This is a genomic window from Blastococcus sp. SYSU DS0753 (assembly GCF_054051175.1).
The window spans coordinates 1-57671 of sequence record NZ_JBJHAT010000008.1 but is presented as its reverse complement, the minus strand read 5'-3'; the positions used below and the strand labels follow the sequence as shown (position 1 = coordinate 57671).

55 protein-coding genes and 2 tRNA genes (1 of these 57 running past the window's edge) are annotated in these 57671 nt (G+C 75.0%); 22 read left to right on the top strand and 35 right to left on the bottom strand.

Annotated features, from left to right (window positions below; all coding sequences use genetic code 11):
- From ACI799_RS09115 to ACI799_RS09060, 12 genes are all read right to left on the bottom strand, one after another.
- Positions 1-1382: the beginning of a PKD domain-containing protein gene (locus tag ACI799_RS09115; protein WP_456612924.1), read on the bottom strand. 3004 nt of this gene lie to the left of the window's left edge; the window shows 1382 of its 4386 coding nt (coding positions 1-1382); it begins with the start codon at positions 1380-1382; the stop codon falls past the left edge of the window.
- Between the two features lie 230 nt (positions 1383-1612).
- Positions 1613-6373: a PKD domain-containing protein gene (locus tag ACI799_RS09110; protein WP_456612923.1), complete on the bottom strand. Its 4761-nt coding sequence runs from the start codon at positions 6371-6373 to the stop codon at positions 1613-1615.
- Between the two features lie 297 nt (positions 6374-6670).
- Positions 6671-7321, bottom strand: a complete 651-nt coding sequence (locus ACI799_RS09105; RefSeq protein WP_456612922.1) for a hypothetical protein — start codon at positions 7319-7321, stop codon at positions 6671-6673.
- A complete protein-coding gene (locus tag ACI799_RS09100; protein WP_456612921.1) occupies positions 7318-8082 on the bottom strand; it encodes a CDP-alcohol phosphatidyltransferase family protein in 765 nt (254 codons plus the stop codon). The genes ACI799_RS09105 and ACI799_RS09100 overlap by 4 nt, the downstream gene beginning before the upstream one ends.
- Complete coding sequence (locus ACI799_RS09095) at positions 8079-9329, bottom strand: DUF1972 domain-containing protein (RefSeq protein ID WP_456612920.1); 1251 nt, start codon at positions 9327-9329, stop codon at positions 8079-8081. The genes ACI799_RS09100 and ACI799_RS09095 overlap by 4 nt, the downstream gene beginning before the upstream one ends.
- A gap of 149 nt (positions 9330-9478) precedes the next feature.
- Positions 9479-10981 carry a sugar transferase gene (locus tag ACI799_RS09090; RefSeq protein ID WP_456612919.1) on the bottom strand — a complete coding sequence of 501 codons (1503 nt, stop codon included), beginning with the start codon at positions 10979-10981 and terminating at the stop codon, positions 9479-9481.
- 190 nt (positions 10982-11171) lie between these two features.
- Positions 11172-11729 carry an aminoacyl-tRNA hydrolase gene (gene pth, locus ACI799_RS09085; RefSeq protein WP_456595955.1) on the bottom strand — a complete coding sequence of 186 codons (558 nt, stop codon included), beginning with the start codon at positions 11727-11729 and terminating at the stop codon, positions 11172-11174.
- A 98-nt stretch (positions 11730-11827) separates the two neighbouring features.
- Positions 11828-12541 (bottom strand): 50S ribosomal protein L25/general stress protein Ctc, encoded by a 714-nt coding sequence (locus ACI799_RS09080; protein ID WP_456590854.1) that lies wholly within the window; start codon positions 12539-12541, stop codon positions 11828-11830.
- Positions 12542-12687: 146 nt separating this feature from the next.
- A complete protein-coding gene (gene cysC / locus ACI799_RS09075) occupies positions 12688-13725 on the bottom strand; it encodes an adenylyl-sulfate kinase (RefSeq protein WP_456612918.1) in 1038 nt (345 codons plus the stop codon).
- A gap of 37 nt (positions 13726-13762) precedes the next feature.
- On the bottom strand, positions 13763-14743 hold the full coding sequence (locus tag ACI799_RS09070) for a ribose-phosphate diphosphokinase (RefSeq protein WP_456590856.1): 981 nt from the start codon (positions 14741-14743) through the stop codon (positions 13763-13765).
- Positions 14744-14756: 13 nt separating this feature from the next.
- Positions 14757-16265 (bottom strand): bifunctional UDP-N-acetylglucosamine diphosphorylase/glucosamine-1-phosphate N-acetyltransferase GlmU, encoded by a 1509-nt coding sequence (glmU, locus tag ACI799_RS09065; protein WP_456590857.1) that lies wholly within the window; start codon positions 16263-16265, stop codon positions 14757-14759.
- Between the two features lie 31 nt (positions 16266-16296).
- A tRNA-Gln gene (locus tag ACI799_RS09060) sits at positions 16297-16369 on the bottom strand.
- A 204-nt stretch (positions 16370-16573) separates the two neighbouring features.
- On the opposite strand from ACI799_RS09060, the gene ACI799_RS09055 reads away from it, so the two are divergent.
- The gene (locus tag ACI799_RS09055) at positions 16574-17566 is read left to right on the top strand and encodes an acyl-CoA desaturase (RefSeq protein WP_456600574.1); all 993 of its coding nucleotides are present in this window, start codon (positions 16574-16576) and stop codon (positions 17564-17566) included.
- A 36-nt stretch (positions 17567-17602) separates the two neighbouring features.
- Here the strand turns inward: ACI799_RS09055 and ACI799_RS09050 are convergent, their stop codons facing one another.
- The 7 genes from ACI799_RS09050 to ACI799_RS09020 all read right to left on the bottom strand — a co-directional run bounded on the left by ACI799_RS09050 (position 17603) and on the right by ACI799_RS09020 (position 25274).
- A complete protein-coding gene (locus ACI799_RS09050; protein ID WP_456590859.1) occupies positions 17603-18538 on the bottom strand; it encodes a 4-(cytidine 5'-diphospho)-2-C-methyl-D-erythritol kinase in 936 nt (311 codons plus the stop codon).
- A complete protein-coding gene (rsmA, locus tag ACI799_RS09045; protein ID WP_456590860.1) occupies positions 18535-19371 on the bottom strand; it encodes a 16S rRNA (adenine(1518)-N(6)/adenine(1519)-N(6))-dimethyltransferase RsmA in 837 nt (278 codons plus the stop codon). Before rsmA ends, ACI799_RS09050 begins: the two co-directional genes overlap by 4 nt.
- Positions 19372-19405: 34 nt before the next feature.
- Positions 19406-20497: a ubiquitin-like domain-containing protein gene (locus tag ACI799_RS09040; RefSeq protein WP_456612917.1), complete on the bottom strand. Its 1092-nt coding sequence runs from the start codon at positions 20495-20497 to the stop codon at positions 19406-19408.
- A gap of 345 nt (positions 20498-20842) precedes the next feature.
- Positions 20843-21682 (bottom strand): hypothetical protein, encoded by an 840-nt coding sequence (locus ACI799_RS09035; RefSeq protein WP_456612916.1) that lies wholly within the window; start codon positions 21680-21682, stop codon positions 20843-20845.
- 194 nt (positions 21683-21876) lie between these two features.
- The gene (locus tag ACI799_RS09030; protein WP_456612915.1) at positions 21877-22761 is read right to left on the bottom strand and encodes a TatD family hydrolase; all 885 of its coding nucleotides are present in this window, start codon (positions 22759-22761) and stop codon (positions 21877-21879) included.
- Positions 22758-24557, bottom strand: a complete 1800-nt coding sequence (metG, locus tag ACI799_RS09025) for a methionine--tRNA ligase (RefSeq protein ID WP_456612914.1) — start codon at positions 24555-24557, stop codon at positions 22758-22760. The genes ACI799_RS09030 and metG overlap by 4 nt, the downstream gene beginning before the upstream one ends.
- A 60-nt stretch (positions 24558-24617) precedes the next feature.
- Positions 24618-25274, bottom strand: a complete 657-nt coding sequence (locus tag ACI799_RS09020; RefSeq protein WP_456600570.1) for a hypothetical protein — start codon at positions 25272-25274, stop codon at positions 24618-24620.
- 209 nt (positions 25275-25483) lie between these two features.
- Between ACI799_RS09020 and corA the strand changes: the two genes are divergently transcribed.
- Entirely contained in the window at positions 25484-26605 is a 1122-nt protein-coding gene (corA, locus tag ACI799_RS09015) for a magnesium/cobalt transporter CorA (protein ID WP_456590866.1), read from the top strand.
- Positions 26606-26642: 37 nt separating this feature from the next.
- On the opposite strand, the gene ACI799_RS09010 is transcribed toward corA, so the two are convergent.
- Entirely contained in the window at positions 26643-27476 is an 834-nt protein-coding gene (locus ACI799_RS09010) for an endonuclease domain-containing protein (protein ID WP_456612913.1), read from the bottom strand.
- 182 nt (positions 27477-27658) lie between these two features.
- A complete protein-coding gene (gene rsmI / locus ACI799_RS09005; protein WP_456590868.1) occupies positions 27659-28498 on the bottom strand; it encodes a 16S rRNA (cytidine(1402)-2'-O)-methyltransferase in 840 nt (279 codons plus the stop codon).
- A 52-nt stretch (positions 28499-28550) separates the two neighbouring features.
- Between rsmI and ACI799_RS09000 the strand changes: the two genes are divergently transcribed.
- Together ACI799_RS09000 and ACI799_RS08995 are read left to right on the top strand one after the other, a co-directional pair.
- Entirely contained in the window at positions 28551-30086 is a 1536-nt protein-coding gene (locus tag ACI799_RS09000) for a dolichyl-phosphate-mannose--protein mannosyltransferase (protein WP_456595936.1), read from the top strand.
- Positions 30087-30261: 175 nt separating this feature from the next.
- Positions 30262-31134 (top strand): AfsA-related hotdog domain-containing protein, encoded by an 873-nt coding sequence (locus tag ACI799_RS08995; RefSeq protein ID WP_456612912.1) that lies wholly within the window; start codon positions 30262-30264, stop codon positions 31132-31134.
- A gap of 1 nt (position 31135) precedes the next feature.
- Here ACI799_RS08995 and ACI799_RS08990 read toward each other — a convergent pair whose 3' ends face one another.
- From ACI799_RS08990 to galU, 6 genes are all read right to left on the bottom strand, one after another.
- Positions 31136-31780 carry a ScbR family autoregulator-binding transcription factor gene (locus tag ACI799_RS08990; protein ID WP_456590871.1) on the bottom strand — a complete coding sequence of 215 codons (645 nt, stop codon included), beginning with the start codon at positions 31778-31780 and terminating at the stop codon, positions 31136-31138.
- Between the two features lie 139 nt (positions 31781-31919).
- Positions 31920-31993, bottom strand: a tRNA-Ala gene (locus ACI799_RS08985).
- 111 nt (positions 31994-32104) lie between these two features.
- Positions 32105-32818, bottom strand: a complete 714-nt coding sequence (locus ACI799_RS08980; RefSeq protein ID WP_456590872.1) for a hypothetical protein — start codon at positions 32816-32818, stop codon at positions 32105-32107.
- A gap of 189 nt (positions 32819-33007) precedes the next feature.
- Positions 33008-33640, bottom strand: a complete 633-nt coding sequence (locus ACI799_RS08975) for a GNAT family N-acetyltransferase (protein ID WP_456590873.1) — start codon at positions 33638-33640, stop codon at positions 33008-33010.
- A 12-nt stretch (positions 33641-33652) separates the two neighbouring features.
- A complete protein-coding gene (gene glp / locus ACI799_RS08970) occupies positions 33653-35077 on the bottom strand; it encodes a molybdotransferase-like divisome protein Glp (RefSeq protein WP_456590874.1) in 1425 nt (474 codons plus the stop codon).
- 115 nt (positions 35078-35192) lie between these two features.
- Positions 35193-36113, bottom strand: coding sequence for a UTP--glucose-1-phosphate uridylyltransferase GalU (galU, locus tag ACI799_RS08965; protein ID WP_456590875.1), 921 nt, complete (start codon positions 36111-36113; stop codon positions 35193-35195).
- A gap of 27 nt (positions 36114-36140) precedes the next feature.
- Here galU and ACI799_RS08960 point away from each other — a divergent pair, with 27 nt between their 5' ends.
- The 12 genes from ACI799_RS08960 to ACI799_RS08905 all read left to right on the top strand — a co-directional run bounded on the left by ACI799_RS08960 (position 36141) and on the right by ACI799_RS08905 (position 48238).
- Positions 36141-36731 (top strand): 5-formyltetrahydrofolate cyclo-ligase, encoded by a 591-nt coding sequence (locus tag ACI799_RS08960; RefSeq protein WP_456590876.1) that lies wholly within the window; start codon positions 36141-36143, stop codon positions 36729-36731.
- Between the two features lie 42 nt (positions 36732-36773).
- A complete protein-coding gene (locus tag ACI799_RS08955; RefSeq protein WP_456590877.1) occupies positions 36774-38111 on the top strand; it encodes an SLC13 family permease in 1338 nt (445 codons plus the stop codon).
- Between the two features lie 95 nt (positions 38112-38206).
- Positions 38207-39394, top strand: coding sequence for a CaiB/BaiF CoA transferase family protein (locus tag ACI799_RS08950; protein ID WP_456595932.1), 1188 nt, complete (start codon positions 38207-38209; stop codon positions 39392-39394).
- A complete protein-coding gene (locus ACI799_RS08945; RefSeq protein ID WP_456600634.1) occupies positions 39391-40920 on the top strand; it encodes a carboxyl transferase domain-containing protein in 1530 nt (509 codons plus the stop codon). The genes ACI799_RS08950 and ACI799_RS08945 overlap by 4 nt, the downstream gene beginning before the upstream one ends.
- A gap of 128 nt (positions 40921-41048) precedes the next feature.
- Positions 41049-41528, top strand: a complete 480-nt coding sequence (locus ACI799_RS08940) for a DUF5313 family protein (protein ID WP_456590880.1) — start codon at positions 41049-41051, stop codon at positions 41526-41528.
- 32 nt (positions 41529-41560) lie between these two features.
- Positions 41561-42010, top strand: a complete 450-nt coding sequence (locus tag ACI799_RS08935; protein WP_456590881.1) for a helix-turn-helix transcriptional regulator — start codon at positions 41561-41563, stop codon at positions 42008-42010.
- Positions 42011-42015: 5 nt separating this feature from the next.
- Positions 42016-42426 (top strand): VOC family protein, encoded by a 411-nt coding sequence (locus ACI799_RS08930; RefSeq protein ID WP_456590882.1) that lies wholly within the window; start codon positions 42016-42018, stop codon positions 42424-42426.
- 94 nt (positions 42427-42520) lie between these two features.
- Positions 42521-44896, top strand: a complete 2376-nt coding sequence (locus ACI799_RS08925; protein WP_456590883.1) for an ATP-binding cassette domain-containing protein — start codon at positions 42521-42523, stop codon at positions 44894-44896.
- Positions 44897-44932: 36 nt separating this feature from the next.
- Positions 44933-45322 (top strand): ArsR/SmtB family transcription factor, encoded by a 390-nt coding sequence (locus ACI799_RS08920; protein WP_456612911.1) that lies wholly within the window; start codon positions 44933-44935, stop codon positions 45320-45322.
- Complete coding sequence (locus ACI799_RS08915; protein ID WP_456612910.1) at positions 45319-46011, top strand: cation diffusion facilitator family transporter; 693 nt, start codon at positions 45319-45321, stop codon at positions 46009-46011. Before ACI799_RS08920 ends, ACI799_RS08915 begins: the two co-directional genes overlap by 4 nt.
- A complete protein-coding gene (locus ACI799_RS08910; RefSeq protein WP_456612909.1) occupies positions 46008-46937 on the top strand; it encodes a cation diffusion facilitator family transporter in 930 nt (309 codons plus the stop codon). Before ACI799_RS08915 ends, ACI799_RS08910 begins: the two co-directional genes overlap by 4 nt.
- 44 nt (positions 46938-46981) lie before the next feature.
- Positions 46982-48238: an APC family permease gene (locus ACI799_RS08905; protein WP_456612908.1), complete on the top strand. Its 1257-nt coding sequence runs from the start codon at positions 46982-46984 to the stop codon at positions 48236-48238.
- 9 nt (positions 48239-48247) lie between these two features.
- On the opposite strand, the gene ACI799_RS08900 is transcribed toward ACI799_RS08905, so the two are convergent.
- Positions 48248-48844: a hypothetical protein gene (locus ACI799_RS08900; RefSeq protein WP_456612907.1), complete on the bottom strand. Its 597-nt coding sequence runs from the start codon at positions 48842-48844 to the stop codon at positions 48248-48250.
- A gap of 198 nt (positions 48845-49042) precedes the next feature.
- Between ACI799_RS08900 and ACI799_RS08895 the strand changes: the two genes are divergently transcribed.
- From ACI799_RS08895 to mscL, 3 genes are all read left to right on the top strand, one after another.
- Positions 49043-49378 carry an FmdB family zinc ribbon protein gene (locus ACI799_RS08895; protein WP_456590888.1) on the top strand — a complete coding sequence of 112 codons (336 nt, stop codon included), beginning with the start codon at positions 49043-49045 and terminating at the stop codon, positions 49376-49378.
- A 95-nt stretch (positions 49379-49473) separates the two neighbouring features.
- Positions 49474-50100, top strand: coding sequence for a Flp pilus assembly protein CpaB (gene cpaB, locus ACI799_RS08890; RefSeq protein WP_456590889.1), 627 nt, complete (start codon positions 49474-49476; stop codon positions 50098-50100).
- Between the two features lie 13 nt (positions 50101-50113).
- Positions 50114-50584 carry a large conductance mechanosensitive channel protein MscL gene (gene mscL, locus ACI799_RS08885; RefSeq protein WP_456612906.1) on the top strand — a complete coding sequence of 157 codons (471 nt, stop codon included), beginning with the start codon at positions 50114-50116 and terminating at the stop codon, positions 50582-50584.
- Here mscL and ACI799_RS08880 read toward each other — a convergent pair whose 3' ends face one another.
- Positions 50585-51289: a YbaK/EbsC family protein gene (locus ACI799_RS08880; protein ID WP_456612905.1), complete on the bottom strand. Its 705-nt coding sequence runs from the start codon at positions 51287-51289 to the stop codon at positions 50585-50587. It lies immediately after the preceding gene.
- Between the two features lie 118 nt (positions 51290-51407).
- Here ACI799_RS08880 and ACI799_RS08875 point away from each other — a divergent pair, with 118 nt between their 5' ends.
- Positions 51408-51767: a VOC family protein gene (locus tag ACI799_RS08875; RefSeq protein ID WP_456600628.1), complete on the top strand. Its 360-nt coding sequence runs from the start codon at positions 51408-51410 to the stop codon at positions 51765-51767.
- Positions 51764-52174, top strand: coding sequence for a PaaI family thioesterase (locus ACI799_RS08870; protein ID WP_456600627.1), 411 nt, complete (start codon positions 51764-51766; stop codon positions 52172-52174). Before ACI799_RS08875 ends, ACI799_RS08870 begins: the two co-directional genes overlap by 4 nt.
- Here ACI799_RS08870 and ACI799_RS08865 read toward each other — a convergent pair.
- Positions 52171-53085: an MSMEG_6728 family protein gene (locus tag ACI799_RS08865; protein ID WP_456590894.1), complete on the bottom strand. Its 915-nt coding sequence runs from the start codon at positions 53083-53085 to the stop codon at positions 52171-52173. The genes ACI799_RS08870 and ACI799_RS08865 overlap by 4 nt on opposite strands.
- A 143-nt stretch (positions 53086-53228) precedes the next feature.
- Entirely contained in the window at positions 53229-54074 is an 846-nt protein-coding gene (locus ACI799_RS08860; protein WP_456612904.1) for an NAD-dependent protein deacetylase, read from the bottom strand.
- A 124-nt stretch (positions 54075-54198) separates the two neighbouring features.
- Between ACI799_RS08860 and ACI799_RS08855 the strand changes: the two genes are divergently transcribed.
- Positions 54199-55212, top strand: a complete 1014-nt coding sequence (locus ACI799_RS08855) for an ion channel (RefSeq protein WP_456612903.1) — start codon at positions 54199-54201, stop codon at positions 55210-55212.
- An 18-nt stretch (positions 55213-55230) separates the two neighbouring features.
- Here ACI799_RS08855 and ACI799_RS08850 read toward each other — a convergent pair whose 3' ends face one another.
- From ACI799_RS08850 to ACI799_RS08835, 4 genes are all read right to left on the bottom strand, one after another.
- The gene (locus tag ACI799_RS08850; RefSeq protein WP_456590897.1) at positions 55231-55677 is read right to left on the bottom strand and encodes an SRPBCC family protein; all 447 of its coding nucleotides are present in this window, start codon (positions 55675-55677) and stop codon (positions 55231-55233) included.
- A gap of 28 nt (positions 55678-55705) precedes the next feature.
- Positions 55706-56071 (bottom strand): hypothetical protein, encoded by a 366-nt coding sequence (locus tag ACI799_RS08845; protein ID WP_456590898.1) that lies wholly within the window; start codon positions 56069-56071, stop codon positions 55706-55708.
- Between the two features lie 181 nt (positions 56072-56252).
- Positions 56253-56951 (bottom strand): LuxR C-terminal-related transcriptional regulator, encoded by a 699-nt coding sequence (locus ACI799_RS08840; protein ID WP_456590899.1) that lies wholly within the window; start codon positions 56949-56951, stop codon positions 56253-56255.
- Between the two features lie 295 nt (positions 56952-57246).
- Positions 57247-57671 (bottom strand): LGFP repeat-containing protein (locus ACI799_RS08835; protein ID WP_456590900.1); only part of this gene is annotated, 425 nt, incomplete at its 5' end.

Genomic DNA, 57671 nt, shown 5'->3' with positions numbered 1-57671 from the left:
GCCGAGCCGGGGAGCGCGTAGCGCACCAGGCCCTGCTGGTCGACGCCGTTGACCCGCGGGAACTCCCCGCCGTAGACGACGTACTGACCGTTGCCGGCCACGCTCCAGCCGGCCTGGTACTGGCCGGTGTACGTGCCCGGGGTCATCGTCGGGAACCACGGGAGCAGCGAGCCCGCGGGCTGGTTGCGGAGGTTGCTGTTCGCGAGGGTGTGCGAGCCGGTCACCCCGGTCGGCGCGAGGGAGAACGCGACGCCGAACCGGTGCACGCGCGGGTCCTGCTCCGGGAAGCCGCCGATGTTCTGGCAGTCGTGCGCGTGGCTGGCGACGTAGAGCGCGCCGTTCATCGGGTAGCTGGAGTAGCTGTCACCCCGGCAGTCGTTGATGGTGATGATCGCCCCGCCGTCGGCGGTGGCGGCGAACGAGCCCTCGAGGTTGCCCGGCCCGTGGTAGTCGTAGGCGGTGCCGTACACCGTGGTGCCGTCGGTGGACAGGCTGTAGACGGCGGAGTTGATGCCCTGGTTGGTCAGCTTCTGGTTGATCGCGAACGGCCGGGTCTCGCCCGTCACCGGGTCGAGCGCGGTCACGCCGGTCGCCTTGACGCCGTTCATCGAGTCGAACCGGCCGCCCGCCACGACCTGGGTGCCGTTGCCGGTGATCACCAGCGCCATGACCTGGTCGCTGGTGGAGCGGTTGCCGTTGCGGTTGCCCGCCGTCGACCCCACGCCGGGGAGGGGCGCCCACGGGAGGAGCGCGCCGTCGGCAGCGGTGACCGCGGCCAGCCGCGACCGGCTCACGCCACCCACGGCGGTGATGCTGCCCCCGAGGTAGACGGTGTCGTTCGTGGCGGCGATGGCCCGTACCTGGCTGTTGATGCTCGGCCGCCAGGTCGGGACCAGCTCGCCCGACCGGGTGTCGAAGGCGGCCACCCGTCGGCGGACCTGGCCGTCGACCTCGGTGAAGTCACCGCCGACGTAGAGGCGGCTGCCGTCCGGGGAGGCGGCCACGGCGAGGACCTGGCCGTTGAGGGTGTGCGCGAACGAGGCGATCAGCTCGCCGGTGCGGATGTCGTACGCGAGCAGGTTGTCCCGCGTGACCTCCTGCGTCCCCTCCGGCGCGCCGGCGGGCCGGGCGGTCGTGAAGGAGCCACCGACGTAGACGGTGTCGCCCACGACTGCCTGTGCCCAGGCGACCCCGTTGATCTGCACGGTCGGCAGCGCATCGGCGCTGACCGTGGTCGGGGTCGCCGGGTTCGCCGGCCCGAGCGGCGCCGAGTCGGCGGTCGCCGTGGCGACCGGCAGCAGGGCGAACACCCCTGCGGTCAGCGCGAGGCTGACCAGGCCGGCCAGGATCCGCTTCGGCGCAGCCGCCGACGATGCACGCATGTCTTGTCCCCCAGTGTTCGGATCCCACCGCAGCGCGCAGTGGTCCATACCGAGAGTCACGATGGCACGCCGCGACATGGGGGTCGATCACACGAACCGGTGACGCAGGGTGCCGCTCACCCCGGCGAGGGAACCCGCTGTGACCGTTCGTATGCGTCCGACTGCGCTGAGCGAGTAGTGACCCGGGAACGGTCGGCCGGGACCGCCACCAGGCGGTCCCGACCGACGTCTCAGGGCGCGACGACCGTTCCGAACGCCGTGATCCGCACGGCGGTCGCGGCGGTCGTGCTGCCCGGCCGGTGCGCGGTCAGCCCGACCGAACCCGGCGCCTGCAGCGCCTCGGTGGAGTCGGTGCGCACCAGCTGCGGCTGCTCCGGCTCCGGCGCCCCCTCGGCCCACACGCTCGCGGTGATCTCGGTCGTCCCCGTCCCCGTCGTCCGCACCCGCACGGTCAGCGGCACCCCCGCCTGCCAGGTGAGGCCGGGCACGACCACCTCGCCGCCGGGGAAGGACTCCCCACCCGAGAGCCGGGACAGCGCCAGCGCGACCCGACCGTCGGCCATCACCCGCACCCGGACCCGGTACTCCTGACCGGCGCCGACCCGGCGGCCGCTCACGTACAGGTAGGTGCCCGCGCCCGTCGGGGTCGAGGACAGGGTGAACGACGCCGTCACGTCGGTGGCCGACGACGACACCCCCGCCAGGTAGGCACCGGTGTTGTTGCCCGCGCCGGGCAGGGCCAGCTCACCGGCGCCGCCCGCGACCGACAGCCGGGCACCGCCCACCGACGGGGTCCACTCGCCGCCCACCTCGGCGGCTCCCCAGCCACCCGACACGATGCGCTCGAAGTCGTCGCGGGCGATCGCCGAGGGCTCGTCCGGGGCGCTGACCGTCACCGTCGCCTCGTGGGTGGCGGTCGCGCCATCGTCGTCGGTGACGGTGAGCGCGACGCGGTAGGTGCCGGCGGCGGTGTAGGTGTGCGACGTCGTCGCCCCCGTCCCGGTCGCACCGTCGCCGAACGTCCAGGACCAGCTCCGCACGGTGCCGTCGGGATCGGTCGATCCCCGTCCGTCCAGCGAGAGCACCAGGCCGTCGGCGGAGGAGGTGAAGGCCGCGGTCGGCGCCCCGTTCGACTGCGGCGCGGTCACGGTGACCGACCGCTCGGCGACCGCGGTCGCACCGTCGTCGTCGGTGACCGTCAGGCGCACCAGGTACGTGCCGGCGGCGGCGTAGGTGTGCGACACCGCCGGTCCCGACGCCTCCTCCCCGTCACCGAACGACCACGCGTGCGCGCGGATCGTGCCGTCGGGGTCCGTCGACGTCGAGCCGTCCACCGAGAGCACCAGCCCGTCGGCCGACGAGGTGAACGCGGCCGTCGGGACGTCGTTGGCGGAGGGCTCGGTAGGGCCGGTCGCGACGGTGGCCGCCGCGAAAGCGGTGACCCGGACCGCGGTCGGGGTCGCGTTGCTCGACGGCCGGTGCACCGTCAGCCCGACGCTGCCGGGGGCCTGCAGCTCCGCGGTGGCGTCGGTGCGCACCAGCTGCGGGGCCGGCTCCGCGGTGCCCTGCCGCCAGACCGTCCCGCGGATCTCCGTGGTGCCGGTGCCCCACACCTGGGCACGCAGCTCGAGCGTGACCCCGGGCGCCCAGGTGACGCCCGGGACGACGACCTCCCCGCCGGGGAATGCCTCGGCCCCGCCGGAGACCCGGGACAGCGCCAACGCCACCGCGCCGTCGGGCATGACGCGCAGACGCACCCGGTACTCCCCGCCCGAGGCGATCCGGCGGCCCACCGCGTAGACGTACGTCCCCGCGCCGGCGGGCGTCGCCGAGAGGCCGAACGTCGTACGGACGTCGGCCGAGGTCTGCCGCACGCCGCCCAGGTGGGCCCCGGTGTTGTTGCCCGCGCCGGGCAGCGCCAGCTGGGCCACGCCGGGGCTCACCGACTGGCGTCCGGCACCGACCGTCGCCGTCCAGGGACCGCCGGCGTCGGCGGTGCCCAGTCCGTTGGTCGCGGTGCGCCCGAAGGTGTCCCGGGCCAGCTCCGTCGGCCCGTCGGAGGCCGCCACCGTCACCGGACGGGTCACGCCGTGCGTCGCGCCGTCGTCATCGGTCACCGTCAACCGCACCTGGTAGGTGCCGGCCGTGGCGTAGTCGTGGGACGCCGTCGCACCGCTGCCGGTTGACCCGTCACCGAAGTCCCAGGCGTACGACGTGACCGTGCCGTCGTGGTCGACGGAGCTCGAAGCGTCCAGCCACGCGGTCAGCCCGGCCGTGGTCGCTGTGAACGCCGCTGCCGGCGGCTGGTTCGCCGGGGGCGCCGTGACCGTCACCTGACGCGTCGTGCTCCCGACCGCCCCCTTGTCGTCGGTCACCCGCAGCGTGACGGTGTAGGTACCCGGGGCGGCGTACCGGCGGGACGCGGTCACCCCGGTCCCCGTCGATCCGTCACCGAAGTCCCAGGCGTAGGCCGCCACCCGGCCGTCCCCGTCGGTGCTCGCCGAGGCGTCCACCGTGGCGGTCAGGTCGGCGACGGCGGTCGTGAAGACGGCGGTGGGCGCGACGTTGACCGCGGTGCCGGTGGTGCCGATCGCGTGGTGCCGGGCGACCTGCTCCGCGGTCAGGACCGTCGGGTACACCGCCACCTCGTCGATGGAGCCGGGGAAGTACGGGGCGCCCGACCAGGTGCGGTCCCCGCCGATCCGCCAGTAGCCGGTGATCTCCTGCGCCGAGATCCCGTCGGTACGACTGGCCGCCAGCTGGCCGTCGACGTACAGGCTCAGCCCGTTCGGGCCGAGCGTGGCCACCACGTGGTGGTAGGCGCCGTCGTTGTAGGACCGCGGCGTCACGAGCTCGAACGGCCGCCCCGGCCAGACGGCGAAGTGCAGCTTCCCGGCGGTGTCCAGCCAGAGGTGCCGGTCGTAGTGGTTGCTCAGCCCCGTCCGCACGTCACCGAACCCGAGGATCTTCCCCCCGGTGGTGCTCCGGGTCTGGAACCACGCCTCCACCGAGAAGGTGTGCGGGCCGCGCCGCGGCGACTGCGAGGCGAACCCCCCGTTCGTGCCGTCGAACCGCGCGGCGGCGTCCGTGTCGCCGCGCAGCGCGCCGGAGACGCCCCGGGTCACCCCACCGCTGGCCCCGAGGTCGTCGATCCCACCCTGGTCGAAAGCGGTGGCGCCCGAGCGCTCGCCCATGGGCCAGTAGCTCGTTGCCCCGTCCGCGTGCACGGCGTCGGCGTAGGGCCGCGCGGTCGCCGACCCCGACGACGTGCCCGAGGCCGTGCCGATCACCGCCTCGTTGCCGTGCGGATCGGTGACCGTGACCCGGTAGGTGTGCGCGCCCGGCGAGGCCCCGCGGTCCGTCCACGCCAGCGGCGCGGCCTGCCACCACTGAGAGGAACGGGTGAACGTCGCGGTCGGCGTCGCTGCCCCGTCCCGGTACACGCGGTAGGTGAGGTACTGGTTGTCCAGGTCGGTGGCCCCCTGCCAGCCGACCCGGAGCGTGCCGGCGGCGACCGGCGTCACGCCGACGCCGCCGCTGACCTGCGGCCCTTCCGCGTTCGGGGCGATCGAGGGCATGGCGAAGCGGACGAGGCCCTGCTGGGCCTTGCCGTTCACCCGGGGGAACTCCCCGCCGTAGACCAGGTACTGGCCGTTGCCCGTGACGCTCCAGCCGGCCTGGTACTGCCGGGTGACCGTGCCCTGGGCGAACGCGGGGAACCAGGTGAGCAGCGACGGCGCCGGCCGGCCGTAGAGGTTGGCGTTGGCCATCGTGTCGCTGCCGACCCGCCCCGACGCGGCGAGGCTCACCGCGGTGGCGTGCTTCCAGACCTGCGGCTGCTGCTCGGGGAAGCCGCCGATGTTGCTGCAGCGGTGCGCGTGCGAGGCGGTGTAGAGCGCCCCGTTCATCGGAAAGCTGGAGTAGGTGTCGCCACGGCAGTCGGCGATCCACCGGACCGCGCCGCCCGCGGCCTCGGCGGCGAAGGAGCCCTCGAGGTTGCCCGGCCCGTAGTAGTCGTACGCCGTCCCGTACACGACCGCGCCGTCGGTGGAGAGGCTCCAGACGGCGGAGTGGACGCCCTGGTTGGTGAGCAGCTGGTTGAGGGCGAAGCTGCGGTTGGCCCCGGACACGGGGTCCAGCGCCGCGACGCCCGTCGCCCGCGCACCGTTCATCGAGTAGAACCGGCCGCCGACGACGACCTGGTTCCCACCACCGGTGACGACGATGGCCATGACCTCGTTGGAGGTGCGGCTGTTGGCGGCGGTGTCCAGCGTGCCGGGGATGGCCTTGCCGTCCGCGTCGAAGCGCGGGAGCCGGTTGCCGTCCGTCGGACCGGTGCCCGGCACCGGGGCCCACGGGAGCAGCGAGCCGTTGGCGGCCGACACGGCGGCCAGGCGGGTGCGGCTGACGCCGCCCACCGCGGTCAGACTGCCGCCCAGGTAGACCGCGGACCCCGTCGCGCCCAGGGCTCGCACCTGGCTGTTGACGCTCGGGGCCCACCCGGCGACCAGCGCCCCGGTCGCGGTGTCGTAGGCGGCCACGCGGTTGCGGGGCTGGCCGTTCGCCACCGTGAAGTCGCCACCGACGTAGACGCGCTTCCCGTCGGGGGACGCGGTCACGGCGAGCGCCTGGGCGTTGAGGTCGGGCGCGAAGGAGGGGACCAGCTCTCCGGTCCGGATGTCGAAGGCCAGCAGGTTGTTGCGCACGACCTCACCGACACCCAGGGGGGCCCCGGCCGGGCGGGCACGGGTGAACGAGCCGGCCGCGTAGACGGTGGTGCCGACGACGACCTGCGACCACACCACCCCGTTCACCTGGACGGTCGGCAGCGGGTCTGCCGAGACGGTCACCGGGTCGTTGGCCGGCGGGCCGAGGGGAGCGGAGTCCGCCCGCGCGGCCGGGCCGGCGAGCACGATCGTGCCCAGGCACAGCAGGGCACTGGTCACCCCGGCCAGCAACCGCGTCGCCGGCCTCCCCGCGCGTGACTCCATCCCGCTCCCCCGTCTCGCCCCGACCGGCCCGCAGACGGACCGGTTCTGAATACTCAGAGTGACGATCGACCGGGCGAGCCGCCTGGCGCAACCGCCTGATCCGGTGACACCCGGCGGCTCGCACCACTCGTACAGGGCAAAATGTGACGCTCAGTGATTGGGTCCGGTCGCCGGGCGACGGCGGCGGGCCCCGCCTCGGGGCCTCCCACGACGACGACCGGGGCCGGCCGCCGCAGCGGCCGGCCCCGGTCGGGGATCGCGGGTCGAGCAGGTGGCCCCGGTCCACGGGGCCTCGGATCAGCGGACGGGACCGGTGAAGAGCAGCAGCGGCGCACCCGCCTCGTAGCCCACCTCCACGGTGACGAGGTCCCGGGAATCGGCGGGCACGCTGAAGACGTAGACGCCCTCCGCGCTCTCCCCCGCGGCGAGCATCCCGGAGAGCGGGCGCTGCGACGGGTCCTCCAGCGGGGAGGCCGGGGTGCGGTCGTCGCTGTAGTACATGTTCACCGCGACGCCGCTGACCGACAGCGGTTCGCCCGTGCCGTTGGTGACCCGCACGGTCACCTGCACGGCCGGCCCGGCGATGTTGCCCGGCCCGGTGGCGGTGCCCTCGATCCCGCGGATCGACGGCAGCGAGGCGGTGACCCCGGTCCCCGCGTCCGCCGTCGCCTCCAGCGCGACCTCCGGCAGCGGCGCCGGCAGCTCGTCCACGTCCTCCGTCGGCCCGGTCGGCTCGGGCGTCGGGGGCGGCGGGGGGACCGCGGTACCCGTGGCCACCGAGGTCGGATCGGCGGCGGCTCCCGTCGTTCCCGTCGCCGGCCCGTCGTTCCCGCCGAGCGTGACGGCGAGGCCCACGAGGCCGGCCACGAGGAGCACCGCCACGGCGACGATCAGAAGGCGGCGGCGCGCCGGCGGAGGTGCGCCGGTGGTGCCGGTGGGCGTCGTCATCGGGGCAACCGTCCGATCTCGCGGAACCACTTGCCGCAGGCGAGCACCAGGTACCCGGCCGTCGCGGCGAAGAGGAAGGTGTAGGCGGAGAAGAAGACCGCGGGTGCGCCCAGCAGGACGAACACCCAGCAGAGCAGGCCGTAGTCCGTGGGCACGACCAGGAGCGAGCGGAGCACGCTGGGGCGCTCGTCGGTGCGCTCGGCCCGCGTCCGCGCCCCGTGCCGCTCGCGCAGCGCCTCGTTCAGCATGGTGCCGAAGAAGAGCACCGCGGCGACGACGCAGAACCCGAGGGGCACCAGCAGCCACACCCCCCGGGGCACCGCCTCGGAGCGGTAGAGGTGGATCAGCACGGCCAGGTGCAGTGACGAGGTCTTGGCCGCGTCCACCATGTGGTCGAGCCACTCGCCGGCGGGCGACCCGCCACCGCGCAGCCGGGCCAGCTGCCCGTCCGCGGCGTCGAACGCGTACCCGACCGCGAGGAGCACGGAGACGGCCACCCCGGTCGTCCACGACGGGCTCCCGAGCGCGAGCAGCACGATGGCCGAGGTGGTGAACACGGCGCTGACGCCCGTGACCACGTTGGGGGTCAGCCGCGCGTGGAAGGCCGCCGCAGCGAGGACCCGGCCCAGCTTGCGGTTGACGAACCGCGAGTAGGCAGGCGCCCCCTGGGCACCCTTCTGCGCCGCGGACAGGCGGCGCACCGTGGTCCGGAAGTCCTCGGCTCCCGTCGGGGCCGGCTGCGCGGCGCGGGTCGCCGTCACTGCTGAGCCCCGGGGAACGGGATGACGTCGGACGCCAGATCGGCCGGCCCGCCCGCCACCGACTCGTCCCTCGCCGCCGCCCGCGGGAAGGGGACCGGCGCAGGGAGCGAGCCGGGCTCGGGGAGGCGCCGGCCCGACGGGCGTCGGCTCGGCACCTGGCGCCCGGCCAGCCGGCGGGCGAGCTGCTCGTAGCCGGCGGCGACCGAGTCCCAGTCGTATCCCCGGGCCAGTTCGCGTGCCCGCACGCCGGCGCGGCGGACCGCGCCCGGGTCGGCCTCGGCGGCGTCCACGAGCGAGGCCACGTCCGCGGGGCTGCCGAAGAACCGGCCGGAGTCCTCGATCACCTCACGGTTGAAGTCCACGTCGTAGGCCAGGACGGCGGTACCGGCGCCGATCGCGCGCAGCAGCGAGGGGTTGGTGCCACCGACCGAGTGACCGTGCAGGTAGGTGTAGGCGTGGGCGTAGAGCTGGTCGAGCTGCTCCTGGTCCCACACGCCGCCGAGGAAGCGCACCCGCCCATCGGCGAGCCCGTGCACCCGTGCGGTGTACGCGTCCGAGTAGGGGGCGGAGCCGACCACGACCAGCGGCTTGCGCGCCCGGCTGCGCCGGTACCCGTCGACGATGACGTCGACGTGGTTCTCCGGCTCGAATCGGGCGACCACGAGGTGGTACCCACCCGGGGTGAGCCCCAGCTCGGCGAGCTTGCCGGTGCCCGGTTCGATGATCGGGGCGCCGTAGGTCAGCAGTGTCGTGGGCACCCCGAACTCCGACCGGTAGTAGTCGGCGATGCCCTGGGCGTCGGCGATGAGGGCATCGGACCAGCGGACCGCCAGCGCCTCGGCCGCGCGGTAGTAGCGCTGCCCGATCGGGCCCCACTTGGCGCGCTTCCACTCCAGCCCGTCGACGTGCGTGGCGACCGGGATCCGGGCGGCGCGCAGGGCCGGGAGGAGGGGGGCGTTGGCCGCGTTGAACACGAAGGCCGCGTCCGTGCGGTGCGCCAGCAGGTGGGCCACGGAGAGCGCCGAGTGGCTCAGCGTCTCCAGCGACCGCTTGCGGGCGGCGGGGAGGTGCACCAGCTCCATGCCGAGGTGGCGTTCGGGCCGAGCCTCCTGACCCGGGGCGGTGCGGCAGTACACGACCACCTGGTGCCCCCGCTCGGCGAGCCGGCGACCGACCTCCTCGACCGCGGTCTCGAACCCGCCGTACCGCGCGGGTACGCCGCGCGTGCCGACCATGGCGATCCGCATGGCCCCTCCGTCCGTCTCCTGGTGCAGCGGAACCGGCCACCTGGGTGCCGTTCCACGTCCTCTGACCAGGAGCTTCGTCGCCTCGCGGGCCGGGGCGGACGGTTCCGGGGGCCGGATGACCCGTGCGGGTGACGCTCGCGAGGGGGAGGTCAGTAGGCGCCGGAGCGCGACAGCACGGCCCGCCCGGTCTTCCAGAGGATCACGACGTCCAGCGCCAGCGACCAGTTCTCCACGTACCGGAGGTCCAGGCGCACGGACTCCTCCCACGAGAGGTCGCTGCGGCCGGAGATCTGCCAGAGCCCGGTGAGCCCGGGCTTGACCAGCAGCCGGCGGCTCACCGAGGAGTCGTAGCGCGCCACCTCGGCGGGCAGCGGTGGGCGCGGCCCCACCAGCGACATGGCTCCGCCGAGCACGTTGAGCAGCTGGGGCAGCTCGTCGAGGGAGAGCCGGCGCAGCAGCCGCCCGACCGGCGTGACCCGCGGATCTGCCCGGATCTTGAACAGCGGGCCGTCGGAGATGTTCTCCGCGCGCAGGGCGTCGAGCTGCTGGTCGGCGTCGACCACCATGCTGCGGAACTTCAGCATCGTGAAGGTCCGCCCACCCAGGCCGACCCGCTCCTGGCGGTAGAGCACCGGGCCGGGGCTGGTGAGCCGCACGGCCGCGGCGATGAGCAGCAGCACCGGCGAGAGGGCGAGCAGCGCCAGAGCCGCCACGGCGCGGTCCATGCCGCCCTTGACGACGCGTCGCCACCCCTCGAAGCACGGCTCCTCCACCGCCAGCAGCGGCAGCCCCTCGAAGGGGCGGATGTGCAGCCGCGGCCCGGCGACCTCGATCAGGCCCGGGGCCACGAGGAGCTCGAGCCCGGTGCCCTCCAGCTGCCAGGACAGCTGCCGCAGGTACTGCGCCGCCGTCTCGCTGGCGGAGGTGACCGCGATGGTGTCCGCCCCGTAGGTGTCGGCGAGGAGCAGGACGTCGTCCAGGCCCCCCACGGGGACGCCGGCGCGCTCGGCGACCCGCACCCGGTCGGCCGGGGTGACGGCGGCGGCGACGACCTCCAGCCCGCCGAAGCGTTCCCGCTGCAGCCGCCCGACCAGCTCCAGCACCGCACCGCCACGCCCCACGACGACGACCTTCTTCGTGCACCGGCCCTGCGCCCGGAGGGCGCGCAGCCGGGTGCGGGCGGCGTACCGGCCGAGCAGCGTGGCGGCGGTGAGGGCAGGGATGGCCACGACGACGAGCGCGCGACTGAGCTCCAGCGCGGCGGCGTAGGAGAGGAAGCTGGTCCCGCCCAGGAGCAGCAGGCCGGCGCGGCCGACACGGCGGTACTCGTCGCTGCCGGTGCCGTACGACCGTTCGGAGTAGGCACCGGTGGCCGCCAGGAGCACCGGCCAGGCCAGCACGAGACCGAGCGCGGCCCAGAAGAGCGCCGTGCCCGGCCCGGCGGGTGCGGCACGGGCCAGCAGCACGGTGCCGCTCGCGACGGCGGCCAGCACGCTCTCCACCCCGACGAGCGTCACCGTGTAGGACCGCACCCAGGCCGGCGCGGAGCGACGGGCGGGCAGCCGCGTACGCCCGCGAGCGGCGGCGGATCCGCCGGGGGCCCCCGGCAGGATCACCTCACCCGAGCTCGCCTGCTGGCGGTCCAGAAGCATGCGTCCCCCCGAACGTCACGCACCGTAGTTGGCTACTGCCGTCGGCCGGCGCGCGGCGGCCTGAGCAGGGAAGCAACCCGGCACGGAGCGGTGCTGATCGAGAGCAACCCTCACAGCGCGTCAGGGCGGGCGTCAACACGAAGCGTCACCCTGTCACCCGATAGGGCCGCGGAACGCCCGGCGACGGTCGTCAGCCGCGGGGGTGGACCTGGTTCTGCGCGGCCTCCAGGCCGCTGGTGAGGAGGAGCTCGGTGGCGTCTGCGGCCTCCACGAGCAGCAGATCCAGCTCCTTGCGCTCGGTCGCCGAGAAGTCCTTCAGCACGAAGTCGGCGGGGTCCTGCCGACCGGGAGGCCGGCCGATGCCGACCCGCACCCGCAGGTAGTCCTTGGTGCCGGTGGACCGGGTGATCGAGCGCAGCCCGTTGTGGCCGCCCTCCCCACCCCCGCGCTTGAGCCGCACCACCCCGAAGTCGATGTCCAGCTCGTCGTGGACGACGACCAGCTGCTCGGCCGGGAGCTTGTGGTAGTCGAGCAGGCCGCGCACCGGGCCACCGGACTCGTTCATGTAGGTCGTGGGCTGCGCGAGCACGACTCGCCTGCCCGCCAGCCGGCCCTCGCCGGAGACCGCGCGGGAACGGGCACCCTTGCCCGGGGCGAGCCGGATCCCGGCTCGACGGGCGAGCTCCTCGAGGACCATCGCGCCGACGTTGTGCCGGTTGCCGGCGTACGCCGGCCCGGGGTTGCCCAGCCCGACGACCAGGTAGGGCCCCTCGGGCGGCGGGGACGCCGCAGGGGCGCCGGCGGTGCCGGCGCCCCTGCGGGCCGTGCTCTCGATCAGCGGATGCCTCAGTCGTTCTTGCTGTTCTCGGCGGCGTCCATCGACTCGCCGCTGCCCTGCGCCAGGGGCTCGGGGACGACGTCGCCCTCGCCGGCGCCCTCGGCCGCCTCCGCGGACTCCTCGCGCTCGATGCCGGCCTCGGCCTCGGCGTCGGCGAGCTCGGCCTCGAGCGCCTCGGCCGTGGGCGCACCCAGGAAGCCGATGACCAGTGCCTCGGGGTCGGTGATCAGGGTCGAACCGGCCGGCAGGACCAGGTCGCCGGCGGTGATGTTCTGCCCGGCGTCGCGGCCGGTGACGTCGACCTCGATGCTGTCCGGCAGGCGCGTCGCGTCCGCCTCGATGGAGACGGTGTTCAGCTGGTGGTTCGGGATGGCGTCCGGCGCCGGCTGACCGACGACGACGATCGGCACGTCGACGGTGGTCTTCTCGCCGCGGCGGACGACCAGCAGGTCGACGTGCTCGTGCACGCGGGTCAGCGGGTCGCGCTGGACAGCCTTGGTCAGCGCCAGCTGCTCCTTGCCGTCCAGGACGATGGTCAGCAGGGCGTTGGCGCCACCGTTGCGCAGCGCCGCGGCGAACTCGCGCGCCGGCAGCGAGAGGTGGACGACGTCCTGGCCGTGCCCGTAGAGGACGGCGGGGACGCGGCCGGCGCGCCGGGTGCGGCGGGCGCTGCCCTTGCCGAACTCGGTGCGGGTCTCGGCCTCGAGACGGTAGTCAGCCACGGTGAATGTGCTCCTCGGAAGGTGGATCGGTCTGCGGGCCGGCGACCGGGCGCAGCACACCCCACGGGGCACACGCACGTCGATCACGGAGTACGGGTGGACCGTCTCCCTCGCCGGGCAACGGGAGCCAGGTTACCCCAGCCCGGTCAGCCGCCGAGCACCGCGTCGAGCACCTGCCGCGCGCAGTCGTCGACCGTCCGCCCACTGGTGCCGACGGTGACCTCGGCATCGGTCGGCGCCTCGTACGGATCGCTGATCCCGGTGAACGCCGGGATCTCCCCGCGCCGCGCCTTGGCGTAGAGCCCCTTGCGGTCGCGCGCCTCGCAGTCCGCCAGCGACGTCGCCACGTGCACCAGCACGAAGCTGCCCGGTCCGGCCTGCCGCTCGACCTCCCTGCGGACGGCGGTGCGCACCTCGGCGTAGGGGGCGATGGGGGCGCAGACCGCGACGCCGCCGTGCTTGGCGATCTGCGCGGCCACCCAGCCGATGCGCAGGACGTTGGTGTCCCGGTCGGCCCGCGAGAAACCCAGGCCCGCGGAGAGGTGGTGGCGCACCTCGTCGCCGTCGAGCAGCGTCACGGTCCGCCCACGCTCGACCAGCAGCTCCACCAGGCGGGCGGCGATGGTCGACTTGCCGGCGCCGGAGAGCCCGGTGCAGAAGACGACGAGCCCCCCGGTGCGGGGCGGGGCGACGCCGAGCTCGCTGCCCAGCAGGGTCGCCCCGTACGCGGCGGCGACCTCCTCAGCCGGGACCTCGGGGCTCTCCGGCGTCACCGGGACCGGCAGGACGACGACCTCCCGCCCCCTGGTGCGGGCCGGTCCCCAGGCGGCGGCACGCTGCGCCAGCGCCGCGGAGTCCGGCGGGAGCCCGGCCGCCGGCAGCAGCACCAGCAGCCGGGGCGGCAGGCTCGAGACGTCGGCCGGCGGGGCACCGACCCAGGCGGCCGGGGACTGCCAGCCACGCTCGCGGAGCCCGGCCGCCACCGCGGCCGGCGGCTCCCAGCGCGGCACCTCCGCGACGGTCAGGTCCTCGCCGTCGGAGGTCGCCACGACCACACCCTGGGCGTCCTCGTACTCATCCGCGGCGGGGAGGCCGGGCGCGGAACCGACCAGGCCGAAGTGGTAGCGGGCGACGGCGGCGACCTGCGCGTCACCGAGTCTGCAGCGAGCCGGCACGCCGGCCATCCTCCCAGGGGACGACCGGCGGGCGCGGACCGGTGTGTCAGCTGGCGCCGTCGAACAGGCTGGTGACCGAGCCGTCCTCGAAGACCTCCTTGATCGCCCGCGCGAGCAGCGGGGCGATGGAGAGGACGGTGAGCTTGTCGAACTGCCGCTCCGGCTCGATCGGCAGCGTGTTGGTCACGATGACCTCGCTGACCTTGCTGTTGGACAGCCGCTCGACCGCGGGGCCCGACAGCACGCCGTGCGTGGCCGTGACGATCACGTCGGCGGCGCCCGCTTCGAACAGCGTCTCGGCGGCCTTCACGATCGTGCCGCCGGTGTCGATCATGTCGTCGACCAGGATGCAGACCCGGCCCTCGACCTCACCGACGACGCGGTTGGCGACGACCTCGTTGGCGACCAGCGGGTCGCGGGTCTTGTGGATGAAGGCCAGCGGGGTGCCGCCGAGCTTGTCGCTCCACCGCTCGGAGACCCGGACCCGGCCGGAGTCCGGCGAGACGACGGTGATGTCGCGGTCGCCCCAGCGGTCGCAGACGTGCTTGACCAGCAGGTCGAGGGCGAAGAGGTGGTCGACCGGGCCGTCGAAGAAGCCCTGGATCTGGGCGGTGTGCAGGTCGACGGTCATCAGCCGGTCGGCGCCGGCGGTCTTGAACATGTCGGCGACCAGCCGGGCGGAGATGGGCTCGCGCCCGCGGTGCTTCTTGTCCTGCCGGGCGTAGGGGAAGAACGGCGCGACGACGGTGATCCGCTTGGCCGAGGCGCGCTTGAGCGCGTCGACCATGATCAGCTGCTCCATCAGCCACGTGTTGATCGGGGCGGTGTGGCTCTGCACCACGAAGGCATCGCAGCCGCGCACCGACTCCTCGAAGCGCACGAACAGCTCGCCGTTGGCGAACTCGTAGGCGGCCGTCGGGGTGGGGGTCACGCCCAGGTGACCGGCGATCTCGTCGGCCAGCGCGGGGTAGGCCCGGCCGGAGAAGAGCATCATGCTCTTGTTCGTCGTCTGCCGGATGGCGCTCATCGGCTCGCTGCCCCTAGCTGTCGGAGTCCGCACGGGAGGGCCCGGACCGGTCCTCCCCGGGTGCCTCGGTCCGGTTCTCGGCCGCTGCCGCGGCCTCCGCAGCGGGCGAACCGGGCCGTCGGCGACGTACCCAGCCTGCCACATTGCGCTGGGGTGCCCGGGCGACGGCCATCGCCCCGGGGGGCACATCGGAGGTGATGACCGACCCCGCGGCGGTGTAGGCGCCGTCGCCCACCGTGACCGGCGCCACGAACATGTTGTCGGCGCCGGTGCGCGCGTGGTCGCCGATCGTCGTGCGGTGCTTGGCCACGCCGTCGTAGTTGACGAACACGGTGGCCGCCCCGATGTTGGTGCCGCGGCCGATCGTGGCGTCGCCGACGTAGGACAGGTGCGGGATCTTCGCGCCCTCCCCCACCTGCGCGTTCTTCGTCTCCACGAAGGTGCCGACCTTCGCCCCGGCCGCGAGGTCGGTGCCCGGCCGCAGGTAGGCGAACGGGCCGACCGAGACCCGCGGACCGATCCGCGCACCGACCGCGTGCGCCCGCACCACGGTGGCCCCCTCCCCTACCTCGGTGTCGACCAGCGTGGTGTCCGGGCCCACGTGGGCAGCATCACCCACCGAGGTCACCCCCTGGAGGTGCGTGCCGGGCTCCAGGACGGCGTCGCGGCCCACCGTCACGGTGACGTCGACCCACGTGGTGAGCGGGTCGACGACGGTGACGCCGCTGCGCATGAGCTCGGCGAGCACCCGGTCGTTGAGGGTGCGCCGGCGGGCGGCCAGCTCCACCCGGTCGTTGCAGCCGAGCACGTCGTCGGGATCCTCGGCACGCACCCCGCCGACCGGCGCCCCGTCGCCGACGAGCAGACCGAGGACGTCGGTGACGTAGAGCTCGCCCTGGTCGTTGCCGGCGTCGATGCGGCCCAGCGACGACCGGAGGACCGCGGCGTCGCCGACGTAGACGCCGGCGTTGATCTCGCGGATCGCCCGCTGCTCCGGTGTGGCGTCGCGCTGCTCCACGATCGCGCGCACCCGGCCGTCGGCGTCCCGCACGATGCGGCCCAGACCGGTCGGGTCGGCCACCTCCGCGGTGAGGACCGTGAGCACGTTCCCCGCCCGCAGGTGCTCGTCCACCAGGCGCGCCACGGTCGCCGCCCGGAGCAGCGGTGCGTCACCGTTGACCAGCAGCACCGGCCCCTCGAGTTCCGGGACCGCGGCCAGGGCGACCGCGGCCGCGTGCCCCGAGCCCAGCTGCTCCTCCTGGACGACGGGCAGCGCGGTGGGCGCGATCTGCGCCAGGTGCTCCTCGACCTGGTCGCGACCGGAGCCGACCACCACGACCGTCGCGCCGGCGCCGAGCGGCTCCGTGGCGGCGAGCACGTGGCCGAGCATGCTGCGCCCGCCCAGCGGGTGCAGCACCTTCGGGGTGGTCGAGCGCATGCGGGTGCCCTGCCCGGCGGCCAGGACGACGACGGCGGCCACCGCCGGCGCGGCGTGGGCAGGGGCCGGCTGCACGTGGGTCACGGAACTCCTCGATCGGCGTCGGCGGGTTGCGCTGGGGGACTCGGACTCGAACCGAGACTTCCCGGCTCCAAAGGCCGGCGGGCTGCCGATTACCCCATCCCCCATCCCCGGGCCGTGCCGGCCCGGAGGGCGCCGGGGTGCGGCGCCCGGGACGAGCCTAGGGCCCCGCCGGCGTGGGCAGCACCCGCGTGGGGACCGATCCCCCGCCGTCGGCTCGCCGACTCACCCGGGGTGCCGTACGTTACGGCCACGCAGCCGGGCCCCAGTGCGCGCCGGCCGATCCCCCACCGGTCGCCCTCGGAGGCCCCTTGTCTGCTCCTGCCCGCACCCGGCCCATGGCTCCTCCGCGTCCCGCGGAACCGCACGCCGGGCTCCCGGCCAACGCGATCGGCCGACGCAAGAGCGTCCTGGAGATCGTCACCCTCTACGTCTTCGTGGTGGTGCCCTTCCTCGCCCTGGCGGCCGTCGTCCCGGCCGTGTGGGGCTGGGGGCTGTCCTGGCTCGACGTGGGGCTCGCCGTCGGCTTCTACTTCTTCACGCTCCTCGGCGTGACCGTGGGCTACCACCGGTACTTCACGCACGGCTCCTTCAAGGCCAAGCGCCCGCTCCGGCTGCTGCTGGCCGTCGCCGGGTCCATGGCGGTGCAGGGCCCGGTCGTGCAGTGGGTGGCCGACCACCGGCGGCACCACGCCTTCTCCGACCGCGACGGTGACCCGCACTCGCCGTGGCGCTACGGCAGCGACGCCCGCGCGCTGCTCAAGGGCATGTTCCACGCCCACCTCGGCTGGCTGTTCGAGCGGCGCAAGACCAGCCAGGAGCGCTACGCACCCGACCTGATGAAGGACTCCGCGCTGGTCACCACCGACCGGCTGTTCGTGGTGTGGGCGGCGATCAGCCTGTTCCTCCCGGCCGTCATCGGCGGCCTGGTGACGATGAGCTGGGCCGGCGCCTGGACGGCGTTCTTCTGGGCGGGGCTGGTCCGCATCGCGCTGCTGCACCACGTCACCTGGTCGATCAACTCGGTCTGCCACGTGGTCGGCGACCGCCCGTTCGTCTCCCCGGGCCGTGACCGCGCGACGAACTTCTGGCCGCTGGCGATCCTCAGCGCGGGCGAGTCGTGGCACAACCTCCACCACGCCGACCCGACCTGCGCCCGGCACGGCGTGCTGCGCGGGCAGATCGACATCAGCGCCCGCACCATCTGGGTGTTCGAGAAGCTCGGCTGGGCCTGGAACGTCAAGTGGCCCGACCCCGTGCGGCTGGCGGCCAAGCGGCGGCTGCCCGCGGCCACCGGCAGCTGAGCTCCGGAGCCCGCGGGGCGATCCCGCGGGCTCCCGTCAGGCGGTCGGCCGGGCCCCGGGGACCGGGCCCGTGACGGCCCGCACCGTGCGGAACGCGCCGACGCCGGCGAGCTCGGCCGCGAGCCGGACGGCGGACCGCTCGTCGGCCGCGAGCGCGGCCACCGTGGGTCCCGAGCCGCTCACCAGCACGGCGCGGGCGCCGGCGTCCTCGGCCGCGCGCAGCGCCCGGCGCAGCTCCGGCCGCAGGGCCAGGGCGGCCGGCTGCAGGTCGTTGACCAGGGCAGCGGCGAGCTCCGTCGTCGAGCCCGAGCGCAGCGCGGCGAGCACCGGGTCGGCCGGCGTCGGCCCGGCCGCGTCGGGCAGCCGGCCGGCGGCGCGCATCCGGTCGAGCTCGGCGTAGACGGCCGGGGTGGACAACCCCTCCCCGGCGATGCCGAGCACCCAGTGCCAGCGCCCGCCGGTGAGCACCGGTGAGACCTGCTCCCCCCGGCCCGTGCCCAGGGCGACACCGCCGACGAGGGCGAACGGCACGTCGCTGCCCAGCTCAGCGGCGAGCGACAGCAGGTCCTCGCGGCCGGCCCGGGTCCCCCAGAGCGCGTCCAGCGCCACCAGCGTCGCCGCCGCGTCGGCGCTGCCGCCGGCCAGCCCCGCGGCGACCGGGATGCTCTTGGACACCTCCAGGTCGGCGTCGGCGCGGACGCCCGCGTGCGCGGCGAGCAGCTCCGCGGCCCGCCAGACCAGGTTGGTGCGGTCGGCGGGCACCTGTCCCGGGCCGTCGGCCGCGCCGGCCCCTTCCCCGGTCACCCGCAGGGACAGCCCCTCGCCCGGCCGCGCGGTGACGGTGTCGTGCAGCGACACGGCGAGGTAGACGGTCTGCAGCGCGTGGAACCCGTCGGCGCGCAGGGGTCCCACGCCCAGGTGCACGTTGATCTTCGCCGGCGCCCGGACGACCACCGCGTCCCGGCCGCTCACGGCTGCACCGCTCCGGTGCCGGCCAGCCGGGCGAAGTCGGCGAGGGAGAGCTGCTCACCGCGGGCGGAGGGCTCGATGCCGGCGGCGCGCAGGCGCGCCTCGGCCGCGGCGGGGCCGCCCGCCCAGCGGGCCAGCGCCGCCCGCAAGCCCTTGCGCCGCATGCCGAAGGCCGCGTCCACCACGGCGAAGGTCGCCTCCCGGTCCCCCGCTGGGGGCGGCCGGCGGACGAGGGCCACCAGCCCCGAGTCGACGTTGGGCTCGGGCCAGAAGACCCGGCGGCCGACGTTGCCGGCCCGGCGCACCTCGCCGTACCAGGCGGCCTTGACCGAGGGGACGCCGTACGCGGACGTCCCGGGCGCGGCGGCCAGCCGTTCGGCCACCTCCGCCTGCACGAGCACCAGCGCCCGGTCGAGGGTGGGCAGCAGCTCCAGCAGGTGCAGCAGCACCGGCACCGCGATGTTGTAGGGCAGGTTCGCCACCAGCGCGGTGGGCGGGGGCCCGGGCAGCTCCTGGACCCGCAGCGCGTCGGCCTGGACCACGGTGAGCCGGTCGGCGAGGTCGGGGCGGCGCGCGGCGACGGTCTCGGGCAGGAGCGCGGCCAGCCGCGGGTCGATCTCCACCGCCGTCACCTGCGCGGCGGCCGGCAGCAGGCCGAGGGTCAGCGAGCCCAGCCCGGGACCCACCTCGAGGACGACGTCGTCGGGCCGCAGGTCCGCGGTCCGCACGATCCGCCGGATCGTGTTGGCGTCGTGCAGGAAGTTCTGCCCGAGGGTCTTGGTGGGGCGCAGGTCGAGCCGCTGGGCCAGCTCGCGGATGGCGGCCGGGCCCAGCAACCCGTCCGGCTGCTCGGGTGCGGTGCTCAGCGGATCAGCTGAACAGGCGGGGGCCGCAGTGCGGCCACTGGCCCGCTCCGGAGCGCTGGTACAGCAGCTGGGCGCGGTAGGTCTGCTCGTCGGCCGACGCGGCCGCAGGGTCACCGGTCCCCCCGACCGCGTTCCAGGTGGCCTGCGAGAACTGGTACATGCCGCGGTACTTGCCGGTGCCGCTGACCGCGTTCGGGCGCCCGCCGGACTCGCACGCGGCCAGCGCCGACCAGTTGAGGCCGTCGGCGGCAGGGCGGTTGGTCGGGCGGGCCTTGGTGCCGACCGTGACGTGCTCGTCGACCGGCGCGCGGGTGACGGTGCGGGAGAGCTCCTCGCGGCTGGTCTCGCGACCGTCGACGACGGTCACCCGGTAGGTCGTCGACTGCTCGCCGTCGACGCCCGGGACGGTCACCGTCTCGTCACCCTGGAACGCCTCGGCGTCCTTGGTCTCCACCCGCCCGTGGGCGATGGGGGTCGTCTCGGTGACCTCGGAGACCTGCACCCGGTACACCTGCAGCCGCATGCGGTTGAGCAGGGCCTGGGACGGCCGCAGGCTGGTGCGGTCGGTCTCGCTGAGCGCGATGCCCTGCTCGGCGAGCAGGTCGCCGGCCGTGGCGGCGGTGGTGGTGACCACCCGCTCCTGCCCGTCGGCGACGAGCACGACGTCCTTCGGCGTGGTGATGCTCAGCTGCATCCCCTCCAGCGGGAGGCGATCGCTGCGGCTGGCCGAGAGCACCAGGCCGTCGGCGCGGAAGCCCAGCTGGTCCAGCGCCTCCTCGACCGACAGGGCGGTGACCTGCACCTGGCGCGAGACGCCGTCCACGGTCAGCTCGAGCGGCCGGGCCCGGGTGAGGACGACGGCGTCGCCGTCGGCCACCGCCTGATCGGGCGACGGGAGCACGACGTCGTGGGCGGTGAGCGTGAGCCCCTCTTCCTCCAGCACCTCGGCCACCGTGCCGGCGTAGGTGCCGACGTCCCGGGTCTGCCCGTCCACGGTCAGCGAGACGGACTTCTGGGCGAGGAAGAAGGCCAGCGTCCCGCCCACCAGTCCGAGCAGGACGAGGGCGAAGAGGCTGAGCTGCAAGGAGCGGCGCACGACACTTCCAGGGGTCACAGAACCCGGGCAGGAGGGTGACGGGGCCGCCGGAGCGGCCTCGGCCGCTCGGCGGCCCGGGCGGCGGCCGGCGGGTTCCCCCGCGATGGCGCCACCCGGTCGTTCCTCCACCCCGGCTGTCGGTCACGACACGATAACGAACACTCTGCGCATGGCGATGGTGCACGAGCAGTGAAGCAGCAGTCGCCGCCTCCGCTGTGTCGACTCGCCGACACGAGCAGTGACGACCGCGCCGGGTTCGGGCGCCGTGCGGGACGACCGCCGCCCGGATGCGCGGTGATCAAGCACACGGCGTAAGGGGTGCCCCGGACGGGCACCCGGCCGATCTCAGCCGGCGAGCGCGACCGCGCTGGACCGCACCGGGCGCAGCCAGCTCAGCAGGAAGGCGGCCACCGCGAGCCCCGCGGCCAGCGCGGAGAAGCCCCCGGCCACGAACGCGACGGGCAGCACGTCGAAGCCCTCGCCGATCTGGTCCCCCAGGTCCAGGCCGACCCGGAGCAGCAGCGTGCCCAGCGGCAGCAGGGCGCTCACGCTCGCGGCGGCGACGACCAGGTGCGCCGTCCAGGTGCGCAGCGCCTCGTCCACGGGCACGTCGGCGCCGTCGGCGGGCAGCGGACGGAGGAGGGCGCGCAGCAGGGCCACCTCGGCCAGCAACCAGGCGGCCAGCGGCACGGCGACGACCGCCCAGGCCACGGCACCCCCGAGGTCACCCGAGGACCACAACCACCCGGCCAGCAGCAGCTCGGCGGCGACCACCACCCGCATCGTCCACACCAGCCAGCCCGAGATCTGCTCCCCCTGGCGCGGTCGCCGGGCCGGCGAGCTCAGCTGCCAGCGCGGTCGCGGCCGGGTGACCTCGGCCAGCAGGACGCCCGCCAGCGAGCCGACCACGAGCAGCGGCAGCCACAGGAACACCGAGGCCTCGGCGAGCACCACCACGCTGGCCACGATCCCGGCGATGCCCAGGAGCAGGCCCAGCCACCGCCAGCGACGGCCGTGCAGCGCCTGACGCTGCAGGACCGCGGCCCCCTCCCGGGTGGGCTGGGCCAGCTCCACCCCCGCGGCGGCGACGGCCCGCCGCCCGGCCGCCAGCCCCCAGGCGCGGGCCAGCAGGACGCCCGGCACCAGCAGAGCGACGAAGACCACGACGGCGATGAGACGACCCACGGTGTTGATTGTCGTCCTACCGGACGACACCGCCACCAATTGCCGTCCCCATTTGCGCGGAGCCCTCCCCGTCCCGCCCCGCGAGCCATCCGGGCCCCCGCTCGGCGGGACCCGCTCCGCGGTGACGGGATGGAACGGCCACCCTTCGGGGACCCGCACCGAGCGGAGCGCGGCGCGGGGGGAGGGTGGTCCTTCTACCAGCTGCCGAAGACGCGCTCGGCGGTGGCGGTGAGGGCGTGGCAGAGCTCCGTCAGGTCGGTCCCGGTCACCTCGGCGAGTGCGCGGACCGTGTGCGGCACCAGCCGGGAGGCATTGGGGCGACCCCGGAACGGCACCGGGGTCAGGAACGGGGAGTCGGTCTCCACCAGCAGCTGGCCGACCGGGGTCAGGGCCGCGGCCTCGCGCAGGTAGCCGGCGTTGGCGAAGGTCAGCGTGCCGGCGAAGGAGAGCACGTACCCGCGCGCCACGCACGCCCGCGCGAACGCCGCGTCACCGGAGAAGCAGTGCATGACGACGTGCTCGGGCGCGCCCTCGTCGTCGACGACCCGGAGGATCTCCTCGTGCGCGTCCCGGTCGTGGATGACCAGCGCGACGCCGTGCTCCTTGGCGATGCGGATGTGCGCCCGGAACGACGCCTCCTGGGCGGCCCACCCGTCGGGACCGGTGCGGAAGCGGTCCAGCCCCGTCTCCCCCACCGCCCGCACGCGCGGCAGCGCCGCCAGGCGGTCGATCTCGGCGAGCGCGTCGTCGTCCGCCTTCCCCGCGCCGGCCTCGTTCGGGTGCAGCGCGACGGCGGCGAGCACGTTGGGGTGCCGGGCCGCCAGCTCGGCCGACCACCGGGACGACGCGACGTCGACCCCGACCTGCACCAGCCGCGGGATCCCGACCGCCTCCGCCGCGGCGATCTCCGCGTCGACGGCGGCCTCGGACGCCCACTCGCCGTGCTCGTCCCCGGCCGGCCGCTCCCCCAGCACGATGTCCAGGTGGGTGTGGCTGTCCAGCGCGGGCGCCGGCAGCGGCTCCGGGGACGGCGGCGCCTCGCCCCGCTTGTTGGCGCGGGCGGAGGCCGACCGGCTCACTGCGCCTTCTCCTCCAGCCGGGCCAGCTCCTCGGCGACGACGGAGTCGTCGAGCTTCTTGAAGATCGGCGTCGGCGGGGCCAGCGGGGTGCCCGACGGCGGGAGCGGGGTGGAGCCCCAGCCGGCCTGCCCCTCGTCGTAATCCCCGGTGATGATCGGGTACGGCGAGCCGTCGTCGAGGTCGGTGACCTCCTCGATCCGCGGGGCGGGCGACCACACCCCCGTGCCGCCGAGCAGGTCGTGCACCTTCTGCGCCGAGTGCGGGAGGAACGGCGTCAGCAGGGCGTTGCAGTCCTTGATCGCCTGCAGCGCGGTGTGCAGCACGGTGTCCCGGCGGGCCGGGTCCTCCTTGAGCTTCCACGGCGCCTGGTCCGACAGGTACTTGTTGGCCTCGCCGACCACGCGCATCGCCTCGCCGATGGCGGCCTTCTGCCGGTTGCGGGACAGCAGCTCGCCGACGGGTGCGAACGCCCCGGACGTCGTGTCCAGCAACGCGCGGTCGGCCTCGGTGAGCTCGCCCGGGGTCGGGACGGCGCCGACGTTCTTGGCCGCCATCGACACCGTGCGGTTGACCAGGTTGCCCCAGCCGGCGACCAGCTCGTCGTTGTTGCGGCGCAGGAACTCCGCCCAGGTGAAGTCGGTGTCCTGGTTCTCCGGCCCGGCCACGGCGATGAAGTAGCGCAGCGCGTCGGCGTCGTACCGGGCCAGGAAGTCCCGCACGTAGATGACCACGTTGCGGGAGGACGAGAACTTGCGCCCCTCCATGGTAAGGAACTCGCTGGAGACCACCTCGGTGGGCAGGTTGAGCCGGCCGAGCGAGCCCGGCGTCCCACCCTTGTCGCCCTCGCCGTTGTAGCCGAGCAGCTGGGCGGGCCAGATCTCGGAGTGGAAGACGATGTTGTCCTTGCCCATGAAGTAGTAGGCGGACGCATCCGGCGTCTGCCACCACTGGCGCCAGGCCTCCGGGTCCCCGGAGCGGCGGGCCCACTCGATCGACGCCGACAGGTAGCCGACGACGGCGTCGAACCAGACGTAGATGCGCTTGTCGTTGCGGTCGCGCCAGCCGTCCAGCGGCACCGGGACGCCCCAGTCGATGTCGCGGGTGTAGCTGCGCGGCTTGAGGTCCTCCAGCAGGTTGACGCTGAAGTTCAGGACGTTGGGCCGCCAGCTCTTCCGGGTGGCGAGCCAGTCGCCGAGCGCCCGGGTGAAGGCGGGCAGGTCGAGGAAGTAGTGCTCCTCCTCGACGAACTTCGGCGTCTCGCCGTTGATCTTGCTGACCGGGTTGATCAGCTCGACCGGGTCGAGCTGGTTGCCGCAGTTGTCGCACTGGTCGCCGCGCGCGCCGTCGTACCCGCAGATCGGGCAGGTGCCCTCGATGTAGCGGTCGGGCAGGGTGCGGCCGGTCGAGGGGCTGATCGCGCCGAGCGTCGTCTTCGGGAAGACGTAGCCGTTCTTCAGCAGGCCGAGGAAGATCTCCTGGCTGATCTGCGCGTGGTTGGCCGTCGTCGTCCGGGTGAACAGGTCGTAGCTCAACCCCAGCGACTGCAGGTCGCCCACGATGATCCGGTTGTTCCGGTCGGCGATCTGCCGGGGCGTGATCCCCTCGGCGTCGGCGGCGACCGTGATCGGGGTGCCGTGCTCGTCGGTGCCGCTCACCATCAGCACCCGGTCACCGGCCATCCGGTGGTAGCGGCTGAAGACGTCGGAGGGGACGCCGAAGCCGGAGACGTGGCCGATGTGCCGCGGGCCGTTGGCGTAGGGCCACGCGACGGCGGTCAGGATGTGCCGATCACTCACGCCGGTGAGCCTAGGCGGCGCGCTCGCCGCCGGTCGCCCGGGCGGGCGGCCGACGCCGGGTCAGGGCTGCGAGACGACGCTCGACGCGGGTCCCGCCGGCTCGACGTCGACCGGCTGGAGGACCGCGAGGCCGCCCAGCACGAGGGCGATGCACCCGAGGGTGAGCGCGCACAGCGACCGGTGGACGGTCACCGGATCGGGACGGCGCACGCGGACCCGCGGCCCCCGCAGCACCCAGGCCCGGGCGGTGGGCGCGTCCACGAGCAGCAGTTTCCCGATCGGTAGCGCGAAGGCGGCCGCGAACAGCAGCGGCAGCGGCAGCCCCCCGGTCAGCGCGGTCGGCAGCGGCAGCAGGACCGCCATGCCGCCCAACACCGACACCGCGGCGAGCTCGACCACCGAGGTGACGACGAGCAGCTTCCGGTCGGACCCCTCGATCAGCGCCGCCCCGGCACCGGCGGTGAGCACGATCCACCCGGCCAGCACGAACAGGGCGCCGGCCACGACCCAGCCGACCGGGCGCACCGGGGTGGCGAGCACGGCATCGGCCCGGGTCAGGCCGACCGCGAGCAGGCCGACGGCCTCGAGGACGGCGAGCACCCCCGCCGCGAGCACCGGGACCGGGATCCGCCGCGCGGCGGCATCCGGCGCGGGCCGCGTCGCGTCGAGCTGCGGCGCCCGGGCGGCGGTGCGGACGTCGAGGACGGTGCTCGCCACGAGGAATCTCTCCCTGACCGGTCGGGGGTGTCCCCCGACTGGACGGTCGATCGCGGAGGTGGCTGGAGCACCGCCCGGGCCGGCTCCCCCTTTCGGGTGGGACCGCGGTCGCCGGGCCGCGCGCAGGACGGGCCGCGTGGGCCGGGTACCCCGTGCGCGCCTACGCTCCTACTCCCGGACGACGACCCGCGAGGAAGGCGGCACCCGCGATGAGCACCCGGGACCAGCACCCGGCCGCCCCCCGGGGGCCGGTCGTCGGCGCGACAGCGGCGACCCCGCCGACCCTGCGACCCCAGCCGGCCGGCCTCCCGCACGGTCGGCCCACCCGCCGCCCGGCCGACGGCGCGGTCGTCGACTGCGCCGTCTACGTGGACGGCCGGCGGCAGGAGGCCGTGGCCCCCGACGCCGCGCTGCGGATGGCCGAGGAGCGCGGCGGCTTCGTGTGGCTCGGCCTCTACGCACCGAGCGAGGAGGAGCTGGGAGCGATCGCCGAGCGGTACGACCTGCACCCGCTCGCGGTCGAGGACGCCGTGTACGCCCACCAGCGCCCGAAGCTGGAGCCCTACGACGACGCCCTGTTCATGGTGCTCAAGACCGCGACGTACGTGGAGCACGAGGAGCTCACCGCCACCAGCGAGGTCGTCGACACCGGCGAGGTGATGGTCTTCCTCGGCCCGCGGTACGTGATCACGGTGCGGCACGGGGAGCACGGCGGCCTCGCGCACCTGCGGCAGCGGCTCGAGGAGCAGCAGGAACTGCTGTGCCTGGGGCCGTCAGCGGTGCTGTACGCGGTCGCCGACCTCGTCGTCGACACGTTCGTGGAGGTGGCGGCCGCGGTCGAGGAGGACGTCGAGGAGCTGGAGGCGTCGGTCTTCAGCCCCGAGCGCACCGACGACATCGGCCGGCTGTACCAGCTCAAGCGGGAGCTGGTGTCACTGCGACGAGCGGTCTCCCCCCTGGAGGTCCCGCTGCAGAAGCTCGCCGAGCGGCCGGTCGACGTCGTTCCCGCGGCGATGCGCTCCTACTTCCGCGACGTGCTCGACCACGCCCTCCGGGTGCGGGACCAGGTCGGTGGCCTCGACGAACTGCTCACGTCGATCCTGCAGGCATCGCTCGCGCGGACGACCATGGCCGACAACGAGGACATGCGGAAGATCTCCGCCTACGCGGGCATCATCGCCGTCCCCACCGCGATCGCCGGCATCTACGGCATGAACTTCGACTACATGCCGGAGTTGCGCTGGCCGTGGGCCTACCCGGCCGTGCTGCTGCTGATCGCGACGGTCATCACGCTGCTGTACCGCGGCTTCAAGCGCAACGGCTGGCTGTAGCCGCCTCCCCGCGCCACGGAGTGTGCACTCGTCGGGGTCACCGGCGGCGCGGTACGCCCGGGAACTGCACAGCCGCGGCCAAGCGAGCGAGGAGCTCGGCCGGTCGGTGCAGGTCCGCGGCAGTCACGAAGACGACGCGCCAACCCGCCTCCTGGAGCCGGTTGAGTCGTCGGCGGTCCCGGGCGAACTGACCGGGCTCGCCGTGCCACGCCCCGTCGTACTCGAGAGCCACCATCAACTCGGGCCACGCGAAGTCGACTCGCGCTACGAAGCTCCCTCGATGACGGACTTCGTACTGGGCGACCGGCACGGGCAGCCCGCCGCGGACGACGAGCAGTCGCAGGCGGGTCTCCTGGGGTGACTCGGCGAGCCCGTCGGCCAGCGCGCACGCGCGTCGGGCCTGCGCCGCTCCCGGGCCGCGTGCGACCGCTGCCCGCCGCCGCACCTCGGCCAGGTCGATCACCCGTGCCGCAGCCAGGCGGTCGAGCGCGATGACGGCGTCGTCCCCCGGCAGGGCGGCCGCCACCCGGACGGCGGTCGCCTCGGGACTCGTGACCCGCGCGCCGAGCCACCAGCGCACGTCCTCCCCCGCCAACGTCGCCCGGCGGACCCGGATCCCGGCGACCCGAACCGGCCGGTTCGACGGGGAGGCGGTCAGCTCCACGTCGTCATCGGGCCCGGCGAGATCCACGCCCCAGAGGACGGCCGCACTGCAGCCGGTCACGACGGCGTCCGGACGCACGAGCGTCGCGGCGGCCAGGACGCGCAGCTCGTGGTCGACCACGACGTCGCGGTGGACGTAGACATCGCGGAAGAGCCGGCGCCAGGCACTGCTGCGGAGCTGGTCCGGTGTCAGCAGGCCTTGCGCCACCGCAGCACTGCCCCGGAAGGGGCCGCCGCGGAGAGGTCGGGGCTGCATCGGGGGCCGGGGCACCGCCGAACCGTGCCGGATGCGGCGACCTGCGGGTCGGGCCTGTCCACAGGCGCCGCCGATGTGCGCTTCTCGGTGCCTGTCGCCGCTGGGAGACCCCGATCAGCGCACAGCGGCTGCGGTCAGGTGGCCTTGGCGGCGACCACGGCGTCGAAGACGGTGCGCTTGGGCAGGCCGGTGCGCTCCATGACCGCCCGGATGGCGTCCTTGCGGGTCGCGCCCGCGGCCTCCTCGGCGGCGACGGCGGCGGCGAGCTCCGGCCCGGTCAGCTCCACCGCCCGCTGCGGCGCACCCGCGATCACGAGCGTGATCTCCCCGCGCACCCCCTCGGCCGCCCAGCCGGCGAGCTCGCCGAGCCCACCGCGCCGCACCTCCTCGTACGTCTTGGTCAGCTCGCGGCAGACCGCGGCCGGCCGGTCCTCGCCGAGGACGGCGGCGGCGTCGGCCAGCGCGTCGGCCAGCCGGTGCGGCGACTCGAAGAACACCATCGTGCGGCGCTCGTCGGCCAGCGCGGTGAACGTCGAGCGCCGCTCCCCCGCCTTGCGCGGCAGGAAGCCCTCGAAGCAGAACCGGTCCACCGGCAGCCCGGAGACCGCCAGCGCGGTCGTCACCGCCGAGGGCCCGGGCACCGAGGTGACGGGGATCCCGGCGTCGATCGCCGCCCGCACGAGCGTGTACCCGGGGTCGGAGACCGACGGCATCCCGGCGTCGGTGAGCAGCAGCACCGTCGCGCCGGAGGCCAGCGCGTCCAGCAGGCCGGGCAGCCGCGCGCGCTCCACCGACTCGTGGAAGGTGACCACCCGGCCGGTGAGCGTGACCTCGAGGTCGGCGGCCAGGCGGTGCAGCCGGCGGGTGTCCTCGCATGCCAGCACGTCGGCCGTGGCCATCGCCGCCCGCAGGCGCGGGCCGACGTCACCGGGCTGCCCCAGGGGCGCCCCACCCAGCACCAACCGTCCGCTCACCCGTCGAGCCTGTCACGACCGGACCGGTGGCTGCGCCACCTACCCTGACCGCATGGCGGTGCTGGCGCCCGGGCGGGCGGAGTCGGACCCGCAGGCGCCCCCGCAGCCGGCCACCCCCCGGGTGCGCCGTCCGCCGTCCCCCGCGCGCCGCCGCGACGTCGTCCCCCCGCTGCCGGACGACCGGTGGACGGCCTGGACGATCGCCGCCGTCCTCGGCGCGCTGGCGCTGACCCTGCGGCTCTGGGGCATCGGCTACCCCCGGGCGCTGGTCTTCGACGAGGCGTACTACCCACCCCAGGCGCGGGAGCTGCTCACCTGGGGCTTCGAGTACAACCGCGGCTACTCCTACATCGTCCACCCACCGCTGGGCAAGTGGCTGATCGCGCTGGGCGAGCAGGCCTTCGGCTACAACTCGTTCGGCTGGCGCTTCCCGTCCGCGGTGGCCGGCTCGATCGCCGTCGTCATCCTGTTCCGGCTGGCCCGGCGGCTCACCGGCTCGACCGTCGTCGGCCTGTTCGCCGGGGTGCTGCTGCTCGTCGACGGCCTCCAGTTCACGCTCTCGCGGATCGGGCTGCTCGACATCTTCCTGCAGCTCTTCGTGCTGGCCGCCGTCTCCTGCCTGGTCGTCGACCGGGACGTGGTCCGCGCCCGGGTGCGTGCGGCCGCGCCGGTCGGCGCCACGGGCTTCCGGCTGGGCCCGCGCGGGTGGCGGATCGCGGCCGGTGTCCTGTTCGGCTGCGCCTGCGCGGTCAAGTGGAGCGGGGTCTGGTTCCTGGCCTTCTTCGCCGTCCTGTCGCTGTTCTGGGACCGCGCGGCGTGGCGGGAGGCGGGGGCGCCCCGGCCCACGCGGACGGCGGCGCGCCGGGGGTTGCCCGGCGCGCTGTGGGCGCTGGCCGCCGTCCCGGTGCTCACCTACCTGGCCAGCTTCACCGGCTGGTTCCTCGGCGAGACCTCGCAGGGCAGGGCCTGGGCGCAGCAGCACCCGGACACCGCGTTCCCGTGGGTGCCGGACGCCCTGCGCTCGCTGTGGCACGAGCACGCCGAGTGGCTGCGCTTCCACAACGGCCTGTCCAGCCCGCACCCGTGGGAGTCCGGGCCCTGGTCGTGGCTGGTCACCGGCCGGCCGATCCTGCTGTGGAACCCCCAGGGCCTCGTCGACGCCGAGGGCGATCAGGTCATCCGGTACATCCTGATGCTCGGGACGCCGACGCTGTGGTTCCTCTTCGCCCCGGCGACGCTGTGGCTGCTCTGGCGGATCGTCGCCCGGCGGGACCCGGCCGCCCTCACCGTCGCCGTCGGGATCGCGGCGGGCTGGCTGACCTGGTTCGTGAACCTCGAGCGCACGATGTTCCTCTTCTACGCGGCCCCCGCGCTGCCGTTCTTCGTCCTCGCGGTCGCCCTGCTGCTCCAGGACGTCGTGGGCCGGCCGGGCGCCGACGAGTGGCGTCGGCGGGTGGGCCTGGCCACCGCCTGCGGGTACATCGCGATCGTCGTGGCCACCTTCGCGTTCTTCTGGCCGGTGCTGACCGGGCAGCCGCTCTCGCACAGCGAGTGGGTGCAGCGGATGTGGTTCCCCTCCTGGTACTGAGCGGCCCCGCCCGCGCCCGGTGCGCCCGTCCCACCGGTCCGGTGCGTACCGGAACGCCCCGTGCGGCCGGGTTCTGGCCGACACTCGACGCGACGCGCCGAGCCCGGCCGCAGCTCCCGAACCGGAGAACCCCATGACGCCGCCATCCGCACGACCCGCCCTGCACGATCCCGCCGTGGCGCCGCCCGGCGCCGGCTCCCCGACCTGGGTGCTCGTCGAGCAGGCGCTGGTGCACAAGACCGCGCCGGACGAGGTGCTGGCGACCGAGCTGGCGACCCTCGCGGGGGACCGGACCGCCGTGGCGGCGCGCTGGCCGGCGGCGCACGGCCGGTACGACCGGCGGGCCGGGACCGTGGGCCACCTGCTGCTGGTCGTCGAGACGATCCGCCAGGCCGGGCTGTGCCTGGCCCACCGCCGGCTGGACGTCCCGCTGGGCGAGCAGTTCGTGTTCCACCGCATCAGCACCCGGCTCGCCGCGCCGCTCGCCGAGCTCCGGGGAGCCGCCCCGGCCGGGACGGTGACCGTCGTCCAGCCCACCGTCCGGCTGCGGGCGGGCCGTCCGTCCCGCGCGTCGCTGCGGGCCGAGATCTGGCACGGGGCGCAGCTCTGGGCGACCGCCGACGCCGACTACTCGTGGCTGCCGCCGGCTGTCTACGCGCGGCTGCGGGCCCTCGGCCGGGACCGCGGCGCCGGCGGCGGGACACTGGTGCCCAGGCCGCGGGACGCCGGCGAGGGCGACGGCCTCGCCCACCGCTCCCGGGTCGCCGTCGACCTCACCGACCCGACCTACTTCGACCACCCGGTCGACCACCTGCCGGGGATGCTCCTCGTCGGCGCGGCGCTGGCCGCGGTCACGGACCGCCCCGATCTGCCCGGAGCCGCCACCCGGCTGGCCGGCCTGGACCTCGCCTTCGACCGGTTCGCCGAGCTCGACCGGCCGACCTGGGTGCGCACGGACGCCGGCAGCGGGCGATCGAACGGCGTGCCCGTGCAGCTGGGGCAGGACGACGACGTCGTCGCCCGGGGGCGGGTGTTCCTCGGCGGCTAGCTCAGGCGAGGGGCTCGGGGCGCAGCTGCGGGAGGATCAGCGCCCAGAAGGAGTCGAGCCGCGACTCCAGGTCGCGTCGAGCGCTCAGCTCCTGGGAGACCTGCTGCATCCCGAAGAAGCTGGCGACGATGACCTGGGCGGTGCCCACCGGGTCGGCCCGGTGGCTGATCTGCCCCCGCTCCTGGCCCTGGGTGATCAGCTGGGTGAGCGCGTGCTGCCAGCCGACGTAGGGCTGGGGCAGCTTCGCCAGCGCCTCCGGCGGCAGCTCGGCCATCAGCCGCTTGGAGGCGCGGGTGACCGGATCGGTCGCGAACTGGCGGCCGGCCACGTACGTGACCGCGACGAGGGCGTCGAGCGCGTCGTCGTGGGAGTCCAGGACGCCGCGCAGCATGACCGGCCACGTCTCGAACATCTGGTGGACGACCGCGACCGCCACGCTCTCCTTGGACTCGAAGTGCCAGTAGAGCGCCCCCTTGGTCATGCCGGTGCCGGCGACGATGTCGCTCAGCGAGGTGGCGGCGTAGCCGCGCTCGCCGAACTCGCGGGCGGCGACGTCGATGATTAGCTGCCGGGTGGCGGCGCTGTCACTGGCCCGCCCCCGCGCGCGCCGCGGGGCGGGTGAGGCCCCGACCGGTGACCGAACCATGGAACCGCCTCCCGTGGGGACGCCGTGGCCCCGTGTCGCGGGGCAGCCTAGCGGTCGGGAGCGGCCGATCGACCCTCCGACGCAACGACGACGGCGCCGCCGGGGGAAGAACCCCCGACGGCGCCGGTCCGTCGTCCGGTGGAGCTGAGGGGATTTGAACCCCTGACCCCCTCGATGCGAACGAGGTGCGCTACCGGTCTGCGCCACAGCCCCTTGCGCGGGAAAGACTACCGCCCGCTTCGCCCGGCCCCGCCACCGGGGCGGGGCCGGGCCCCTGCACGGTCCCGCCGCGAGCGTGCGCGCGGTGGGGGCAGGGGGTGTCTCTCAGCCGTTGGCCGCCCGGGCCGGGCGGTACTCGTCGATGTCGGCGAAACCGATGTCGTCGTCGTCCAGCCCGACGACGGCGCTGTTCTGCCATCCCATGGGCGCCGGCGTCCGCGCGGCCACCACGCGACCAGGCCGCAGGGCGTGCACCGGGGCCAGCGGGATGCTGGGGTGCGACAGGGCCGGCAGCGCCTCCTGGGCGACCGTCTCGTGCACCTCCGGCGACGTGCGCTGGACCGGCGCCGGAGCGGGCCGGGCGGCCGGGCGCGCCGGGCGCGCCGGTGCGCGGAGGGTCTGGCGCGCCGCCGCCCGGGCGGCGCGACGCGCGGCGAGCCGCTCGCGCCGGGCCACCTTGCGCAGCACCAGCACGTACCCGACGGTCGCGGCGGTGGCGACCGCCTGCAGGATCCACAGCCACGGCGTGACCAGCAGGGCGCCGGCCAGCGACGCGAGGGTGAGCAGCACCAGACCGCCCAGCACCCGGCGGCGCACCGCGTGCACGTCCACCTTGAGCTCGCCGGTGGTGCGCAGGACCTCGCGGTCGATCGACACCCGCTCGGTCGCCGCGTGCCGCACGGCGTCGGCCGCGCGACGCCGCTGCAGGGTCCGCCCCGAGTCAGCAGGCTCGCCCCGGCCCTCCTGCGCGTCGCCGCGGGTCACCACCATGGGCACCAGCACGACGAACCACAGCACGACCAGAGCTGCCAGAAGCACACCCGATCCCATACGACACCACCTGTCACATCAGTCACTCGCCAGGCGAGGCTAAGCAGGGACGGCACCGGGAACCGGGAGGCGCGCGGGCGTGTCGCTGATGTGTTGTGGGACCGGTGTGACGGGAGACGGCGTGTCCGCCGCGCACGGCCCCGCGACGGCGACCACCCGTGCTATGCCGCGAGTCGATCAGTCGACGGGTCGACCCGGCCCCGACCGCTGCCAGCGGTCGAGCACTCCCCGCGGGAGATCCTCGGCGAGCAGCGCGTAGCCCAGGTGGTCCCGCCAGTCGCCGTCGATGTCGAGGTAGCGGCGCAGCAGCCCCTCCTGCTGGAAGCCGAGCCGCTCCACCAGCCGCCGGCTGGGCAGGTTCTCCGGCCGGATGTCGGCCTGGAGCCGGTGCAGCCCGGCCGGACCGAACGCGTGGTCGCACACCAGGGCCACGGCCAGCGAGGCGACCCCGCGACCGGCCACCGAGCGGTCGATCCAGTAGCCGAGGTACCCGGCCCGCAGCGCCCCGCGCACGATGTTGTCCACGGTCACCTGCCCGGCCAGCCGACCCTCGACCCGGACCACGAACGGCAGCGCGGTGCCCAGCCGAGCCCGTCGGGCCATCACCCGCCGCATCGCCCGGTACGCCCCCGGTGTGTGCCGGGCCCGCCACGAGACGGCGGCGGTCGGCTCCCAGGGGCGCAGCCAGTCCTCGTTGGCCAGCCGCACCCGGCTCCACTCCGCCGCGTCCCCGCGGCGCGGTGGGTGCAGCTCCACCGGTCCCCAGGCGAGCCGGGCGGGCCAGCCGGGGTGCAGCAGCGGATCGGTCACGGCGGGCTCGGGTCAGCCGCCGAGCAGCAGCGGCATGACCGTGACCAGCCCGCCGGCGGCCACCTCGGTGACGTCCTCGTCGATGACGATGAGGCAGTTCGCCCGGGCCATCCGCGCCAGCAGGGCGTCTGTGGCCTCGCCCACCGGCTCGACGACGTAGCCGCCGTCGGGGTGGCGCATCACCGTGCCGTGCAGGTACTGGCGGTACCCGAGCGGGGAGAGCAGCTGCTGCCCGGAGATCGCCTGCACCGTGCGCCGGAACAGCTGCCGCTTGCCCAGCATCAGGCGGATGGCGGGGCGCACGAAGACCTCGAAGGAGACCAGGGCGGCGACCGGCTCCCCCGGCACGCAGATGACCGGCACCTGGTCGCGCCCCAGCCGGCCGAAGCCCTGCGCGGGACCGGGGTGCATCGCCACCTGGCGGAAGCGCATCTCGCCCAGGCCGGCCAGCGCCTCCTGCACCATGTCGAACCCGCCACCGGCGAAGGTGCCGGCGATCAGCACCAGGTCGCTGCGCAGCAGCTGGCTCTCGAGCACCTCGGCCAGGCGCCGCTGCTCCCCGGGGAGGATGCCCCAGCGGTAGGCGTCGGCGCCGGCGTCCCGGGCGGCGGCCGCCAGGGCGTAGCTGTTGACGTCGACCACCTGACCCGGGGTGAGAGGGGAGGTGATGTCCACCAGCTCCGGGCCGGCACTGAGCACCGCCACGCGCGGCCGGGGCCGCACGAGGACGCGGTCCCGCCCGACGGCGGCCAGCAGGCTGATCTGCGCCGGCCCGATCGGGGTGCCGACGTGCACGGCCGGGTCCCCCGGGTCGACGTCGTCGCCGGTGCGGCGCACGTAGCTGCCCACCGGCGGCGCGGCCTGGACGGCGACCCGCGCCGCACCGTTGTCGGTCCACACCGCCGGGACGACGACGTCGGCACCGGTCGGGAGCATCGCGCCCGCGGCGACCCGCATGGCCAGCCCGGGGCCGATCGACGACGGCGCGCTGGCACCGGCCACGCTCTCCCCCACGACGGGCAGCTCGACCGGCTGCGCCACCGTGGCCCCGGCGACGTCCTCCGCGCGGGCCGCGTAGCCGTCGAGCGCGGCCTGGTCGAAGGCCGGCAGCGCCCGCTGGCTGACCACGTCCTCGGCGCAGAGCAGCCCCTGGGCGTCGAGGACGGCCAGCTCGATCGGGTCCGGCTGCGGCACCGCGGCGAGGATCTCGTCGAGGTGCCGCTCGACGGTGCGCACGTGCGGGGAGACGTCCGAGCGGCCGTCGGCCGGCAGCGGCACCGGGCCGGTGAGGGCGCGCTGCGCCGGCACCTGGTCGACCGGGGCTACGACCGGACCGGTCCGCCGGGGTGGGGCCATGGGCATGTCGACCTGGGCGGTGTCCCGGTGGCCCCGGAACTCCCCGCCCCCGTTGCTGTCGTCGTCGCTCTGCCCGGACATCCCCACCACCGTCGTCCCGCCGTGCCGTCTGCCGACACCGGCCCGTGCGGCAGCGCCGGACCCGGACGGGTCCGGCGCGGGGCCGCGGGTCCGATCGTGCCCTCGTGGGCGCCGGTCAGGACGACGACGCGCCCTCGGCGGGCAGCTCCGTGACGAAGTCGCGCAGCCAGCCGCGCAGCGACGGGCCCAGGTCGTCCCGCTCGACGGCCAGCCGGATGACCGCCTTGAGGTAGTCGAGCTTGTCACCGGTGTCGTACCGCCGGCCGCCGAAGACCACGCCGTGGACGGGTGCGCCGCGCTCGACGAGGGTGGCCAGCGCATCGGTCAGCTGGATCTCGCCGCCGCGGCCGGGCGGGGTCTCGCGCAGCACGTCGAAGATCTCCGGCGCCAGCACGTAGCGCCCGATGATGGCCAGGCTGCTGGGGGCCTCGTCGACCGGCGGCTTCTCGACCAGGCCGGTGACGGCGACGACGTCGCCGCCGTCGGCGGTCGGCTCGACCGCCACGGCGCCGTACTTGTCGATGTTCTCCCGGCCGACGTCGAGCAGGGCGATCACCGAGCCGCCGTGCTCGGCCTGGACGGCCAGCATCTGCTCGAGCAGGTGGTCGCGGGCGTCGATCAGGTCGTCGCCCAGCAGCACGGCGAACGGCTCGTCCCCGACGAAGGCGGCCGCCTGGAGCACCGCGTGACCGAGCCCGCGCGCCTCGCCCTGCCGGACGAAGTGCACCTGCGCGACCTCGGTGGACTCGTGCACGGCCGCGAGGCGCCCGGCGTCGCCCTTCTTCTCCAGGGCGGCCTCGAGCTCGGGGGTGCGGTCGAAGAAGTCCTCGATGGCGGCCTTGTTGCGGCCGGTGACCATGAGCACCTCGGGCAGGCCGGCCCGGGCCGCCTCCTCGACGATGTACTGGAGGGCCGGCCGGTCGACGACCGGCAGCAGCTCCTTGGGGACGGCCTTGGTGGCCGGCAGGAAGCGAGTGCCCATTCCTGCGACGGGGATGACCGCCTTCCGGGCCGTACGGGTCTGGGGCATCGACATGCTCCGCAGCCTAGCTAGCCTGCGCGGATGGGCACGTCGGCAGAGTGGGGCGCGGCCAAGGCCGCGCTCCGCGCGGAGCTGCTGGGACGGCGCGCGTCCCGCCCGGCGCGTGAGCGCGCGGCGGCCGCCCGGACGGTCGCCGCGACGCTCGCCGGGCGGCTGGCCGGCGTCCCCACGGTCGCCGCGTTCGTGCCCGACGCGACCGAGCCCGGGCACGGCCACCTCCCGGCGGCGCTCGCCGACGGGGCCCGCCTGCTGCTCCCGGTCGTACCCGCCCACGGCCGGGAGCTGGACTGGGCGGAGCACTCCGGGGAGCTGGTGCCCGGGCGGTTCGGTCTGCTCGAACCGGCCGGGCCGCGACTGGGCCCGGCCGCGCTCGCGGCGGCCGGCGCCGTCGTCGTCCCGGCGACGGCGGTGGCCCGGGACGGGACGCGGCTGGGCCGCGGCGGCGGCTACTACGACCGCGCCCTGCGGCACGCCCGGCCGGAGGCGGTGCTGGTCGCGGTCGTCTTCGACGACGAGCTCGTCGACCGGTTGCCGAGGGAGCCGCACGACGTGCGGGTGACGGCGGTGGTGACGCCGTCGGGCGGATGGCAGGCGCTACCGGCGGGTCACTGACACAGTGGGCGCACCCCAGCCCCCGACGCCGTGGGAGTGCCCGTGTCGACCGAGATCGTCACCATCCTCGCGCTGGTCGTGATCTTCGCGATCGCGACGTTCCTGCCGATCAACATGGGGGCGCTGGCGTTCGTCGCCGCGTTCGTCGTCGGCACGCTGTCGGTGGGGCTGAGCACCGACGACATCATCAGCGGGTTCCCGGCCGGGCTCGTGCTGACGCTGATCGGCGTCACGTACCTGTTCGCGATCGCGCAGAACAACGGCACCGTGGACCTGCTGGTCCGCGGCGCGGTGAGGATGGTCGGCGGCCACGTCGCCGCCATCCCGTGGGTCATGTTCTTCGTGACCGCGGTGCTGACCGCCATCGGGGCGCTCTCCCCGGCCGCGGTGGCGATCATCGCGCCGATCGCGCTCACCTTCGCCGCGCGGCACGACATCAGCCCGCTCCTGATGGGGATGATGGTCATCCACGGCGCCCAGGGCGGCGGCTTCTCCCCCATCAGCGTCTACGGCGTCACCGTGAACCGGATCGTGGCCGACGAGGGGTTGCCCAGCAGCCCGGTGGCGGTCTTCCTCGGTGCGCTCTTCTTCAACATCGCCATCGCGCTGGCCCTGTTCTTCGTCCTTGGCGGCCGGCAGCTGCTCGGGCGGAAGGTGGCCGCCGAGCCGCTCGCGCACACCGAGCACGCGCACGGCACGCTGGTCCGCGGCCACGGTGCGGCGCCCGGCCCCGCCGTCGGTGGGGACGACGACGAGCACATCCACCCCGACCGGCCGGCGCCCGTCCGCTTCGAGCAGATCCTGACGCTCATCGGGCTGGTCGTCGTCGCCGTCCTGGCGCTCGCCTTCGACCTGGACATCGGCTTCGTCGCGATCACGGTCGCCGTCGTCCTGGCGCTGTTCTCCGCGCAGCAGCACAAGGGCGCGGTGACCCAGATCAGCTGGTCGACCATCCTGCTGATCGCCGGTGTGCTGACCTTCGTGTTCGTGCTGGAGGAGGCCGGCACCATCGACTACGTCGGCGACGCGGTCATCGGGCTCGGCGTACCGCTGCTGATCGCCCTGCTGCTGGCGTACATCGGCGGCGTGGTGTCGGCGTTCGCCTCGTCGACGGCGATCATCGGCGTCGCCATCCTGCTCGCCGTGCCGTTCCTGGAGGCCGGTGACATCAGCGCCATCGGTGTCGTGGTCGCCCTGTCCGTGGCCTCGACGATCGTCGACGTGAGCCCGTTCTCGACGAACGGCGCGCTGGTGCTGGCCAACGCCCAGGACGTCGACCGCGACCGCTTCTACAAGCAGATCCTGGCCTACGCGGCCATCGTCGTGGCCGTCGGACCGCTGCTGTCGTGGCTGGTGTTCGTCGTCCCCGGCTGGCTGTGACCCCCTGCGCAGGACCTTTGCCAGAAATACCTCAGCGCTGAGACACTTCTGGGACGCGGCCGCCGCGGCCGCGCCCCCGAGCGAGGGAGCACACCATGCCCGGACCGCTGGACGGCGTCCTCGTCGTCGACCTGACCCGAGCCCTCGCCGGGCCGCACGCCGCGATGATGCTGGGCGACCTCGGTGCCCGCGTCATCAAGGTGGAGACCCCGGGCACGGGGGACGACACCCGTGGCTGGGGGCCGCCGTTCGTGGAGCCCGACTCCGGCGAGCGCGAGTCGACCTACTTCCTGGCGGCCAACCGCAACAAGGAGTCGATCACCCTCGACCTCAAGGACGAGGCGGACAAGACGGTGCTGACCGGGCTGCTCCAGCGCGCCGACGTGCTGCTGGAGAACTTCCGCCCGGGCACGCTGGCGCGGCTGGGCTTCGGTACCGACGTGCTGGCCGAGCTCAACCCGAGGCTGGTGACGCTGGCGATCAGCGGGTTCGGCCACGACGGCCCGGAGGGCGGCCGGGCGGGCTACGACCAGATCGCCCAGGGCGAGGCCGGGCTGATGTCGCTCACCGGCCCCGGGCCCGACGAGCCGCAGCGGGTCGGCGTCCCGATCGGCGACCTGCTGGCCGGCATGTACGGCGCCTACGGCGTCCTCGCCGCGCTGATCGAGCGGGGGCGGACGGGGCGCGGTCAGGTGGTGCGCACGTCGCTGCTGGCCGCGATCGTCGGCGTGCACGCCTTCCAGGGGACGGCGTGGACGGTGGCCGGGCAGGTCGGGCGCGCGCAGGGCAACCACCACCCCTCCATCGCGCCCTACGGCCTGTTCCGCTGCGCCGGGGGCAGCGTGCAGCTCTCCTGCGGCAGCGAGTCGCTGTGGCGCAAGCTGTGCACCGAGTTCGGCCTGGACGCCGAGGCCCCGGGCCTGGCCACCAACGGCGAGCGGGTGCAGCGCCGCGACCAGGTGATCGCGCTGCTGGAGGAGGCCTTCGCCGCCATCTCCCCCGAGGACCTGCTCGCCCGGCTGGCCGCGGCCGGGATCCCCGCCGGCAAGGTGCGCACGATCGACGAGGTCTACGGCTGGGACCAGACCCTCTCGCAGGGTCTGGTGGTCGACGTCGAGCACGCCACGCTGGGCGACCTCCGGCTGCCCGGGCCGCCGCTGCGCTTCTTCTCGGCCGGACCGGACGGCGAGACCGAGACCACGCGGCGCGACCACACCGCTCCCCCGGTGCTGGGCGCCGACGGCGACGCGATCCGCGCCTGGCTGAACGGTCCGGTGGCGTGACCGGCGGGGCGGCCCGCCCGGACGCCCGGACCCTGCGCGATCTGGTGCTCGACCCCGGGTCGTGGCAGTCGTGGGACTCCCCCATCCCGCCCCGCGACGTCGCCGAGGGCTACGCCGCGGAGCTCGCCCGGGCCGCCGAGAAGAGCCGGCAGGACGAGTCGGTCATCACCGGGGAGGGACGGCTGCGCGGCCGCCGCGTCGCCGTCGTCGCCGGGGAGTTCGGGTTCCTGGCCGGGTCGATCGGGGTCGCCGCCGCCGAGCGGCTGATCGCGGCGGTGGAGCGGGCGACCGAGGAGGGGCTGCCGCTGCTGGCGGCGCCGGTCTCCGGGGGCACCCGCATGCAGGAGGGCACGGTCGCCTTCCTGCAGATGATCGGCATCACCGCCGCCATCGCCCGGCACAAGGAGGCGGGGCTGCCCTACCTGGTCTACCTGCGCCACCCCACCTTCGGCGGGGTGCTGGCCTCGTGGGGGTCGCTCGGCCACGTGACGATCGCCGAGCCCGGCGCCTCGATCGGCTTCCTCGGCCCCCGGGTGTTCGAGGCGCTGTACGGCGAGCCGTTCCCGGCCGACGTCCAGACCGCCGAGAACCTGGCCGAGCACGGCCTGATCGACGCCGTCGTCCCGCCCGAGCAGATCGCCGAGGTCGCCGACCGCGCGCTGCGCGTGCTCTCGGCCCGGCAGACCTGGCACGTCGACGTCCGGGACGCCGAACGCCCGACGCCGGCGGACGGGACGGACGCCGACGACCCCGAGGACCACCGCACCGCCTGGGACGTCGTGACGGCATCCCGGCGCGAGGACCGCCCCGGTGTCCGCCGGCTGCTGCGCACCGCGGCCACCGACGTCGTCGGGCTCTCCGGCACGGGCGCCGGCGAGAAGGACCCCGGCCTGCTGCTGGCGCTGGCCCGCTTCGGCGGGGCCCCGTGCGTGGTGCTGGGGCAGGACCGGCGCGGGCAGTCGATGTCGGCGCCGCTGGGCCCGGCGGCGCTGCGGGAGGCCCGCCGCGGCATGCACCTGGCCGAGCAGCTCCGGCTGCCGCTGGTCACGCTGATCGACACCCCCGGCGCCGCGCTCTCCCGCGACGCCGAGGAGGGCGGGCTCGCCGGGGAGATCGCCCGCTGCCTGCACGACCTCGTCGTCCTGAAGGCACCCACCCTGGCCGTGCTCCTCGGCCAGGGCACCGGCGGTGGGGCGCTCGCGCTGGTGCCTGCCGACCGGGTGCTGGCAGCGGCCAACGGCTGGCTCGGCCCGCTGCCGCCCGAGGGCGCGTCGGCGATCGTGCACCGCACCGTGGACCGGGCCGACGAGATGGCCGCGGCCCAGGGCGTGCGCGCCACGGACCTGTGGCGGGCGGGGATCGTCGACCGGGTGGTGCCCGAGCGACCCGACGCCGCGGACGAGCCGACCGAGTTCTGCCTGCGGCTGGGCCGGGTGCTGGGCGAGGAGCTGGCCGGGCTGCTCGGCCGCGACGACACCGAGCGCTTCCGGACGCGGCTGCACCGCTACCGCCACCTCGGCCGCTGAAAGAGGACCCCTCCTCCCCACCCCTCGCACGCTCGGGGCGGTGCCCTGGAGGGGGCCGACGGGGCGGACGTGAGCCAGGACGGCGCCGGGGGCCAGCGCCCCGTCGGCGGCGCTGGGACGATGGCACCGTGAGCGACGGCGAGGCCAGGACCGACGTCCCCGGGGAGGCGGACGCCGCGCGGAGGGACCCCGTGGTCCGCCCGGCTCCGCACCGGTGGCTCTGGTACGCCCTCGGCGGTGGGCTCCCCGAGCGGCACCGGGGCTGGGTTCTGCACGACACCACCACGAGCACCTGGTGGGCGCGGCACGTGGTCCGCACCCTGGTCCAGCTGTCCGTCCCCATCGCGCTCGTCGTGGCCTTCCTCCCCGCGCCGCTGGGGCTGCGACTGGCGGTCGCGGGCGGCGGGATCTTCCTGGGGCTGATCTTCTCGCTCGCCTACATGCCCGAGACCACCGAGAACCGGGTGGTGAAGGCCGGCTACCCCGCCGGCACCGCGACCGCCGCCCGCGACCGCGCCGGCCTCGCGAGCCAGCGGGCCGAGAGCGAGCGGAAGCGGGCGGCGGCGGCCCGGCGGGCCGCGCGGTACCGGGAGCGCCTGGACCGCTGACGCGGGCGGCGCTCCGTGGCACGATCCTGCGCGTGACCAGCGGACCGGCCGCGGACCCGCACCTGCGCGACCTCGTGCGGCTGCGCCGCGTGCGCGACCGGATCGACCGGGAGTACGCCCAGCCGCTGGACGTCGCGGCGCTCGCCCGCGGCGCGCACATGTCGGCCGGGCACCTGAGCCGGGAGTTCAAGCGCGCCTACGGCGAGTCCCCCTACGCCTACCTCATGACGCGCCGCATCGAGCGGGCGATGGCGCTGCTCCGGCGCGGCGACCTGACCGTCACCGAGGTCTGCTTCGCGGTCGGCTGCTCGTCGCTGGGCACCTTCAGCACCCGCTTCACCGAGCTGGTCGGGGTGCCGCCGAGCACCTACCGGCGCGAGGCCGCAGCGGCGACGGCGGGGATGCCCTCGTGCACCGCGAAGCAGGTGACCAGACCGGTCAGGAATCGAGAAGCGCAGGCAGCCGCGCCGTCCCTAGCGTGACCGCCATGGACCTCACCGTGCACCACACCTTCCTCCCCCACGACGACCCGGAGGCCTCGCTGGCCTTCTACCGTGACGCCCTCGGCTTCGAGCTGCGCAACGACGTCGGCTACGACGGCATGCGGTGGCTCACCGTGGGCCCGGCCGACGAATCGGCGACGTCGATCGTCCTGCACCCGCCGACCGCCGACCCCGGGATCACCGAGGACGAGAAGCGCGCCATCGCCGAGATGATGGCCAAGGGCACCTACGCGTCGGTCGTCCTGGCCACCAAGGACCTCGACGGCGCCTTCGACCGGATCCAGGCCACCGGCGCCGAGGTGATGCAGGAGCCGACCGACCAGCCCTACGGCGTGCGCGACTGCGCCTTCCGCGACCCCGCCGGCAACACCGTCCGCATCCAGGAGCTCCGCTGAGAACCACCGCCCCGGGCAGTCACCCCTGTCGGACGCCGCTGGTAGACAGCGGGCCCTCGCCACGCCGGCGGGGGCCCGCACGGATGGAGGCACGATGAGCACGCTGACCGAGTCGCCGACCGCGCACGTCGCGGACAGCCACGACCTGATCCGGGTCGTCGGGGCCCGGCAGAACAACCTCCGGGACGTCACCGTCGAGATCCCCAAGCGGCGGCTGACCGTGTTCACCGGCGTCTCCGGGTCGGGCAAGAGCTCGCTGGTGTTCGGGACGATCGCCGCGGAGTCGCAGCGGATGATCAACGAGACCTACAGCGCATTCGTGCAGGGCTTTATGCCGTCGCTGGCGCGGCCCGACGTCGACGTCCTCGAGGGCCTGACGACGGCGATCCTCGTCGACCAGGAGCGGATGGGCGCCAACCCGCGCTCGACGGTGGGCACCGCCACCGACGTCAACGCGATGCTGCGCATCCTGTTCAGCCGGCTCGGGGAGCCCTCCCTCGGCTCGCCGAACGCCTACTCGTTCAACATGCCCTCGGTGTCGGCCAGCGGGGCCATCACCGTCGAGCGCGGCGCCGGGACGAAGGCCGAGAAGGTCACCTTCACCCGGCTCGGCGGCATGTGCCCGCGCTGCGAGGGCATGGGCTCGGTCACCGACATCGACCTGACCGCGCTCTACGACGACCGCAAGTCGCTGTCCGACGGCGCGCTCACCGTTCCCGGCTACAGCATGGACGGCTGGTACGGCCGGGTCTTCAGCGGCGCCGGCCTGCCCATGGACAAGCCGATCGCCGAGTTCTCGAAGAAGGAGCTGCACACCCTCCTCCACGCGCAGCCCACCAAGGTCAAGGTGGACGGGGTCAACCTCACCTACGAGGGCCTCATCCCGAAGATCCAGAAGTCGATGCTCGCCAAGGACGTCGACGCCATGCAGCCGCACGTGCGGCGCTTCGTCGAGCGGGCCGTCACCTTCACGACCTGCCCCGACTGCGACGGCACGCGGCTGAGCGCCGAGGCCCTGTCGTCGAAGATCCGCGGCAAGAACATCGCCGACCTCTGCCGGATGCAGATCAGCGACCTCGCCGGCTGGCTGCGCGACCTCGACGAGCCCACCGTCGGGCCCCTGCTGGCCGGGCTGCGGCACACCCTCGACTCCTTCGTCGAGATCGGGCTGGGCTACCTGTCCCTGGACCGCCCGGCCGGCACGCTCTCCGGCGGCGAGGCGCAGCGCACCAAGATGATCCGCCACCTCGGGTCGTCGCTGACCGACGTCACCTACGTCTTCGACGAGCCGACCATCGGGCTGCACCCGCACGACATCCAGCGGATGAACGACCTGCTCCTGCGGCTGCGCGACAAGGGCAACACCGTGCTCGTGGTCGAGCACAAGCCCGAGACGATCGCGATCGCCGACCACGTCGTCGACCTCGGCCCCGGCGCCGGCACCGAGGGCGGCGAGGTGGTCTTCGAGGGCACCGTCGAGGAGCTGCGCCGCAGCGGCACCCGCACCGGCCGCCACCTCGGCGACCGGGTGTCCCTCAAGCCGGAGGTGCGCACGTCGACCGGCGCCCTGGAGATCCGCGGCGCCCGGCAGAACAACCTGCGCGGTGTCGACGTCGACGTCCCGACCGGCGTGCTCACCGTCGTCACCGGCGTGGCCGGCTCCGGCAAGAGCTCGCTGATCCACGGCAACCTGGCCGGCCGGGACGGCGTGGTGGTCGTCGACCAGTCGGCGATCCGGGGGTCGCGCCGGTCCAACCCGGCGACCTACACCGGACTGCTGGAGCCGATCCGCAAGGCGTTCGCCAAGGCCAACGGCGTGAAGCCGGCCCTGTTCAGCGCCAACTCCGAGGGCGCCTGCCCGACCTGCAACGGCGCCGGGGTCATCTACACCGACCTCGGCGTCATGGCCACGGTCGAGTCCACCTGCGAGGAGTGTGAGGGCAAGCGATTCCAGGCCGCGGTGCTGGAGTACTCGCTGGGCGGCAGGAACATCGCCGAGGTCCTCGCGATGAGCGTGGCCGAGGCCGAGGAGTTCTTCCGCGGTGGGGAGGCGCGCACGCCCGCGGCGCACGCGATCCTCGACCGGCTCGCCGACGTCGGGCTGGGATACCTCACCCTCGGTCAGCCGCTCACCACCCTCTCCGGCGGCGAGCGGCAGCGGCTCAAGCTGGCCACCCGCATGGCGGAGAAGGGCGGGATCTACGTCCTCGACGAGCCGACGACCGGCCTGCACCTGGCCGACGTCGAGAACCTCCTCGGCCTGCTCGACCGGCTGGTCGACGCCGGGACGACCGTCATCGTCATCGAGCACCACCAGGCGGTCATGGCGCACGCCGACTGGATCATCGACCTCGGTCCCGGCGCGGGGTCCGAGGGTGGCCTGGTCGTCTTCGAGGGCACCCCGGCCGACCTCGTCGCCGCTCGCTCCACCCTCACGGGGCAGCACCTCGCGGAGTACGTGGCCGGCTGAGGCGGAACGCCTGGTCGATGGCGCTATCATCGCCGCATGACGATGATCGTGGCCGGCGACGGCCGGAACACCCGCGCCGAGGCCCCGGTCGACGAGGCGGCGGCCCTCACCGCTGCGGCCTGCCTGTTCCGCAGCCTCGGCGACCCCAGCCGGCTCGCCATCGTGCGCCACCTCGCCCTCGGGGAGCACAAGGTCGTCGAGCTCACCCGCCACCTGGGGCTGGCCCAGTCCACCGTCTCGGCGCACCTGGCCTGCCTCCGGGACTGCGGCCTGGTCACCTCCCGCCCGCAGGGGCGGGCGTCGCTGTGGTCGCTGGCGGCGACGCCGGAGGTCCTCGAGCTGCTCGCCGCCACGGAGCGGCTGCTGGCCGCCACGGGGGACGCGGTCACCCTCTGCCCCACCTACGGCGAGGTGGCACCCCGGTGAGCGCTGTGACCACCGCCCCCGCCCCCACCGCAGCCGAGCGCGCCCGGCTGGGCCGTCGCGCCCAGCTGCTCGCGGGGGCCGCCGTCACCTACAACGTCGTCGAGGCCGTCATCGCGATCACCGCCGGGCTGGTCGCCGGCTCGGTCGCCCTCGTCGGGTTCGGGCTCGACTCCGTCGTCGAGGTCTCCAGCGGGCTGATCATCCTGTGGCAGTTCCGCCACCACCTCCCGGAGACCCGGGAACGGCTGGCGCTGCGGCTGATGGCCTGCTCGTTCTTCGCCCTGGCCGCGTACGTCACGTTCGAGTCGGTGCGCGCGCTGCTGGTCGGCGGCGACCCCGACGCCTCGCCGGTCGGCATCGGCCTGGCCGCCGTCTCCCTGGTCGTCATGCCGTTCCTCTCCTGGGCCCAGCGCCGCACCGGCCGGGCCCTGGGGTCCAGCGCCGTCGTCGCCGACTCCACGCAGACGCTGCTGTGCACCTACCTGAGCGCCGCCGTCCTTGCGGGGCTGGTGCTCAACGCCTGGCTCGGCTGGCGCTGGGCCGACCCGGTCGCCGGCCTGGTCATCGCGGCGGTCGCCCTCCGCGAAGGCATCGAGGCGTGGCGCGGCGAGGGCTGCTGCGCGCCCACCCGCCCCGGTCCGGACGCCGAGGTGGACAGCTGCTGCGGGGGCCCGGGGACCACGCGGTGAGCGGCGGGCACGCCCACGCCCACGCCCACGCCAGCGGCCCCGGCGACCGCCGGCGCCTGGTGGTCGTGCTGGCCCTGACGGCGAGCGTGCTCGTCGTCCAGCTGGTCGGGGCACTGGTCTCGGGCTCGCTCGCCCTGCTCGCCGACGCCGCGCACGCCGCCACCGACGCCGCCGGCCTCGCGATCGCCCTGGTCGCGGCCACCCTGGCCCTCCGGCCGGCGACGTCCCAGCGCACCTGGGGCTACCGGCGGGCCGAGGTGCTCGGCGCGACCCTGCAGGCCGCCGTGCTGCTGGCGGTGGGCGGGTACATCGCGGTCGAGGCGGTCGGTCGGCTGGCCGACCCACCGGAGATCACCCCCACCGCCGTGCTGGTCTTCGGCGGGATCGGGCTGGCCGCCAACGTGGCCGGGATCGTGGTGCTCGCCCGCGGCGGGCGCAGCGGCAACGTCAACATGCGGGCGGCGCTGCTGGAGGTCGTCAACGACGCGCTGGGCTCGGTCGCCGTCCTGGTGGCGGCGGTCGTCGTCGCGCTGACCGGCTGGCAGCGCGCCGACGCGGTCGCCTCGCTGGTCATCGTGGCGCTGATCGTCCCGCGCACCCTGGCGCTGCTGCGCGAGACGGTGTCGGTGCTGCTGGAGAGCAGCCCGCCCGGCCTGGACCTCGACGCCGTCCGCACGCACCTGCTCGCGCTGCCGCACGTGCTCGGGGTGCACGACCTGCACGCCTCGCAGATCACCAGCGGGCTGCCCGTGCTCTCGGCGCACGTCGTCGTCGAGGACGGCTGCTTCCACGACGGCCACGCGCCGCAGGTCCTCGACCAGCTCCAGGCCTGCCTGGCCGAGCACTTCCCGGTCGCCGTCGAGCACTCCACCTTCCAGCTCGAGACCGCAGCGCACGGCCACCACGAGCCGGCCGCCCACCACTGACCCGCCCGCTATCGTCGGTCGACGCCGGACCACCGAGGAGCGCCGTGAGCACTGGTCCCGCCTTGACCCGCCGGCTGGGCACCGGCGATGCGGTCGTCATCGGGCTCGGCTCGATGATCGGCGCCGGGGTGTTCGCCGCCTTCTCCCCCGCCGCACAGGCAGCGGGGGCCGGCCTGCTGATCGGGCTCGCCGTCGCCGCGGTGGTGGCCTACTGCAACGCGACGGCGTCGGCGCAGCTGGCCGCCCAGTACCCCACCTCCGGCGGCACCTACGTCTACGGCCGGGAGCGGCTCGGCGAGTGGTGGGGGTTCCTGGCCGGGTGGGGGTTCGTCGTCGGCAAGACCGCCAGCTGCGCGGCCATGGCGCTCACGTTCGCCGCGTACGCCGCACCGGCGGGCTGGGAGCGGCCGGTGGCCGTGGCCGCGGTGCTGGGCCTGACCGCCGTCAACTACCGGGGCGTGACCCGCACCGCCGGGCTGACCCGGATCATCGTTGCCGTCGTGCTCACCGCGCTGGCCGTCGCGGTCGCCGCGAGCCTGCTGGGCGGTGCGACGGCCGCCGACGGGCCGGTGGCGTGGACGTTCACCGACGGCGGACTGCACGGGATCCTGCAGTCGGCCGGCCTGCTGTTCTTCGCCTTCGCCGGCTACGCGCGGATCGCCACCATGGGCGAGGAGGTGCGCGACCCCGGACGGACGATCCCCCGGGCGATCCCCCTGGCGCTGGGCATCGCCGTCGCGGTCTACGCGGTGGTCGCCGTGACCCTGCTCGCCACGCTGGGCCCGGGCGGCGTCGCCGCCACCTCGGCACCGCTGGCCGCGGCGGTGGACGCCGGCGGGTGGGCGTGGGCGGAGCCGGTGGTCCGCGTCGGCGCGGCAGCGGCCGCGCTGGGCGCGCTGCTGGCGCTGGTCGCCGGCATCGGGCGCACCGGCCTGGCGATGGCCCGCCAGGGCGACCTGCCCCGGTACCTGGCCGCGGTGCACCCGCGCTTCTCCGTGCCGCACCACGCCGAGCTCACCCTCGCCGCGCTGGTCTGCCTGCTCGTGCTCACCGTCGACCTGCGCGGCGCGATCGGCTTCTCCTCCTTCGGCGTGCTGCTCTACTACTTCGTGGCCAACACCGCGGCCTTCACCCAGGACCGCGCGCACCGCCGGTTCCCCCGGCCGCTGCAGGTGCTCGGTGCGGTCGGCTGCCTGGTGCTGGTCGCCGCACTGCCCGCGCAGGCGGTGGTCGGCGGCGTCCTCGTGTTCGCCGTCGGCATCGCCTACCGCGCCGTCCGGCTGCGGCTCGCCGCGCGGTAGGCAGCCTGTTCACGCGGCCGCGGGCAGCGGCACGCTCCTGGACCGCGACCGGCCCAGCACGCCGACCGCCGCCCAGGAGAGCCCGCCGAGCAGCTGGTCGGCGACGGCCACGCCGTCCAGGCCGGCGGCGAGCAGCGGCGGCCAGGCGAGGATCGCGACGGCGGCGACCGCGGCCGCCGCCGCAGTGCTGGGCTGCCACCTGGCGAGTGCGGCGGCGAGCACGAGCGCGCCGACGGCGGTGACCGCCGTCCCCGCCAGGTACAGGGTCCAGCCGCCGACGGCCAGTTCCCGCGGCCCGCCGCGCAGACCGCCGCCCAGCACGAACTCCACGCCGACGCCGAGCCAGGAGAGGACGAAGCCGGTGGCGACGACGGACCAGCCGACCTCGGCGGCACGTGCGGCGGCCGCTCGCGCAGCCGCGATCGCGCCCGCGGCGAGCAGCGCGAGCGGGAGCAGCGCCACCCGGTTCCAGCCGACGTAGTGCAGACCCAGCCATGCACCGTCCCAGGTGGTCATCACGCCGTAGCGGGACGGCACCCACGTCGCTGCGCCGAGCACGAGCAGGACCGCGGCGGGGGTCGGGAGCGACCGGTCGGGAGTGTGCACCCGGCGATCCTGGCGGGCGCCGGCCCGCGCGTCACCGCCTCCGCGCGCGAGGCGGTGACGCCCCCGTCCGGGCGACGCGCGTCCCACCCGCCCCCGTGGACGTGGACGGCGGGTCCCCGCATGGCGCATCATTGGCAGTCTCCGGGCGGGAGTGCCAGCCCGGACCCCTACCTCCGCTCGACCAGGGAGAGCCACGACGTGCCCACGTACCAGTACGCCTGCACCAACGCCGAGGGCAAGCACGAGTTCGAGGTGGTGCAGTCCTTCACCGACGCCCCGGTGAGCGAGTGCCCCGAGTGCGGCGCCGCGGTGCGCAAGGTCTACGGCTCGGTCGGCGTCGTCTTCAAGGGCTCGGGCTTCTACCGCACCGACAGCCGGTCGAACGGCAAGTCGTCGGAGAGCACGGGCAGCAACGGGGCCTCGACGGACACCTCGTCGTCGACCCCGGCCAAGGAGAGCTCGTCGAGCTCGGCCTCCACCTCGTCGACGACGCCGTCGACGTCCGGCAGCGGGGCCAAGGCCGCCACCACCTGAGGTCGGCGGTCCGGGGTCCTCCACAGCACCGCCCCCGGTCCACAGCTCCCGCCGGCCGGCTGCAGGGCCGCCGCCGGCTCGGGCAGGGTCGGCGCATGCTGCGCCTGCGCCGACCCCGGTTCCCGCTGCTGACGGCCCGCCGGCTGGCCGCCGCGCTGCTCGCCGCGCTCGCGCTCGCCCTCGCGCTGCGCCCGGCGCCCACCCCGGCCGACGGGGAGCAGCCGCGCACGGCCCCCGTCGTGGTGGCGGCCACCGACCTGCCGGCCGGCACCAGCCTGACCCACGAACACCTGGCCCTCGTCCGGCTGCCGCGCGGTGCGGTGCCCGACGGCGCGGTGGGCGTCGCGGATCCCCTGGTGCGGCGCGTGCTCGCCGGGCACGTCCGCCGGGGGGAGCCGCTCACCGACGCCCGGCTGGTCGGCGCCGGGCTGACGGCCCTGCTGCCCCCCGGCCAGGTGGCGGCTCCGGTGCGCCTGGCCGACCTGGCGGTCGCGGCGCTGCTGCGGGCCGGCGACCGGGTGGACGTGCTGGCCACCGGAGCGGGCCCGGGGCCGGCCGAGCGGGTGGCGGCTGGGGCGCTGGTCCTCGCCGCCCCGACCGGGGACGCCGGTGAGCCGGGCGCCGGGTTGCTCGTCCTCGCCGTCGACGAGGCCACCGCGGCCCGGATCGCGGCCGCCGCGGCCACCGCAACGCTCACCGTCAGCCTGCCGCCCCCGACCTGAGGACGCCGGCCGGGTGTGGCTGGATGATCGGGTGCTCAACGGTTTCAAGGACTTCCTGTTCCGCGGCAACGTCGTCGACCTGGCCGTGGCCGTGGTCATCGGCTCGGCGTTCACCGCGGTGGTGACCTCGTTCGCCGACTCGTTCCTCCGGCCGCTCATCGAGCTGCTGGGCGGCGGGGGCGAGTTCGGGGGCGTGCTGGTGGTCGACGGTCAGCGGTTCACCTGGGGCGCCTTCCTCAGCACGGTGATCACGTTCGTGCTGACGGCCGCGATCGTCTACTTCCTGGTCATCCTGCCGGTGCACCGGCTGTTCGCCCGCCGGGCGCGCGGCGAGGAGCCCGGCCCCGTCGGACCGACGGAGCTGGAACTGCTGGTCGAGATCCGGGACCTGCTCCGCGCGCAGCAGGTGGGGACCGGCTGGAACGGCCCTTCTGCAAGGTCCCGCCGCGAGCCAGCGAGTGGCGGGGAGCAGGAGGGCCCTTGATCAGTCGCTGCCCCAGTGCGGCGGCCGGTCCTCGAGGTAGCGCCGATCGGCCTCGGCGCCGTCGGCCGGGCGCTCCCCCCAGCCCACGTCGCTGTCGTCCGTCGCCCGGTCCAGCCGCAGCGGTCGCGCGGGCGGCCGGGCCGGTGCCTCGGCGGGGAGCGGCTGGCCGAGCCCCTCGAGCACCTCGGCTGCGGGGAGCGCGGCGAGCACCGCACCCGGCACCGCGAGCTTGGCGCCGCGGGTGCCCGAGCCGACGACCACGAGCTCGGCCGCCGCCACCGCCGCGTCGACGAGGACCGGCCAGGTGGCGGGCAGCCCGACCGGGGTGATGCCCCCGTAGGCCATGCCGCTCTCGGCCACCGCGACGTCCTGCGGCGCGAACGACGCCTTGCGGGCGCCCAGGTGCCGGCGCACCAGCCCGTTGACGTCGGCGCGGGTGGTGGCGAGGACCAGGCAGGCGGCCAGCGTCGTCTCCCCGGCGCGGCGGGCGGCGACGACGACGCAGTTGGCCGACGCGGCGAGCGGCACCCCGTAGGCGTCGGTGAAGGCGGCGGTGTCGGCGAGGTCCTCGGCGATCTCCGCGACCCAGGCCGGCCCGGCCAGCGCGGGCAGCGCGGCGGCGACCGGCGGGGCCAGGAGGTCGGGGCGCCCGGCGGCCGGCAGCCAGCGCAGCGAGCCGAGGACAGGGGCAGCGGGGTCGGGCATGCCCCCGATCCTGCGGCACGGCGTCGGCGCGCTGCAGCCGGGTCCCGTGGCGGGATCCCGGCGACGCGTGGCCGGTTCCCGGCTGTCGGCCCGCGCGGGCGCGCGCCAGGATGGCGCCATGATCGGTCAACTGCACTCCGTCGTGATCGACGCGCCCGACGCACACGCCCTGGCCGGCTTCTACGCCGACCTCCTCGGCATGCAGATCAGCCGGGGCGGGCCCGGGGACGACTGGGTCGTCGTCACCGGCGCGGGGTACCGGCTGGCCTTCCAGCAGGCGCCGGACCTGCGGCCGCCGGACTGGCCGGACCCCGAGCGCCCGCAGCAGTTCCACCTCGACGTGCGGGTCGCCGACATCGAGGAGGCCGAGCCGAAGGTGCTGGCCCTGGGCGCCCGGAAGCTGCCCGGCGGCGGGGGCGACTTCCGGGTCTACGCCGACCCGGTCGGCCACCCCTTCTGCCTGGTGTGGGACGCGTGAGCGGTCCCCCGGTGGACCCGACGGCGGCAGCCGGCGCATTCGTCTCGGCGATGAGGTTCGACGTCGCCGAGGCCACCGGCACGCGGGTGACCGGGCACGTCGATCTCGGGCCCGACCAGCACACGCCGTGGGGCGTCGTGCACGGCGGGCTGTACTGCTCGGTCGTCGAGTCGGCGGCCAGCATCGGGGCCAGCCTCGCGGTGCGGGACCGCGGGCAGTTCGCCGTCGGCGTCAACAACAACACCGACTTCCTCCGCTCGATGACCGGCGGCCGGGTCGACGTCGTCGCGGAGCCGGTGCAGCAGGGGCGCACCCAGCAGCTGTGGCAGGTCGCCCTCACCCGGGAGGACGGCGCGCTGGTCGCCCGCGGGCAGGTGCGGCTGCAGAACGTGCCACTGCCCGCCTAGGCCAGCACCGCCGGGTCGAGCACGACCTGGAAGAGCGCACGCGGGTCCTGGAGGGTCGCGGGCGGCCGGGCCGCCGCCCGCGGCACCACCCGGTCGAAGCGGGCCGGGCGGCGGTGCGGCAGCAGCTCCCGGCCCTGGAACAGGTACTCCCCCACCACCTCGCCGAGGAGCAGCCCGGCGCCGTGCTCGATCGGCAGCGCGACCGGATCACCGGGCCTCATCTCGTCGAGGAAGGCCGACAACTGGCGCAGGTCCTTGGCCGGGCGGCGACCCGAGATCTCCTTGGACAGCGCCCGCAGCTCGGTGGGATCCAGCCCGGTGGCGTCGACGTCGATGCCCGACTGGACGCCGAGCCCGACGACGCCCGCCGCCAGGCAGGCGCCCAGCTCGTTGTGCGCGCGCGGCCGGACCACCCACACCCGCACCCCGTCGGGCTCCGGCGTCGGGGGCACGTCGTCCGGCCCCGGCCATACGTAGGGCAGGTCGTCGGGCTCGGGGCCGAAGAGCTCGGTGAAGCGGGCCCGGTAGAACTCCGGGTCCTTGGCGATCAGGTTCGACCGGTGCGAGCGGTGCAGCTCCTCGTCCCCCACCCAGGAGGGCAGGAGGCCGGCCGCCGCCAGCTCCGCCTGCGGCACGCCGACGACGTCGGGCGCGAACTCACCGATCAGCGTCTCGGTGGTGTCGGCGAAGCCGCGCTCGCGCCAGACCCGGACCATGGCCAGGCCGTAGGCGACCAGCGCCGGTGTCCGGCCGCGCCACATCGCGACGACGGGGTGGCTGGCCCAGCCGTAGTCGGGCAGCTCGAGCGCGCGCAGGATCTGCAGCGTCTCCACCCGCTGCTTGCCCAGCCGCGGCGAGTCGAGCAGCCGCGCGCTCTCCTCGAAGTCGGCCACCGGCACGAAGGTCTGCATCGCGGCGGTTCCTGCCCCTCCGAGCAGGTGGTGAATCTTCGATCCTGGTCGGCCTCCTGCAGGGACCCGCTGCGAGCCTGCGAGCAGTGGGGGCAGGGAGGTCCTTCCTCAACCGCCGAGCGGCCGCAGCGCCGCCGACCGGCTCATCCCAGCCGGCCGGCCAGCTCGGGCAGGACCACGCCCAGCGGAGCGTCGACCTTGAGCGTCGCCTTCGCATCGCCCCGGGTGGGCCCGGAGTTCACGATGGCGACGGGGATCCCCCGCTTGGCGGCGTGGATGACGAACCGGTAGCCGCTCATCACGGTCAACGACGAGCCGAGCACCAGCAGCGCCCGCGCGTCGTCGACCAGCGCGAAGCAGGCATCGACCCGGTCCCGCGGCACGGTCTCGCCGAAGAACACGACGTCGGGCTTGAGCGGGCCGCCCCCGCACGCCAGGCAGCCGACCATCACGAACCCGTCGAGCGCCTCGTCGGGCAGCTCCGCGTCGCCGTCGGGGTTGACCTCGTCGACCGGCTCGGGGCGGAACCCGGGATTGGCCGCCCGCAGCCGCACGTCGAGGTCGGCGCGGGAGGCGACGTCCCCGCAGGCCAGGCAGACGGTGCGGTCCAGCCCGCCGTGCAGCTCCAGGACGTCGCGTGCCCCGCCGGCCTGGTGCAGCCCGTCGACGTTCTGGGTGATCACCTCGGCCACCGCACCGGCCCGCTGCAGCGCGGCGACGGCCCGGTGCCCGGCATTGGGCTGCGCCCCGGCGATCTGCCGCCAGCCGACGAAGCTGCGCGCCCAGTAGCGGTGCCGTCCGCGGGGGTCGCGGGTGAACGTCTGGTACGTCATCGGGGTGTGCCGGCGCAGCGACCCGGTGGCACCCCGGTAGTCGGGGATGCCGGAGTCGGTGGACAACCCGGCGCCGGAGAGGACGACGGTCCCGCCGCCGCCGAGCAGGCCGGCGAGCTCGGGGAGGCCCTCGACGGTGGAGGTCGCTACGGTCACCCCGCCATCGTCCCTGCCGCGCGGCGGATGCGCCGCCGGCCCGATCGAGGAGGCCGACCGTCGTCCCCACGCCGACCCCCCGGACCACCGACCGCCGCGAGCCCGCACGTCGCCGGAGCACCGCGTGACCGGCTGGTGGTGGGACGTCATCGGCCTGGCGATCGTCGCGTTCGCGGTCGTCGACGAGGCGCGGACGACGCTGGCGGTGGCCAGTGGCCCGGGCCCGCTCACCCGGCTGATCACCGACGCGGTGTGGCGGCTGGCCCGGCGACCGGCGGTGGCGGAGGCGGCTCCGGTGCGCTTCGTGGGCGGCCCCGGCGTCGTCCTCGTCGCAGCGACCCTCGGCGCCTGGTTCAGCCTGCTCTGGCTCGGCTGGTCGCTGGTCTTCCTCGGTGACGAGGACGCGGTCGTCGGCGCGTCGAGCGGGGCGCCGGCGTCGGTCTGGGAACGGTTCTACTTCGCCGGCTACAACGTCGCCACCCTGGGCAACGGCGGCTACCAGCCCGCCGGGGCCGGCTTCCAGCTGGCCACCATGGCCGCCGCGCTCAGCGGGATGCTGCTCATCACGCTGGGCGTCTCCTACCTGACCTCGGTGATCTCCGCCGTGGTCGGCAAGCGGAGCTTCGCCTCGCAGATCACCGGGTTCGGGAACACCGGCACGGAGATGGCCACGGGCCTGGTCGCGGCGGGGACGGCGCTCCCGGCGGTGGTGCCCTTGTCGTCGCTGTCCGCGACCTTGGCGACGCTGGGGCAGCAGCACCGGGCGTACCCGCTGCTGCACGCCTACCGGCCGCGGACGCCCGAGCTCGGCACCGCCCCCGCCGTCGCGGTGCTCCTGGACGCGACCCTGGTGCTGTCGTCGGCGGCCGACCCGGCCGGCCGGCTCCCCGCCGGGCTGCGCCGGTCGGTCGTCTCCTCCGTGCAGCAGTACGTCGACCACGCCCCCGCGACCGGGAGCGAGCGCACCCGGACGGCGCCGCCGCTGGACGCCGCGGGGATCGGCCGGGCCGGGCTGGGGGTCGACCCGGCCCAGCTCGCCTCGCTGACCGCGGAGCACGCCCAGCTGCGGGACCAGCTGGCCCGCCGGATCGGGGCGGCCGGTTACCGATGGCCCGGCGGTGACCACGCGTCGTCCTGACGGACGGCGGTTCGGGGCTCAGCCGGCGGCGACCGCTTCCTCGAGCCGGGCCAGCATCGCGTCCTGGATGCGGGCCAGGCCCTTGGGGGCGAAGGTGCGCTCGAAGAACCCGCCGATGCCGGTGGCACCGGTCCACGTGGTGCGGGCCCGGACCGTGCTGACCCCCGCGTCGGCGGCGGAGACGGTCCAGGTGGTCACCATGCTGGAGTTGGTGTCGGTCTCCACGAGCGCCCCGTCGGAGGTCTCGGTGACGACGACGTCCTGCTCGCGCACCCGCTTGGAGGTGGCCTGCAGGCGCCAGTGGACCTTCGTGCCGGCGCCCTGGCCGCCGGCGTCCACGCGGTACTCGCTGTACTGCTCGGGGAGCACCGCGGGACGGGTGACGGCGTAGTCGGCGAGCGCGGCGCGGACGACGTCCGCCGGTGCGCGCAGGACACGTTCGGTGGTGGCGACGACCTGACCCATGCACCCATCCTGCCCGCCGGCCGACCGGCTACGCCTGCCCCTCCTCGGTGTTGAGGTAGGAGCAGCGGAAGCGGGCGCCGGCCATCGCCTCGGTGAAGCGTGCCTCCCACATCGGGTCGTCCGCCGGGAAGCTGTCGAACACCCGCTCCTCGAGCACCTCCGGGTGTCCGTCGGGACCCGGACAGCTGCGGCGCAGCAGCACCCGCGTCATCCCGTCCACCTCGTCGTGGGCGGCGTGCCAGTGCGCTGCGGCGACCGCCCGCGCCCGCCACTCCCGTTCGCGCCCGGGCAGCAGCCGGCCGGCGGCCGGCCACGGCTGAGGCGTCGAGACGATCCAGACGACGATCCCGGCCAGCAGCAGAAGCAGCAGTGCAGCCGCCAGGACGCCGACCATGCCCAGCACGGTAACCCCGCGAGCGGCCGCCCGGCCGGTTCCGCTGAGCCGCTCCGGCTCAGCCGGCGACGGCCTGCGGCAGCGCCACGGCCGCGGACCGTTCCTCGGTCGCCGGAGATCGCACCGGGGGACCCAACGCCGACTCCGGCCGCTCGCCGCCCCGGCCTCGGGGCCCACCGGGTCAGATCTCGACGGGAGCGGCGGTCAGGTCGTGCGCCCCGCAGGTGCAGCCGTTGCGGGCGGAGAGCACCAGCGAGACGGCGTGCGCCCGGTCGCGGGCGCCGAGCTTGCGCAGGATCGCCTTCACGTGCGACTTCACCGTGTCCTCGGAGATGAACAGGTTCTCGCCGATCGTGCGGTTGGACTGGCCCAGGACGAGCTCGTCGAGGACGTCGGACTCCCGGCGGGTCAGCGGCACCGCGGGGGTGAGCTCGCGGGCGACCGGCGCGGCCGCGCCCGGCTCCACCCGACGGATCTGCGGGTCGACGACGGTGCGACCGGCGCGGGCGGCCAGCACGGCCCAGCCGAGCAGCGTGGCGGAGGTGTTCATCAGCAGGTAGCCGCGGATGCCGGCGGCCAGTGCCTCGTTGACCACGGCCGGGTCCTCGGACGTCGCCACGGCGACGATCGCCGTCCGCGGGAAGCGGCGGCGCAGGTCGCGGCAGGCGGTCAGCGTGGCGCTGCGCCCGGAACCGAGCTCCACGACCACCGCGTCCGGGCGGGCGGACTCGGCCAGCACCAGGGCGCGGCGGGGCTCCCCCGGCGCACCGACGACCTGCATGCCGGCGGTCTCGTCGATCATGCCGACGAGACCTCGGCGCAGGACGGGTGCGTCGGCGAGGACGAGAACCCGGGTGACGCCGGCACTGGGGATGGACACGCTGGTTGCTCCGCTCACGTTCGGTGACGACCTGACGTGACCTCCATCGACCGGGTGAACGCACTGCTTGAGCACCACACCGTCTGCCGGCACGGGCCTGGGCCGGCAGACGCCACCGAGCGGCTGCGCCCCCGGTCCCGTGCAGAGCCGACCGATGCGGTGGTCGCCCGTCGCGGCGCGGTGCCATCGTGCCGCCGGCCGTCCCGGATCCCGCGGACTGCGGGAGTCCCGGATCCCGCGGACTGCGGGAACAGGGACGCCGCAGCCGCGGGCCCAGGGCGCGGGTGGCGCGCCGTCAGTCCGTGACCACCAGCTCCGTCGTGTTGGTGGCGCGGTCCCAGGTGATGTAGCCGTTCTGGAAGTCGCTGCGCCGACCGCCGGGCACGTCGTACTCCCCGCTGACCGGGTAGCCCAGCGGCCCCATCTCCCAGCCCGAGCGCTCCCAGCGGTCCCGGATCTCCCCGTACACCTCATGCGCCCCCGTGCTCGGCGACCAGTAGATCGAGCCGCCGCCGTAGCCCCCGGCGAAGTGGTTGTACCGGCCCTCACCGTCCGCGGTCCCGAGCTCCCCGGTGATCGGGTAGCCCAGCACGCCCTGCTCCCAGCCCAGCTCCTCCCAGCGGTCCCGGATCTCCCCGTACGTCTCGTGCGCACCGGTGCTCGGCGACCAGTGGATCGAGCCACCGCCGTAACCCCCGGCGAAGGCGTTGTACCGGCCCA

Excerpts from the sequence above, each read along its gene's own strand:
- ACI799_RS09110 (WP_456612923.1), bottom strand. The coding sequence starts at position 6,373 with ATGGAGTCACGCGCGGGGAGGCCGGCGACGCGGTTGCTGGCCGGGGTG.
- ACI799_RS09105 (WP_456612922.1), bottom strand. The coding sequence starts at position 7,321 with ATGACGACGCCCACCGGCACCACCGGCGCACCTCCGCCGGCGCGCCGC.
- ACI799_RS09095 (WP_456612920.1), bottom strand. The coding sequence starts at position 9,329 with ATGCGGATCGCCATGGTCGGCACGCGCGGCGTACCCGCGCGGTACGGC.
- ACI799_RS09090 (WP_456612919.1), bottom strand. The coding sequence starts at position 10,981 with ATGCTTCTGGACCGCCAGCAGGCGAGCTCGGGTGAGGTGATCCTGCCG.
- cysC (WP_456612918.1), bottom strand. The coding sequence starts at position 13,725 with ATGGCCGGCGTGCCGGCTCGCTGCAGACTCGGTGACGCGCAGGTCGCC.
- ACI799_RS09070 (WP_456590856.1), bottom strand. The coding sequence starts at position 14,743 with ATGAGCGCCATCCGGCAGACGACGAACAAGAGCATGATGCTCTTCTCC.
- corA (WP_456590866.1), top strand. The coding sequence starts at position 25,484 with ATGAGCACCCGGGACCAGCACCCGGCCGCCCCCCGGGGGCCGGTCGTC.
- ACI799_RS09000 (WP_456595936.1), top strand. The coding sequence starts at position 28,551 with ATGGCGGTGCTGGCGCCCGGGCGGGCGGAGTCGGACCCGCAGGCGCCC.
- ACI799_RS08990 (WP_456590871.1), bottom strand. The coding sequence starts at position 31,780 with ATGGTTCGGTCACCGGTCGGGGCCTCACCCGCCCCGCGGCGCGCGCGG.
- glp (WP_456590874.1), bottom strand. The coding sequence starts at position 35,077 with ATGTCCGGGCAGAGCGACGACGACAGCAACGGGGGCGGGGAGTTCCGG.
- galU (WP_456590875.1), bottom strand. The coding sequence starts at position 36,113 with ATGTCGATGCCCCAGACCCGTACGGCCCGGAAGGCGGTCATCCCCGTC.
- ACI799_RS08960 (WP_456590876.1), top strand. The coding sequence starts at position 36,141 with ATGGGCACGTCGGCAGAGTGGGGCGCGGCCAAGGCCGCGCTCCGCGCG.
- ACI799_RS08950 (WP_456595932.1), top strand. The coding sequence starts at position 38,207 with ATGCCCGGACCGCTGGACGGCGTCCTCGTCGTCGACCTGACCCGAGCC.
- ACI799_RS08930 (WP_456590882.1), top strand. The coding sequence starts at position 42,016 with ATGGACCTCACCGTGCACCACACCTTCCTCCCCCACGACGACCCGGAG.
- ACI799_RS08925 (WP_456590883.1), top strand. The coding sequence starts at position 42,521 with ATGAGCACGCTGACCGAGTCGCCGACCGCGCACGTCGCGGACAGCCAC.
- ACI799_RS08920 (WP_456612911.1), top strand. The coding sequence starts at position 44,933 with ATGACGATGATCGTGGCCGGCGACGGCCGGAACACCCGCGCCGAGGCC.
- cpaB (WP_456590889.1), top strand. The coding sequence starts at position 49,474 with ATGCTGCGCCTGCGCCGACCCCGGTTCCCGCTGCTGACGGCCCGCCGG.
- ACI799_RS08880 (WP_456612905.1), bottom strand. The coding sequence starts at position 51,289 with ATGCCCGACCCCGCTGCCCCTGTCCTCGGCTCGCTGCGCTGGCTGCCG.
- ACI799_RS08875 (WP_456600628.1), top strand. The coding sequence starts at position 51,408 with ATGATCGGTCAACTGCACTCCGTCGTGATCGACGCGCCCGACGCACAC.
- ACI799_RS08865 (WP_456590894.1), bottom strand. The coding sequence starts at position 53,085 with ATGCAGACCTTCGTGCCGGTGGCCGACTTCGAGGAGAGCGCGCGGCTG.
- ACI799_RS08850 (WP_456590897.1), bottom strand. The coding sequence starts at position 55,677 with ATGGGTCAGGTCGTCGCCACCACCGAACGTGTCCTGCGCGCACCGGCG.
- ACI799_RS08845 (WP_456590898.1), bottom strand. The coding sequence starts at position 56,071 with ATGGTCGGCGTCCTGGCGGCTGCACTGCTGCTTCTGCTGCTGGCCGGG.